Below are 57671 nucleotides of genomic sequence, written 5' to 3'. Positions count from 1 at the left end.
TCCTGCAGCACAATGGATTCCGCCTGCACCGCTGCCTCTTGGCGTTGCGCCAGGTTACTTTGGATAATCGCCTGTAAATCATCCACACTGTAAAGATAGGCGTTCGCCAGTTTACCCACTTCCGGCTCGATATCACGGGGAACCGCAATATCCACCAGCAACATCGGCTGGTTACGGCGTGCTTTTAATGCGCGTTCTACCATGCCTTTACCGATAATCGGCAACGGGCTGGCGGTAGAAGTGATAATAATGTCAGCCTCCGCCAAACGCGCGTCAATCTCGGCGAGGGAAATAACGGTCGCCCCCACTTCATCGGCCAGTAGTTGAGCACGTTCACGGGTTCGGTTAGCAATAAACATCTGATGTACTTTATGTTCACGCAAGTGGCGAGCCACCAGTTCTATGGTTTCACCCGCCCCCACCAACAGCACATTTAACTGCTCCAGCGATTCGAAGATCTGGCGCGCTAACGAACAGGCAGCAAAAGCAATGGAAACCGCACTGGCACCGATTTCCGTTTCGGTACGCACGCGTTTGGCAACCGCGAAAGATTTCTGGAATAGGCGTTCCAATTCGCTGGAAAGCGATTGACCACGCTGTGATTCGGCAAAAGCTTTTTTAACTTGCCCCAGGATCTGTGGCTCACCCAGCACCTGAGAATCCAGCCCACTGGCTACGCGCATCAAATGACTAACCGCATCATTGCCATAGTGCCAATAGAGGTTTTTGCTGATTTCTTCCGGGCGCAGATGGTGATAATCACATAACCAGTCAATCAACTGTTCACGTAGATGATCTTGCTGTTCTACACTGAGGTAGAGTTCTGTGCGGTTACAGGTGGACAAGACCACGCCGCCCTGCACCATGGGTTGCTGGAGCAAGCTATTGAGCGCTGCATCGATCGACTCTGGGGAGAAGGTCAGCCGTTCTCGTAGAGAAACTGGAGCAGTTTTGTGATTAATACCTAAAGCAAGCAGGGTCATTGCGTCGAGTCATCGGTCTCTAGTGCAGACTTTCGTTGGTTGGCATTCTACTTGATGCACCGCATCAATAAAAGTAACAAGCGCATGTTCAGGCCAATCGTTGCTAGTGGTATTACCTCGCTATCACCATGTTCAATCGTGCAGCGAGCACATAGGTGGTAAATAGGTGGTAATTGGGTATATTCCACGGTAGCCAAAAGACGCATTGTATTTAGCCCTGCAACTTGAATAAACTGGGTAGAGATATTTCCCCATCCATGCCCGCTAAGGCCGAAGGACACCCAAAGTGATGTTTACCCGTAAAGTTAATCTGCTTCGCCTGCTACCGTTAGCCAGCCTGCTTTTGACGGCCTGTACCCTCCCCGGTGGTGGCCCATCAACCAGTGCAAACTCCCCCCAGTGGCGTGCTCATGAGCAAGCCGTACAGCAACTCAATCAGTACCAGACTCGTGGCGCTTTCGCTTTTCTTTCTGAACAGAAAAAAGTGTATGCCCGCTTCTTCTGGCAACAATACTCGCCGGAGCGTTACCGCCTGTTGCTCACCAACCCGCTTGGCAGCACCGAGCTGGAGTTAAATGTACAAAGCGGCATGGTACAAGTGATGGATAATCAGGGCCGACGCTATGTCAGTGATAACCCACAAGAGATGATCCGCAAACTGAGCGGGATGGAGATCCCTCTGGATAATCTGCGCCAATGGATGCTCGGTTTACCCGGTGAAGCCACCGATTTCCAACTCGACTCACAATATCGCCTGAAAAAATTGACCTATCAGCAAGGTGAACTGACCTGGACCGTGACCTATCAAGAGTACAACACTGATTTGAAAATCCCGTTGCCTAGCCGTCTTGAGTTACAACAGGGTGATCAGCGCATTAAATTGAAAATGGATAACTGGACACTTAAATGATCCACCAGTGGCCCTCACCGGCAAAACTTAACCTGTTTCTTTATATCACTGGCCGCCGTGCGGATGGTTACCACCTATTACAGACCCTGTTTCAGTTTCTGGATTATGGCGATACGCTAACCATCACCCCACGCCAGGATGATCACATTCAATTATTGACCCCTATCGCCGGGGTGCCTGATGAGCAGAATCTGATTATCCGTGCCGCCAGTTTGTTACAGCAATATTGTGTTAACCACGCTATTGCCAATACCCCCCTGGGGGCAGATATCAGCATTGAGAAACGTTTACCGATGGGGGGCGGCCTGGGGGGTGGCTCGTCCAATGCCGCCACAGTACTGGTGGCACTTAACCAACTTTGGCAATGTGGCCTGAGCGATGAGCAACTGGCCACCCTTGGGTTGACACTGGGTGCTGATGTCCCGGTTTTCGTCCATGGTCATGCGGCTTTTGCTGAAGGCATTGGCGAACAGTTACAACCGGCAAGTCCGGCAGAAAAATGGTATTTAGTGGCACATCCGGGCATTCATATTCCTACGCCAGTGATTTTTGCCGATGCAGAACTAAAAAGAGACACCCCAGTTCGGCCGTTAAGTGCCCTATTGCAGGCACCTTACAGCAATGACTGCGAATTAATCGCAAGAAAACGTTTTCGCGAGGTTGAACAGCTTCTTTCATGGCTGTTACAATACGCGCCGTCACGCCTGACTGGCACAGGTGCTTGTGTGTTTGCTGAATTCGACACAGAAACCGCCGCTCTTCAGGTGTTAAATCAAGCCCCATCTTGGTTGCGTGGGTTTGTAGCGCGAGGCGTTAACGTCTCGCCACTCCATCGCATCCGTGCTGGGCAGTAGTTTGCGCCGTAGCTCAACGTTTCGTTGTACAGAGACAGATATTACTGTTACTGCCAGTGGTCACTGTGCCGAAAGACTTACTCAGGTAAGTTACTCGCTCAGTCTCTGCCGCCACGGTAACTGGGAAAGTAACCCGTGCTATCTGTTGCTGTCATCCCTGCGCTACCTGCGGTTTTATTGGGTTTTAGACTCTAAATAATTCGGATTGCTTGCAGGGGGCAAGTCAGAGAGTCGCCAGGAGCATAGCTCACTATGTGACTGGTGCGAACAGACGCAGCCAACACCCAAGCAGTTTGAAGTATGACGAATCTATGCCCGTATATATATTGTTGTGATGCCACCTGCCCCTGGGTGAAATCTGATAACAATATCTTCTTCTGGACGCAAGCCTGAGGTTCTTCTCGTGCCTGATATGAAGCTTTTTGCTGGTAACGCCACACCGGAACTAGCACAACGTATTGCCAACCGTTTGTACACCAGCCTTGGTGACGCCGCTGTAGGTCGTTTTAGCGACGGCGAAGTGAGCGTGCAAATCAATGAAAACGTACGCGGCGGTGATATTTTCATCATCCAGTCCACCTGTGCACCTACCAATGACAACCTGATGGAGCTGGTTGTGATGGTGGATGCCCTGCGTCGCGCCTCCGCAGGCCGCATTACTGCCGTTATCCCTTACTTCGGTTATGCCCGTCAGGACCGCCGTGTGCGTTCCGCCCGTGTGCCCATCACTGCCAAAGTTGTTGCCGACTTCCTCTCTAGCGTTGGGGTTGATCGGGTATTGACAGTTGATCTGCATGCTGAACAGATCCAAGGCTTTTTCGATGTACCGGTAGATAACGTGTTTGGTAGCCCGATCCTACTGGAAGACATGTTGCAACAGAATCTGGTCAACCCGATTGTGGTTTCCCCAGATATTGGTGGTGTAGTACGTGCCCGTGCCATTGCCAAGCTGCTCAACGACACCGACATGGCTATCATTGACAAACGTCGTCCTCGCGCCAACGTTTCTCAGGTGATGCATATTATCGGTGATGTCGCAGGCCGTGACTGTGTGCTGGTTGATGACATGATCGATACCGGTGGTACTTTGTGTAAAGCGGCAGAAGCGTTGAAAGAGCGCGGTGCCAAGCGGGTATTTGCCTATGCCACGCACCCTATCTTCTCCGGTAATGCCGTGCATAACATCAAGAACTCGGTGATTGATGAAGTGATTATCTGTGACACCATTCCGTTGTCACCAGAAATCAAGGCACTGAAAAACGTGCGTACTCTGACACTGTCTGGCATGTTGGCTGAAGCTATCCGCCGTATCAGCAATGAAGAGTCAATCTCTGCCATGTTTGAGCATTAATAGTCAATACCCGTGGTCATTCAAGTGCACCACGGGTTTTAGGCTAAGTCACTCAGCGTGTATGAGTGAAAACAGAAAACCCGTTGTTGCGAATGCGCCAACGGGTTTTTTTATGTAACTGAACGGCGAACTCGCGTTGCGTGTCCCTTCGCCGCCACTGAAAGTAAAGTCATAACCACTACTTTAAATGGCTCAAACTTTCAGGCTTAAGGAAGGTTCGATTTAATCGGTGGAGTTCAGCGGCATCCTGAGTTGAGCTATTAGTAAAAAGATTTCCAATCTTCAAACTGCCCCCTGATAGGCGCCGTAACCGCAAAAAGGCGTTATTAGGTTTTATTGGCCGCCAGCACGTGCTGGCGGCTTCACCAGCTTAAGCTTCAGCGTGATTTATGCGCCGTGCCTGATCATACTTTGTCTTCCAGTATTGATTGTTCAGTTCTGAAACCGTGATCCCCACTTTGCTAGAGGCATGGACAAACTTGCCATTTCCAATGTAAACGCCAACGTGGTGTTTCTGCGACGAAATTTTGAAAAATACCAGATCGCCAGTGTTAAGCTCGTTCTTGGCGATGCGCGAACCCAATTTGATCTGCTCGTGGGCGGTTCTTGGCAAACTATAGGAAAATTCGTCTTCAAAAATGCGCTGCATATAAGCAGAGCAATCAATCCCTTTGCGCGAGTTGCCGCCAAGTTTATAACGAACACCTTCCCATTCATCATAATGGTTCAGGATTTTTTTAAGTCTTTGCATGTCGTCGCGGTGCTCTGATTTACCAGGAGCATTTTCGCCGAGAAGCGGTAAATTAAAAAAATCCTGCTTAGTGCTGGTACTTGCAGTGACAGAAGTTGCAGACAACGAGGTTAAAACAAAAATTAATGGAGTGAAAATTTTTAGCATGATGAAATCGATAATGAAAATTGAATAACCATACTCGTCATACTTCAAGTTACATGCATATTGGCTTGTTACTCGGCCCATCCGGGGCCTCGGCCCTTAGGGGCACCAGCATCAATGCTGTTCAAAAACGCGTAGCGTTTTTGTCCTCAAACTAAAGTTATTAAGAGTACATCCTTGTTTAAAACACCTTCCAGAGCTTTGAAAGAGGCGGCACTATACACGGTTTCTGCTCAGAAACACACCTAGAATTGATTCTTTATTGACCTATTGTGGCGTCTAGGTACCCACTATTTTATTAGTGTATTGATTTGTATTTATTTTTTATGTTTATACACTCAATAATTCGAGTAATAGTATGGATTGGCTGGTTATAACCGCGTAAACCTTCCTTATCTCAGTGAGACGGACCGTGATGATTAGGGTTATTACGGCAACGTTTATCGAAGTGTTTAACCCACCAATAGCGGTCAGCAACCTTTTCACGACCACCAATACGCGCACCAGCAAGCCACAACACCGCGCCAATAAAAATACTGGCAAGGGCCCCATGCGTTAAAAATTGTGGCAGACCGAATTGTGATACTTCAGCCAAAATGGAGTATCCGACCCCACCTATCATCACCACCATACCCAATCCCATTAAAACGTTGCCGATAATCTCTGCGCTTTTACGTTTCATTCGTCACCTCTACATTACCTTGTGCCAACTGGGGATATCACTCACTCTGCTAATAACATTAAGTTTAGCCATTAACCTACAAAAAGTGTGCCTTAACGGTCACAAATAGAGACAATAGTTGACCATGATTTACACCACCATAAAAAATGCTAATCAATTGAGTTGTTTTACTTACACGTTCGCCTAACCAACACCTTTGCGCCAGAGTTTTGTCATTCCACGCGCCGGAGGGTAAACTGGTGCCCTTCCGATTATTTTTAGCATGGCGAATTTCCCTGTGAGCAGTATCAAATTGATTGTTGGCTTGGCAAACCCGGGCGCAGAGTATGCCCAGACAAGGCATAACGCCGGTGCCTGGTATGTTGACTTACTGGCTGATCGCCATAACCAACCACTCAAGGAAGAGAGTAAATTCTTCGGTTACACCGCACGCCTGAACCTGGCAGGTAACGACGTGCGTTTACTGGTTCCCACCACCTTTATGAACCTCAGTGGTAAATCTGTGGCAGCGATTGCCAGTTTCTACCGTATTCTGCCGGAAGAAATTCTGGTGGCTCACGATGAGCTAGACTTACCGCCGGGTGTCGCCAAACTTAAGTTGGGTGGCAGCCACGGTGGCCACAATGGCCTAAAAGATATTCAAAGCAAGCTCGGCAATAGCGCCAACTTTTACCGTTTGCGCATTGGTATCGGTCATCCGGGTGATAAAAATAAAGTTGTGGGTTTTGTGCTAGGTAAGCCGCCAGCAACCGAACAAACATTAATTAATGACGCGATTGATGAGTCATTACGCTGTACCGATATCCTGCTGACGGATGGCATCACCAAAGCCATGAACCGCTTACACGCCTTTAAGGCAGGTAGTTAGCGGAACGCTCACCAAAGCAACTATACCCAAGTTCATTCAAGTTGCAGGTAGGCGGCAACCGAGTGACAAATCGGTCAGGAACCGATTTGAACAGCGCTTGCGCTGGCCCGAAGGGTGAATCTCAGGGACGAGATTCATAATTCCCTGGGAACATAGCTAACTATGTGACTAGGGTGAGTGAGTGAAGCCAACAACCCTGCAGTTTGAATGGCGACGGGTAGATCGAGATAACCCGGTATTCAGTGTATAATGGCGCGATAATTTTGCCTTCATCGGGCAGGCTAACATTAACCTATTGATAGTAATAATATTTAAGGTGATATAAACATGGGATTTAAATGCGGTATCGTCGGTCTGCCTAATGTTGGCAAATCCACCCTGTTCAATGCGTTGACCAAAGCGGGAATTGAAGCAGCCAACTTCCCGTTCTGCACCATTGAACCTAATACCGGCGTAGTCCCGATGCCTGATGCACGCCTGGACCAGTTGGCTGAAATCGTCAAGCCTCAGCGCATTCTCCCCACCACCATGGAGTTTGTTGATATTGCTGGGCTGGTAAAAGGTGCTTCTAAAGGTGAAGGCCTGGGTAACCAGTTCCTGACCAACATCCGTGAAACCGAAGCCATTGGCCATGTGGTGCGCTGCTTTGAGAACGACAATATTATTCATGTTAATAATAAAGTCGATCCAGCCAACGATATTGACGTGATCAATACCGAACTGGCCCTGTCTGACCTGGATACCTGTGAGCGCGCCATGCATCGCGTGCAGAAGAAGGCCAAAGGGGGCGACAAAGACGCCAAAGCGGAACTGGCAGCCTTAGAAAAATGCCTACCGCAGTTGGAAAATGCCGGTATGTTGCGGGCGCTGGATCTGACAGAGGAAGATAAAGCAGCCATCCGCTATTTAAGCTTCCTGACGCTGAAACCGACCATGTATATCGCCAACGTCAACGAAGACGGTTTCGAGAATAACCCCTATCTAGACCAAGTGCGTGAGATTGCTGCTGCGGAAGGTTCAGTGGTGGTTGCAGTTTGTGCCGCTGTCGAGTCAGATATTGCCGAACTGGAAGATGACGAACGTGCAGAGTTTATGGCAGAACTGGGGCTGGAAGAGCCTGGTTTAAACCGTGTGATCCGCGCTGGTTATGAACTGCTCAACCTGCAGACCTATTTCACTGCCGGTGTTAAAGAAGTCCGCGCCTGGACCATCCCTGTTGGAGCCACCGCGCCACAAGCCGCCGGTAAAATCCACACCGACTTCGAAAAAGGCTTTATCCGCGCACAAACCATCTCTTTTGAGGACTTTATTACCTACAAAGGTGAACAAGGTGCCAAAGAAGCCGGCAAAATGCGTTCAGAAGGGAAAGACTATATCGTTAAAGATGGCGATGTGATGAATTTCCTGTTTAACGTCTAATTAATATTACCGATCTCAGGGCATCTTACGATGTCTGGCGGATAAGGTCACAGAATTAAAATCCACGCGATTGCGTGGATTTTTGTTTTTATAGCAACGTGAATTTTTTCACTACAGTGCTGTAAAAAACAAGTACAGGGGGAGTACTTTAGTCATGAGTCACCTCTGAGGTAAGAATTTACTCACTTAGTGCCGTGTCCACTATTGCTGGGCCAGTCAGCCGTTAAGAAACGATTAAACTGCAAGACTTAAATGAGCAAATTTCTTGCGCGCAGCTTCAAGCGAAGCTGCTATCTTTGCAGAAGACTGCCCTGTTTCAACCGCCGTTGAGGTTGCTACGGAGCGAACAATGTCTGCTCGAGATGGCTTAGCATAGGATTTATGCATTTTTTTGTTGCTACTCATTGTTGTTACTCATCATGGCTCCCAACATTGAAATTTATAGAGTCAGAAATCAAAGTATGGTTATTATACCGACCTTCCTACACGATTTCACATAACCTAAATCAGAATACAGCCATATAATGGTTATAACCCCCTCCCCCAAAACACTCAAACCATCATCACGATCCAGTAGATAATATATTCCAGGGTTCTGTAGATTTATTTTTCATGGCTTCAACATAATTAAAAATCAATTCTTTTGCTTCCGCGCTAAAGTCATGGAAATCGGCCAGCGGGCATATTATATTTTCTGCAAGGTTAAGTGATTCCAAGAAGCGTTCTGGGATCATAAATACAACACGGCCAGACAATGTGCGAATGAAGAATTTTTTATTTATTTCCATTTTCGCATCAAAAAATTTAACACCTATCTCGAACATATTATTTTCAGGTGAATAAGCAATAAACCAGCAGTTATCAAGCCAGGGTTTTTTGGCTTTCTTCAGGAATTTTTCATCCATATAGGCAAATCCACTACTGCGTACACCTTTTATCATCCGGTTTAAATTTATTCTTATGCACCAATCTATTACGACACAATAGATAACAAAAACCACTAAACGGATAAGATATGAACCAACCAACAATGATATTATCCAGAACCCCGATAGTGGTTCAAAATAAAAGGTTGATGCAAGTATAGCGATGATAAATGATATTAACTTTAGAACATCCAGCCATTTATTTGCACTACGGCGAAACTGGAAAATACAATATATTAGCATTAAGCCTACAAATGTGTAGAAAAAAATCACCGATCCGTTAATCATAAATATTCCATAGTGATAAAAGTACCACCCGCAACCATCTCAACGCCCAAGATATTATAAATTTTCGCGTTGTATCACAAGCCGAGTACGTTTTGCGCTCTATACTCGTCATACTTCAAGTTGCATGTGTGTTGGCTTTCCTCGCTCACCCCAGTCACTTACCAGTGTAAGCTCCTGGGGATTCTCTGCGTTGCCGCCTTCCTGCAACTCGAATTATTTAGTGTATATTCTGATAGCCTGCGAAGTATGTTTCAGATCAGTGTTTCCATCGACCCGAGTTAAAAAATCACTTTTTAAACCATGCAAGCACTATCACCCCTATCTTCGCAGCAAAACCAGCATAACCAAATTCAGGTCATAAACCTGCTTAATCTGTACCGATTACCGAGTTTTAGGGAAATTCCTATTTATTGGCTACTCACTGGTAACAGCTACCAACTACCAGTAAGATGCCATTTTATGCTGATGAAAAATTTCACTCGACATAGGGAAACCGTCAAGATGAACAAATCGCAATCTGGCTTAGATAAAAAATATATAATATCAAAAGGCTATATCGTTTTTTTCTCGCCGCATCAATGTGCCTACCCTTGATGACTCACTCGGCACTGGCTGCAAGCCCCAGAGAAATAAAACAGCTATTCATCAGTTATCTACTCAAATGATTTACCTAGAGAGTAACTAAATGTTGCATAAAATTAAAATCTATAGCAGCTTACTTATCACTGCATTTTGCCTGCCGCTGATACTTCACTCGGCACAGGCTGCAACGCCTGATGAAATAGCAACGTTTTATGTATCTAGCCCCATTGGCGCACGTACAATTTGCAGTTACTCCTACTCTCATACATTACCTAAGGGCCATTCGACTAAAGCAAATGTCGTTATCAATAGCATGGCTCTGAGCAATGACGGTCGTAAGGTTCGCTATCAAACTGAAGAAGTTCATACTGGTATTGCTGGAAAAGTATTTATGAACGTTAAATATACTTCAAACAGCCAGAATGATGCGGAAAATAGGCGTATTAAAGCTAACATTGAAAGTGATTCGGTACAAATAGACAAGCCCGATTCACCCTCCGCTGTAGCAGATATACTGGCTTATTATAAATCCCTTCCGGCGTATTATTATGACTATAAAGATATCCAATTTACCGCCTCTGGGAGCTATATCATCACGTCAAAATATGCAACTATGAGTGATATCACTTGTAGGCATGCGGCCTCAGAGGTAGCGCAACGGCGGAGGATAGGAAATCTACCGACTTTTTGGCTTGAACTCTCCACTAAACTGCAATTAGCTCGTTGGCTGGTATTATAACGGCTATGACTCAAACGCCGTCACGCCATCACAACGGCACCATTCACAACGGCATAGTACATTTGCGATACTCACTTGGGCTAACGCCGACGCGTTTTTTAATACCTAAGAGAATGACAGCGCTTCATATACACGCTGTGATGATAGGGCCCAGCAACCTCTCGGTATCGGCAAAATAGGGCTGTCGAAACCTGGTGACGATTGATACTGGGCACTCTTGCCACTGTCTACTTTTGTTCCTGACTACTCTTGTTACTGATCATTCTTGTTACTGACCATTTTTATTACTGACCATTCTTATTACTGACTACTATGAATAAAGGAAAGAGGCACCCTGATCTGCCGAAGAGACATTTTCCCGGCATATCTTGAACAATCCCCGCCCCCAGCTCTGCTGCAGGCACTCAGTATCACATTGTGCCCCTGTTCGCCCAGTGGTGGCCGTTAGATTCTCCAACTGTCCGGTATTCGCATCAACGCGGATCAGATCCCCCTCTTCAATCAAAGCAATCGCGCCCCCGCGCAAGGCTTCAGGTGAGACATGGATCGCCGCCGGGATTTTGCCCGATGCGCCCGACAGGCGGCCATCCGTCACTAACGCAACACGGTATCCCGCTTTCTGGATATTGCCCAAAATAGGCATCAACTTATGCAACTCAGGCATACCATTTGCCGCTGGGCCGTTAAAACGGACAACAACTACACAATCCTGATTCAATTCACCGCGCTGGTAAGCGGCTTCCACCTCATGCTGACAATGGAAAACTTTTGCCGGTGCCTCAACCTCACGGTGTGCTACAGCAACTGCGGACACTTTCATCACCGCTTGCCCTAAATTGCCGGTTAACACCTTAATACCGCCAGAAGGTTGAAACACGCTATCGGGTAATGAAATAACCGTGGGATCTTTACTTTCATCACAGGGTTGCCACACCAACTGATTGTCCACCCATTGTGGTGACTTCAGTTGGTCAATAAACTCGCCAAACACCGGCTTGACGTCACTGTGTAGCAACTGGGCTTGATGCAATCGGGTCATCAGCATTGGCACTCCACCAGCTTGCTCAAAAGCATTGATATCTGCAGAGCCATTCGGATAGACATTCACCAACAAAGGCACCACATCGGAAAGATCACTAAGATCCTGCCAAGTGAGTAAAATCCCAGCGGCACGGGCCACCGCAAGCATATGAATAGTGTGGTTAGAACTGCCCCCAGATGCCAAAAGAGCAATCAAACCATTGACCAGGCTCTTTTCTGTTACCACCTCATACAGCGGGCGATAATGTCGTGAACCTATCGTCATGGAGGCCAGGCGTACTGCAGCATATTCCGTCAAGGCATGGCGCAACGCGGATGCGGGTGGCACAAATGCCGAACCCGGTAGCATCAATCCCATCGCCTCAAACACCAACTGATTAGTGTTTGCCGTGCCGTAGAAGGTACATGTTCCAGGGGAGTGATAGGAGGCACACTCCATTTGCAATAATGCCGTCTCATCAACGACACCCGCTGCATATTTTTGGCGCACATCCACTTTTTGGTCATTAGTAATCCCGGACCCCATTGGGCCAGCAGGAATAAAGGCGGTTGGCAGGTGCGCGAATTCTAACGCCCCCATCAATTGGCCCGGCGCAATTTTGTCACAAATACCCAACAGAAGTGTGCCATCAAACATATTATGGCTGAGTGAAAATGCCGTAGACTGGGCAATAAGATCACGCGAAAACAGAGACATATCCATTCCCGGCTGCCCTTGTGTCACCCCATCACACATTGCAGGAACGCCCCCCGCTATCTGTGCGGTATGACCGAGTGGCGCCAGCGCTTGCTTAATTTGGTCTGGATACTCTTTATAGACCTGATGTGCACTCAGCATATCATTGTAGGCACTGACAATGGCTAAGTTCGCCCGGGTCAAATCGAGAATATTGGCCTTGTCCTGCGAACAGGATGCCGCTACCGCATGGGCCAAATTGCCACAAGATAGCGATGCTTTCCCCTTGCCCTTCGACTGCTGCTGCTTTGCCACTACCAAAAATTGCTGGCGCAAGGCACGACTACGCTCCACAATCCTTTCAGTCACGGCACTTACTATAGGATTGAGCTGTTTGTTCATCGCTTTTATCCTACCTATTTGCGGTGTCGAGCTGATTCAATGCAATTAATGCACGCTCAACCACGTTATCAATATCAGTGTCGATATCGACCACTGCGACTTGCAGCTCATTATCAGGTCGCTCTAAGGTATTGAATTGGCTTTCTACCATATTCTGTTTCATAAAGTGCCCTTTACGCGCCATCATACGAGCCATGATCAAATCAAAACTACCATCAAGAAAGACAAAACTGACATTTTGGTTACCGTTGCGGATCTGGTCACGGTAACTCTTTTTCAGTGCCGAGCAGACAATAACCCCTTGTTCATTTTTACTTTCTAAACTGAAAGCGGCATCACGAATGCGCTCTAGCCAAGGTTTGCGATCTTCATCATTCAAAGGCTGTCCACTGGCCATTTTTATAATGTTCGCTTTAGGATGAAGGTCATCCCCATCAATAAACTTTGCCCCCAACCGTTGTGCAAGCATGGCTCCAACCGTGCTTTTTCCGCTGGCGCAAACGCCCATCACAATAATACTACTACCGGCCATATGAACTCCTCGCATTGTATTCTGGGTATCTCCCTCATCCTTCAAGTTGCCTGGCTGTCGGTGGCCGTGACCTACGGCATCAACACTTAAGGGTCATCCTGAAGTACTTGGATCATCCTTAACTACGACAGTGCAGTTAACTCACTAGGCTGTTCGGCACATGCGTTCAGCTCGTTTTCTGGAACTGGAGTCGCTGCCTAGCGGTATCCCGACCTGCATCTTGATAGAAATTTGGTATAGATCTCATTTTTGAATAACAGTTGAAAATATGACTTTATATTACTCACTTTACCAGTAACATGTTACCCGTAACTTTTAGATTTGTGAGCTGAAACACGAAGCAAACTATTCATAAAAGCAAACAATCCATAAAATAATGAGGTACAGCCATGGAGCAAATAACTAACCCCACGCACTTGCTGATCATTGCAGGTTGCGCTATCGCTGCTCTACTCTTTTTAATAATGAAACTGAAAGTTCATGCTTTCGTCTCTCTTACTTTGGTCAGTTTAGGTACCGCACTGGCAACAGGCGTTAGCCCTGACAAAGTCGTTCCAACCATGATGACTGGCTTTGGTGGCACCCTGGCTTCTGTGGCTTTGTTGGTCGGCTTAGGTGCCATGATCGGCAAAATCCTGGAAATAACCGGAGGGGCAAAAGTCCTAGCAGACACCCTGATTGGTCGTTTCGGTGAAAAGAAAGCCCCTTTCGCACTGGGGGTGGCCTCCTTACTGTTCGGCTTCCCGATCTTCTTTGATGCGGGTCTGATCGTCATGATCCCGATTATTTTCAGCGTGGCTAATCGCTTTGGTGGCTCATTGCTGAAATATGCCCTACCTGCTGCCGGTGCATTTGCTGTTATGCACGCCTTCGTTCCACCACATCCTGGTCCTGTCGCCGCTGCCGATCTGTTAGGTGCCGACATGGGTTTACTGCTGGTTATTGGTCTGTTGGTTGCTATCCCAACCTGGTATCTAGGCGGGTATTTATTCGGTCTGTATGCGGGCAAAAAATTCAATATTCCGTTATCAAAACTGCTGTTTAATGATGAACAAATCATTGATAACGACAAGCTGCCCGCTTTCGGCACTGTCTTGTTTATTCTGTTGTTACCTGTTTTATTGATCTTTTTGGATACTGGCCTGAATACGTTGAGTGTCACTGGCGTCATTGATGGCAAAAGTACCGTTGTTCAATTCCTCCGTATGTTCGGTAAAACCCCTGTAGCACTGTTAATCACGCTGCTGGTTTGCTTGGTGGTCTTTGCCAAAGATTTTGGTATGAGCAAACTGGAAAAACTGTGCGGTGACTCATTAGCGCCAATCTGTGCTGTGATTCTGGTTACCGGTGCAGGCGGGATGTTCGGCGGTGTGTTGCGTTCGAGTGGTATCGGTGATGCATTAGCCGGTGTGCTGCAAGACACCGGTATGCCGCTGATTGTCGCTGCATTTGTCATCTCTACCTGTTTGCGCGTTGCACAAGGGTCGGCGACGGTAGCATTGACTACCACCGCTGGGCTTATCTCACCTATCGTGGCGCAGACTACCGGTTTATCCAGCCTGGATTTATGCTTTATCGTTATCTCTATCGCAGGGGGCGCAACCGTACTTTCTCACTTCAACGATTCTGGTTTCTGGCTGGTTTCTCGTCTTATGGGTATTGACGAAAAAACCACTTTAAAAACCTGGACGGTGATGGAAACGCTGTTGGGCAGCATTGCATTTATTATTGTTGCCACGCTCAGTATCTTTTTGTAAGACAGTAAATGAAAACACGGGGCAGAGAATTGTTATCTGTCCCCGTCAATCCCCACCTCGCTCCTCATACCTCATAGCATCACAACGGCGTAGCACATTTGCGATATTCACTTGGGCTCACGCCGACGCGTTTTTTAAATACCCGCGAGAAGTAGAGTTGGTCGTCATAACCGACTTGTTGCCCAATGGCCGCGACGGACATCGGGGTGGTTTGCAACAAGAGTTTAGCCCGGATAATCCGCTGATCTTCACGCCAACGTACAATACCCACCCCGACCTGCTCACGGAACAGGTGGGCCAGCCGTGAGGGCGAGAGAAATACCTGCTGTGCCAGTGCCTCTACCGATATCTCGGCAGCAAGGGATTCACTTAGGATCTGGCAAGCCTGAAGGACCCGGTGGTCAATCGTCGGATACTCCGCCAGAGAGGAAGCTTCATAACAGCGGATCAATAGCCGCTCCAGCAGGTTCATCGCTAATTGTTCTGACATCGGCCGTAGTTGCTGGTTAGTCTCTTCAATAGCACGGAACAGGCCATCAAACTCCTCAAACAACTGGCTATCCGCTAAGTTTAACCGCCCAACGTTATCCACTACCCGTGGCCATTTAAGCCAATCCGCCCAATACGCTCTTGGCCGGAAGTAGACCCAGCGGTGAAACCAGACAGGGGCATCCGCTGCCCGGCCATAATGGTGTACCGCCGCCGGGGGAAACAGCAGCAAATCACCTGGCTCCACGGTAAAGGCCTTATCCCCCTGAAAAACCTGCCCTTTACCCTTGATGGTTAAATTGACAATAAACCCCTTCATACCGCGGGGCCGGTCAATAATAAAATCAAGGGTACTGTCTTGTGCAATGGGCGTCATACCGGAAACCAGGAACACGTCAAAGGCATATCCTGGCAATAGGGGGTTAAGCTGTTTTGGCTTCTCTTTTTGCATTGATGACATGGCAGTAAAAAGCGTTTCGGTAAAACAATCACTATGGCCCATTATAGAGACTCATTTTGGGAAATACGCGGTCAGGCAAACCGCATAATGTAAAAGTACTCCACTGGCCCACAATGGAAGTATCAGGCCAGCCACACTGGCCTGATAGACCCAGCATCAATAAATCTGCAGGCGTATTCTACCTGGTTATTGATTGAACTGGGGCATATAGGGTGCAAACACAGCACATTACACCCGTGCTTTACGCAACTGCTTGTAACGATCGAACAGTACCGCGGCCAGCAGGATCAAGCCTCGCACCACATATTGAGCGAACGGGGAAATATTGAGCAAGTTCATCGCATTTTCCATCAGCCCCAGAATCAGCACCCCGGCGATGATGTACGAAATCTTGCCTATTCCCCCTTTCATTGAGACGCCCCCCAACACACAGGCGGAAATCACCACCAGCTCGAAACCAATAGAGGTCATCGGCTGCCCAGAAGTCATACGAGAGGCGAGTATAATACCAGCAATGGAGGCGATCAGCCCGGTCATGGCGAAGATGATAATCTTGGTACGCACCACGTTAACCCCGGCCAGGCGCGCGGCTTCTTCATTCCCCCCCATCGCCAGCGTGTTGCGACCAAAGGTGGTTTTGTTCAGCAGCAAACCAAACAGCACAAAGCAGATTATAGTCAGCCAGACCGGTGTCGGGACGCCAAATAACGCGGAATTACCCAACTGGAAGAAATCCTCTTCCACAATGCCGACCGCTTTACCATCCGAGATAATATAGCCCACACCCCTTGCCATCTGCATGGTCGCCAGCGTGGTGATCAAGGCATTGATCTTGAATTTGGCCACCACAATGCCGTTAATCAGGCCAAAAAACAGCCCAACCGACATGCCAGCCAAAATACCGAAGGTAATACTCTCGGTGGCATTAATGGCTACTGCACAGGCAACTCCAGAGCAGGCAACCACCGACCCCACCGACATATCGAACTCACCGGAGGCCAGGCAAAACAGCATCCCGCAGGCCACCATACCGGACATGGAGACCGCCAGGCCTAGCCCGCGCATATTGATCAGGCTAGCAAAATTGGGCACCAGTACGCATGCCAGTAGAAACAGGATGGCAAAAATCACCAGCATCCCATATTGATCCCAGATGCGGGCCAGTTGTACTCTGGACCCGGTAGCGACTGAATCCATCGTGCTCTGGCCAGTAGAGGACGTTGTTGTCATGATATTTCTCCTAGTTATTCTGAGCTTGGTCACAGCGAATTAACGGGCTGGCATCGCCAGGTTCAACACTTTGACTTCATTGGCATCACTGTGGGAAAGCTCACCCGCAATTTCCCCTTCGCGCATAATCATGACTCGATCAGCAATCCCCAACACTTCCGGCAACTCGCTGGATACCACCACAACGGCATTACCCACCTTAGCCAGATCGTAAATCACGTTATAGATTTCGTTTTTTGCGCCCACATCAATGCCCCGGGTCGGCTCATCAAGCAAAATGACTTTCATATCTTCAGAGAGCCAACGCCCCAGAATCGCTTTCTGCTGGTTACCGCCAGAGAGGTTCATAATGGCTTGCTGAGGGGACGGGGTTTTAACCCGCATATCGCGGATGCGCAGTTGGGCGTTGCTATCTTCCCACTGCTGGTTGATCCAAAAACCTCCCCAGGCTTTGTGGCGGCGAGCACTGATATTGATATTTTCCTGCACTGAATGAATGGGGATAATCCCCGAGGCCTTACGGTCCTCAGTACACAGCATGATCCCACTGCGGATAGCATCTATGGGGCTGCGAATCGACACTGGTTGGCCAAATACCGCAATCTCACCCGACACCATCGGGTCAGCACCAAAAATCAGCTTCATCAGCTCACTACGCCCTGCCCCAACCAGGCCAAAAATACCGAGGATCTCCCCACGCTTGACCTCAAACGATACCGGCTGTTGCAAGCCGGGCCCCATCAGGTTGCGTACCTGCAGCCCCACTTCCCCATGGGGGCGCGGCTGGTAGCCGTAGATATCGGTCAGCTCGCGCCCAACCATGGTTTTCACCAGCAGGTCACGGCTAACCTCCGCTATGGTGTCAAAAGTGCGCACAAACTGACCATCTTTAAATACCGTAATGGCGTCACAGAGCTCAAAAATCTCATCCATACGGTGGGAGACATACAGAATCACCTTGCCCTCATCACGCAACTGGCGAATAACGCGAAACAGTTGCTCAATTTCCCGTGATGACAGGCTGCTGGTGGGTTCGTCGAAGGCGATAATTTGCGCATCCCGCGTTAGGGCCTTGGCAATCTCTACCATTTGCCACTGGCCGAGGGAGAGATATTTAAGCGGTGTTTCCGGCGCAATATCCATCCCCAGGCGCGCCAATTGTTTGGCGGCATTCTGGTACAGCTCATCTCGCGCAATCATGCCATGGCGGGTGGGCAGTTGGCCCAGGTAGATGTTCTCGGCAATACTCATTTCTGGTACCAGGTGTAACTCCTGGTAGATGATGGCAATGCCATTCTCCAGCGCCTCCAGGGTATTGCGGAACACCCTCTCCTCCCCGGCTAGCTTGACAACCCCCTGGGTGGGAGCCTGAAAGCCACTGAGGATTTTGAGCAGGGTTGACTTACCGGCACCATTTTCCCCCATCAACGCATGTATCGTCCCCTGTTGGCAGGAAAACGAGACATTCTGCAGCGCTTTAACACCGGGGAACTCTTTGCTGATACCGCAAAACTCCAGATAAGGAACTGACTGATTCATGTGCTCACTCCAGATTGCCGGCATAACATGGCCTGTTATGCCGGTATATATCCGTGGTCATTCAAGTTGCCGTACCCGATTGCAAGCGGGTATCGTAACCCGGTCTATCACAACCCTTTCTTCTTCAGTTCCTCCTTAAAGTTATCCCGAGTGATCAGCACCACATCGGTCACTTCGGTGAATTTGGTGGGTTCTTCCCCCTTGCTGACCCAGTCATGCAACATCTGGATGCTCTTATAACCATGTACATCCGGGCTCGGCAGCAGCGACCCGAGGAAGCCAGTCTGGGTGGATTTGGAGAGTTCATTCACCGCATCAACACCATTGATACCAATGCCGATGACGTTCTCCGCCTTGAAGCTCTGTCCTTCAGTAGCGCGAACCCCACCCAGCACGGTGTTGTCGTTCATGCCGACAATCAGCCAACTCTTGACCTCTGGGTGCTGCACCAGCATCGAGTTGGCGGCATCCAGCGCGCCGGGGATATCATTTGTTTTGGTAGGAACGCGATAAATCTGGGCAGCAGGGAAACCGGCACTCTCCAGTGCGCTTACGGAACCTGCCACGCGACGGCGAGCGGTATCTAATTCATCGGCAGTGATGGCCAATACCCCGGTGGTTTTCACATCCCATTTGCGTTTGAGCATCTCCTTATACAGCTCTTGCCCCTGGCGCTCACCGATCTTGGTAGCCGCCATCATCACCAACGGCACCTGTTCCATTGGCTTGCCTTTGGCATTGACAAACTGGTCATCCACCGCGATCACTTTCAAATCCAGGCTTTTGGCTTTCGCCATAATGGCTGAGCCTAATTTCGGGTCTGGGGTACAGATTACAAAGCCTTTGGCCCCACTGGCGGCCAAGCTATCAATGGCATTAAGCGTCTTTTCGCCATCGGGTACCGCTATTTTAATCACCTCGAAACCGAGGTCTTTACCGGCTTTATCGGCAAAGTTCCATTCCGTCTGGAACCAGGGCTCTTCTGGTTGTTTAACCAGATAACCCAGTTTCAACGCCTCTGCTGAAAAAGCAGAATTTACCATACCAAGAACAAACCCTACCGCAATCATGCTCTTAACTATTTTATTCATGCCAGCGTCTCCAATTGTTCTATTAATTCCTATATCAACCAAGCACTTCCTACTCTCTTATTCAACCAATGATTAGAAAATGCCATTTTTAAACATGATGTTACTGTTATCACCAGATGAAGGATAAAGTTGTAGCTGTTTTAAATATAAAAAATGGAGAGCAGGATCACGCCATGAAATTGTAGCTATTTCGTCTATATTTTTAGCAAAAAAGTGATGTTTAAAAATTTTAGAACTTCATCACTCTCCATAATTAATAGCGTTTAAATCCATATTTTTAGCAAGCCATTGCTAACCGTTAATTGGCCTCATCTCCTATGGTTCCTTCCTAGTAACCCTTTCATTGATGGTCAGGAGCCTTTATGTCTGAACACAGCAGACCGGACAATATTGTCATCGGACTCGACTTCGGTAGCGATTCGGTCAGAGCACTTGCCGTGCGTTGCCACGATGGTGCCGAACTGGAAACCCAGGTTGTCTATTACCCGCGCTGGCAAGCGGGAAAATATTGCCAGCCGCAGCACAACCAATTCCGTCATCACCCACTCGATTATCTGGAATCGATGGAGCAGGCAGTGGTGCAGGTGGTGAATAAGCTCACCCCAGCACAACGGGCGGCAATCTGCGGTATCGGCGTGGACAGCACGGGCTCAACGCCAGCGCCGATTGATAAACAAGGGCGTGTCTTGGCCCTGCGCCCGGAATTTGCCGACAACCCCAACGCGATGTTCGTGTTGTGGAAAGACCACACTGCCATTGAAGAAGCCGAAGCGTTCACCGCGCTCTGCCATAGCGGCCGTTTTACTGATTACAGCCGCTACATTGGGGGGATTTATTCCTCGGAGTGGTTTTGGGCCAAGATCCTGCATGTTTCCCGTGTGGATGCCGCCGTGCGGGCTGCGGCCTGCAACTGGATTGAGTTATGCGACTGGGTGCCCGCCATTTTGAGCGGCACCCAGGCCCCGGCAGATATCAAGCGCGGGCGCTGTGCTGCCGGTCATAAGTCTTTGTGGAACCCCGACTGGGGTGGTTTACCCGCCGCCGACTTCCTTAATGCGCTGGATCCGCTACTCACCGAGCAACTGGATAGCCCGCTATTTACCGACAGTTGGACGGCGGATATTCCTGTTGGCACCCTGACAGCGGAGTGGGCGGAACGCTTACAGCTGAGTGATAAAGTGGTGGTGGCGGGTGGTGCCTTTGACTGCCATATGGGGGCCGTTGGGGCAGGTGCCGGCAAACATGCGCTGGTGAAAGTAATAGGGACCTCTACCTGCGACATCCTGATGGCTGACCACGCCACCATTGGCGAACGCGCTATCGCTGGCATCTGCGGCCAAGTAGATGGCAGTGCTGTGCCAGGGATGGTGGGGCTGGAAGCAGGCCAATCAGCCTTTGGTGATATCTACGCCTGGTATCAACGCCAGTTGAGCTGGCCGTTAGACCAACTCGCCGAGCAATACCCCGAATTGCGCAGTGCCATCGAAGCGCACAAGCAGCAAATCTTGCCAGACCTTGCCGCCGCCTGGGAGCAACAATTGTCGCTGCCCCATTTGCCGGTGGTGCTTGACTGGTTTAATGGTCGCCGAACCCCTTATGCCAACCAACGTCTGCAAGGCACCATTACCGGGCTCAACCTCAGTACCGATGCCCCCACGCTGTTTGGTGCGCTGGTCGCCTCCACCGCATTTGGCGCACGTAGCATTATGGAGTGCATGACCAGCCAGCAAGTCGCGGTAGAACAGGTGATCGCGCTGGGGGGGATCGCGCGTAAATCCCCCACCATCATGCAAACCTGTGCTGATGTGATGAACCGCCCGATTCAGGTTGTGGCCTCTGACCAATGTTGTGCGCTGGGTGCCGCCATCTTCGCCGCCGTTGCCGCAGGGGTTTATGCCGATGTGGCCAGCGCCCAGCAGCATATGGCCAGCGCCGTGGAACGCATTCACCAGCCGCAACCGCAACGCGTCGCTGACTATGAGCAACTCTATCAACGTTACCTTGCCTGGGGTGCGGCGGCAGAACCGCTCTACAACCAAGGAGTGGCACGATGAACCTTCGCACACTTAAAGAGCAGGTACTCACCGCCAATCTGGATCTGCCCCGCCATCATCTAGTGACTTTTACCTGGGGCAATGTGAGCGGGATTGATCGTGAGCGCAATCTGGTGGTGATCAAACCCAGTGGTGTCAGTTACGACAAAATGCAACTGAATGACCTGGTGGTGCTTGATCTGGCCGGTCAGCAAATCGAAGGGGAATTACGCCCCTCTTCCGACACCGCGACTCATTTGGTGCTTTATCGGCACTATCCTGATCTCGGGGGGGTGGTACATACCCACTCCACACACGCCACCGCCTGGGCTCAAGCAGGCTGCGCCATCCCGATTTTTGGTACCACTCAGGCTGACTATTTCAACGGTGAAATCCCCTGTTCTCGTCTACTGACCCCCGGCGAGGTGGATGAAGATTACGAAGGGTTGACCGGTCATCTTATTGTCGAAACCCTGCAACAAACGCCAGTTCTCACCATGCCGGGTGTGCTAGTGGCCAACCACGGCCCGTTCAGTTGGGGTAAAGACGCCGATGATGCCGTACACAATGCGGTGGTGCTGGAAGAAGTCGCACGCATGGCCTGGCTCACCCGCCAGATCAATCCGCAGGCGACCCCATTGCCCAACTATCTGCTGTACAAGCACTACCAACGCAAACATGGCAAACACGCCTACTACGGCCAGACAAAAGCTTAACCCAAGGAGATAACGATGGAATTGATGAAACAGCTCGAAGTATGGCTGCTGGTGGGTAGCCAGCATCTTTATGGTGCCACCACACTGAAACAGGTTGCCGACCATGCTCATACCATCACCAACCTGCTGAATGAGCGCGCGGGGCTACCCGTTAAAATCCTGCTCAAGCCCACCGGCACCACCCTTGATGAAATCAGTCGCGTCGCCCGTGATGCCAACCACAGCGAGCAGTGCGTGGGGCTGATGGTATGGATGCACACCTTCTCACCGGCCAAGATGTGGATCCCGGCGCTCAGCCAGTTGCAGAAACCCTTGCTGCAGTTTCACACCCAGTTCAACCGCGATCTGCCCTGGAGCGAGATCGACATGGACTTTATGAACCTCAACCAGACTGCCCACGGTGGCCGCGAGTTTGGCTTTATGGGGGCTCGCTTGCGGTTGCCACGCACCATTGTTGTGGGTTACTGGAAAGATGAAGAGGTGCATCGCAAAATTGGCAACTGGATGCGCATTGCCGCCGCCATTTATGATAGCCGCCAGATGAAGATCGCCCGTTTTGGTGACAATATGCGTAACGTCGCCGTCACCGAAGGCGATAAAATTGAAGCGCAGATCAAGTTTGGCTATCAAGTGAACTACCACCCGGTGGGTGACTTGGTCAGTGTGATCAACGCAGTGCCCGAAGCCGATATCGAGGCGCTGCTGGCAGAATATGAGCAGAGTTATACCCTGACCCAAGTGGTACAGCCAGGGGGCGCGCTGCGTAGTCATTTATATCAAGCAGCGCGGCAAGAACTGGGAATAAAACAATTCCTTACCGCCGGTGGCTTCTCGGCTTTTACCACCACCTTTGAAGACCTCTATGGCATGCACCAACTGCCGGGCCTTGCTTGCCAACGCCTGATGCAACAAGGCTTCGGTTTTGCCGCAGAGGGCGATTGGAAAACCGCAGCGCTGCTGCGCACTATCAAGGTAATGGGACATGGTCTGCCTGGTGGCAGCTCATTTATGGAGGATTACACCTACCATCTTGCAGCGGGCAACAAGCTGGTGCTGGGCTCGCACATGCTGGAAGTGTGCCCTTCCATTGCTGCCGCCAAACCAGTGCTGGACGCTCAGCATCTGGGGATCGGCAACAAAGCCGCACCAGCACGTCTGCTGTTTGCCGCCCCGGCGGGCAACGCGGTCAATGCTAGCCTGATTGATATGGGTAATCGCTTCCGTTTGGTGGTGAATCAGTTAGAGGTGGTGGATTTGCCTGAAGCAATGCCAAAACTCCCGGTGGCCAGTGCCTTGTGGCGTGCCATGCCGGATCTGGAAACCAGTGCTGAAGCCTGGATCCTGGCGGGTGCCGCCCACCATTCAGTATTTACCCAGTCGGTGGATATCGCCCAATTGCGCAACTTTGCCGAGATAATGGGCATTGAATGTGTGGTGATCGATAAAGAAACTCGCATTCCTGACTTCAAACAAGCGCTACAGTGGAATGAGGTTTATTACAAAATCTGCCAATAAATAATCGTGCCAAATGCCGCTTGATATTAGCCTCTGGCTGGTTGGCATGATGCGGAACGCTGACACGCTGCACCCCCGTATATGGACGCTCGTATCGCGCGTCCATGCGCTCCACGGTGCATCGTACCGATCCGCAGTAGTATTAGGCGCAGCTATTTATAGCGGGTTATTAAGCAGGGATGGTATTGATGAAACTCCTAGTGCAAAACGCCTTGAACATTTGGAACAAAATGGGGCAGCCGTTGGCCTACAACTGACCGATAACGAACGCACCCGACTGGAAACCACCTTCGCACCTGAAAACATTTCAGGTGGCCGATACCCAGCGGCGATGGAAACCATGTCGCAAAAATAAAGAGACTGAGTCTGGAGGCAGCGCGAGGCGGCCTCCAGTTATTTATCCGTCACCCTTCAAACTGTAGATGTTGATGACAGTCAGGCCGGACCAATAATTAAAGCATTGTTATCACGCTGCAACCGAGGATAAACTCCCCAATCAGCCATACCAAGATGTATTGAAGATTCAGCAATATCTCTTGCCATCTCAAACAGTAATACCCGGAGTGAGCCCTATAACCATGAATGTGTTGTTTGTATGTAGCCGCAACCAATGGCGCAGCCCTACCGCTGAAAGAATATGGCAGCGGACGCCGGGTCTGGTGGTCAAGTCAGCAGGTACCAGTCGCCATGCCAAAAAAACCGTCACACATGAATTATTGCGCTGGGCGGAGAAGATTGTTGTCATGGAACAAAAGCACAAAAATCGCTTAGTTGCTGACTACCGCCAACTGTTAGAACACAAAGCAATTTACGTTATTGATATACCGGATGAGTATCAGTATATGGACCCGGAACTTGTCACACTGCTGGAACAATCTACCGAATCTATTCTGGCGCCTTTTATCATAAAAAATTGATCAGATAATAAAGGAAATAAGATGAAACTGGTTAACCCTGCGGATCTTCATACCCCATTAGGGGCCTACTCTCACTCCGCAATTCTCGACCATGATAAATCACTATTGGTGATTTCAGGGCAGATAGGTATGCGCCAGGATGGTTTTGTCCCTAAAGAACAATCTCAGCAATTTAGCCTAGCGCTCGACAACATCCGTAAAAATGTCGAAGCACAGGGCTTAAGCGTCAGTGATATCATCAAAATGACCTTTTACTGGGGGGGCGAAACACTGCCCGCAGAGGAGCGTAACCTTATTTTGACCCCTTGGTTGCAAGGGCATCAGCCCTGTATGACGATGGTCACCGTTAAAGGACTGGCCAGGCCCGACTTATTAATTGAAATTGAAGCCTTTGCCGAGGGGAAGATCGCGAATTCTGATAATAAGTACAGCGCTCGGTCATGATGATAAGATGTGGGTTAGCTGCTGATAAGCTCACCTTTTGTTCTCTGGCTAGCTGGAGGTGCAGCAGGTATGGGCTTGTGTAGTGTTATTTTAGGAGCAGCAACTATGGCAGCAGGAGGTACAGGCGCTTTGATTTGTGGCGTAGCGCTTGGGGCTACAGGCGGCTATTTAGGGGGGGAAATAATATCATCTGGAGGTGAGTCTGCTGGTGAATTAATTTATCAAACCATTGGAAAATAGAATGAACATTCTATCCGCAGTACTAACTATATCATTCATAATTAGTGGGGTAATTGCTTTCGGTTACTCCTCAATAAATAACAAAAATCATAAGCTATTGTGTAATGCATTTCATGAAAAATTTGGGTTCTTACCAGGAGGGATAACATTGTCTCAATCTGGTGGTGTTTTCTTAACATTCCAAAAGGACTTTTATTTTTTGTTTCCCCTGATTGTTAGTAAGAATAACTTCATTGTTAGGGATATGGATTCAGAACACTACGATTTCATTAGCTCACTACCTAGAAAAATGACTTATTGGATAAAGGTGAAGTTTTTTTTATTATTAATAAGTATAATATTACTTTTAGCTGAAGCCATTGTTTACTACTCTTTTATAAAAGTATAGCTCATCAATAAATAGCATGATAATAGATAAGTAATCTCTGCATCCCCTACCGTTGTAGAGGCTAAGTAGAAGTGTCCGCCTAAACAATACCGCCTTCTAGGAAGGCGGATTTTTACTTTGCGCAACTGAGGTAATTTTTACTGGAATCAGTAAGTCAAGCCATGCCCGAAGGGGTAGATGACTTCACCTTCAGGAGATTTGATATCAACCGGCAATTTACCGCTAGGAACATTAAAGATGAGGGTGTCAGTCTCATTTTTAAACAATGTTCTGATGCCTGCCCGAATATTGGCTTCAAGAGAGTTACGATTGTTGTTGGTAACATCAAACCCGGTGATACCATAAATAGCCAGGTTGGCGGTCACATTATCCAGATAAGCAATGTCATAGGGATTGCGTGATGAGATAACAACCAGGGGTATCCCCAATTCGCTCGCTTTATCAATGGTCTGCTGTGCAGCACGCCCTTTGTTTTTTAGATTGTAAGTGACCAGAATAACCAGATCGTTGGCTTCAATACTCTCTTCCAGATTGGCTGGCACGGTTTGCTGATCCAGCTTATATGCCAGGCTGGAAACTGTGATTTCCTGGTTTTCAAGCTTGCTTGCAATGTTTTGCAATTCACTGCGGATAATATCATTGCGCGTATTTTCATCAGAAATGATCAGCACATTATTCTGTCCATTAAGGGAATAGGGCAACAGATTGTCATTCTTGATAAGCGTAACGGAGTGCTCTGCCACTTTCTGTTCATCGCTTTTATGCGCAGGTGAAGCAACGACAGATTGAGCGTACTCTAAAGTACGTGAATTGTTTGTGGCACCGATCTTTTTTGCCAACTTAGTTTGGACAACCCGGGTCGCGGCTTCTTGTAAGCGCGACGCAAACTCTGGATTTTTAGAGTATTGAGTTTCCAGATATTGGTAAAGATCTTCCAGTTGATCAATCCCTTCTTGATCCCAGATATGGACTGGCATCACCATAACATCACTGCCTGCCATCAGCGCCATTTCCACGGCTTCATTAGCACCAAAGTTCTCGGTGATAGCGCCCATATCCATTGCGTCAGTAAATACCAGGCCTTTGAATTTGAGCTCATCACGAAGAATACCGGTGATGATTTTTTTGGACAATGTGGCTGGTAAACCGATTTCAGTACCATCTTTTTTAGAAACTACTTTGGTATCGTCAAGGGCAGGAACGATGATATGTGCCGTTAGTACGGCATCAATGCCCTGTTCGATAACATTTTTGAATGGTAACAAATCGCTTTGCCGCCATTCACTTTCAGTATAAGGAACCAGCGGTAACCCAAAATGCGAGTCGGTTTCCACGTTACCGTGGCCAGGGAAGTGCTTTGCAGTGGACATAACAGAATTCTGCTGCAATCCCTTGATATAGGCACTAGACATCTCATTAACCAGCGCAATATCGCTGCTGAACGAACGCACACCGATAACCGGGTTATTCTGGTTGGTATTGACATCCACAACTGGTGCAAAGTTAATATTCACGCCCAATGCGTTGAGTTCCGAGCCGTGAACTTCACCCACAAGTTGTGCCATATTGGCATCGCGCGTTGCGGCCAGTGCCATATTACCCGGCATTTCTGTGCCTTCACGCAGACGCGTAACATATCCGCCTTCTTGATCGGTACTGATCAGGAGGGGCAACTGATAACTGGCCTTCTGTAAATCTTGAATCAGCTGATAACTTTGAGGTGTATTAATAAAGTTTTCCCGAAACAGGATCACAGAACCCAGACGGTAGTCATTGATGACTTTAGCCAGCTCCGTAGGGAGCACGGTGACGCCTTGAGGTTCACCCGCAGCATTTTTTCCCCAGTTGCGCACATCCAGCATGAGCACCTGGCCGATCTTTTCTCGTGGGCTCATCTGAGTGACTATCTGTTCGGCACTGGTTTGCGATTCTTGCTGGCTGGTGGAAAAATGATCGTCATCACACCCCATCAGTGTCAGACTGGAAATAAGCACAGCAACCTTTGTTACTCCTAGTATTTTCATTGCATTCCCTCATAATGAATAAAAGTCGTTAATGAGAATAATAAATTCTTGAAATAATAATAGGATGGAATTTAATATTCTTGGGTTGCATCACACTTATCACCTAGGAAATGAGGGTGTACGGCATTCCCAGCAACATCATACTGGGGATCGTTCGTGCACGGTGCTGGATTGCGATTATCATGGTGATCTGTGGCGTGGTATCTACCGCCACGATATTCGCTACCGGTTCTAACAGCCTGTATGTATTGAGAATGCTGGTGGGTATTGCAGAGGCTGGTTTTTTGCCCGGTTTAAGGCTGTCTGCTCAATATTAGCGGGTCAATAACGGAGATCATTCCTCAGAAACCGCTCCATGCCTCGCTCATATGAGGGATGGCTAAGGGCCCTTAGCCATTTTACGATGCCGCTGGGCCAATTGACTGTTCTATTCGAGCGTGCGGCATAGCTGCAGCTCGAATTAATTTTGGTATTCAATATAATTGAAAGCAGTTTCTTCTTTATTTAATCACTGCGTTCATTTACTTATTTTTTTAATTCATTAAAATGAAATGCCGATGTACTAGATGATTTTTATTATTATATTTTAAATATTTAATCATGGAATGATGTTTATAAAGCATCAGCCAATGTGCAAATCATGCCTTTCTCTGGAGAGATTATGTTATTGTATTTTAAGAAAAATATTATTTCCCTATCCCTACTATCTGTCTCAGTATTAGTTTTAAATGCCTGTGATTCAAGCGACCATCACGCAGATACCACCGTTGTTCCAACAATCGGTAGCGGTGAGCTGACACTGGCTGCGACAACCGATCTTCATGCAAATATTCTGAGCTATGACTATTTTAAGCTCAGTGAGGACAAGAGTTTCGGATTTGAGCGAACGGCAACGCTCTTGCGTGAAATTAAAAGTAAATATAGCAATGTTGTGCTATTGGATAACGGCGATACCATTCAGGGCACTACGCTGGCTGACTATCAGGCGCAGGTTAATCCAATCAGCTGTGATGAAAAGCTGGCTATTTACCAAGCGATGGATGAGATAGGTTACGATGCGGCTACTCTGGGTAATCATGAATTCAATTACGGTCTACCTTACCTGGCACAGGTTACCGGTGCAACCTTCAATATCGCGGCAATGCCCGCAGTAAGTGAGCAAAAAAAATGTGTTGGCCCCAACTTTCCGCTAGTCTCATCCAATGTCTGGAGTCAGAAGGACGGTAAGCCACTGTATAAGCCCTATATCATCCTGAATAAAAGCGTGAAAATCTATGACGCGCAGGGTCAGGAAAGTCAGTTACCTATCAAAATAGCCGTGATTGGTTTTACCCCTCCGCCAATAATGAACTGGGACAAGCGCTGGTTGGATGGGCAGATAGGCGTTAGCGGCGTTGTTGAAGCTGCCGAAAAATATGTGCCAATGGCCAAAGCGGAAGGTGCCGATCTGGTTATCGCACTCTCCCACGGCGGATATAGTACAAGTGCTTACTCAGCAGAGATGGAAAACGCCAACTATTATCTGGCGAAAGTCCCTGGGATAGACGCGATCATTATGGGGCATACCCACAATGAATTCCCGCTGGCATCCTGTAGTAGCAGAGACTGTAATGCTCCAGGCGTCGACAGTAAAAATGGTTTTCTGAATGGTGTCCCGGCAGTGATGGCCAGCTATTGGGGCAAGGCGGTAGGCTTGATTCATTTAACCTTACAGCATGATCTATCCGGCTGGAAGGTCGTCAAAGAAAACACCCGCGTTGAATTGGATAAAACGCTATTAGATCCCGCTACAAAAACCTATGTGGATAGCGACCCGTCAATTTCACAAGCGATTCAGACCGTTAATGAAGAGGTAATTGATTACGTCAAAACACCAATTGGACGGAGTGATTTTGATATGACAACCTATTTTGCTGATGTTGGTGAGGTCTCTGCCATTCAGATTGTCAATGCTGCACAAGCTGATTATGTTAAGGCTTATGTCGATCTTAACCTACCTGAATATAACGATATTCCTGTCCTTTCCGTCAGTGCACCATTTAAGGGGGGCTTTTCTGGTGTGGGCGATTTTACGTTAGTTAAAGCAGGGGAGCTGTCTATCTATAACGCCGCCGATCTCTATCTTTATCCGAATACGGTCTACGCGGTGCTGGTCACGGGTGATATTGTCAAAGGTTGGTTGGAAAAATCGGCGGAGCGCTTTAACCAGATTGATCCTGCTGTTGAAGCGGCACAAAACCTGACCACATCATTTCCCAGTTTTAACTTTGATATGTTTACGTCCGATGATTTGAAATATCAAATTGATATCACACAACCGGTCGGCAAGCGGATTGTTGAGCTCACCTATAAAGGGAAAACTATAGATGCCAGCCAGCAATTTATTATTGCCACCAACAATTATCGAGCTACCGGTGGCGGCGGTTTCCCCGGGCTGACCGCGGATCGGATTATTTATGCATCACCGGATAACAACCGCGATGTGCTGATAAATTACATCAAGAACCGGGCCGTCTTGGCACGGGTGCAGGATGGCAATGCGCGTAGCTGGCGTTTTGTTCCTGTATCCACTGCTGGCCCCGTTATTTTCCGCTCTGCTGCAGATAAGCTGGCCTACGCGCAGAGCATTGGTTTGATAAATATCAGTATATACAAAGCGGATGATGGCAACGGTATGAGCCTGTATCAGATTGATTTATTGCATTAATTAAGCGGTTAGTGTGACCTGTTACTGTTGCTTATTAGCGCAAACTTTCCCCGCTACAGCTGGATTTATCCCAGGCTGTAGCGGCGGGAAAGCTCGAGCTAGAATAACAATATCCCCCACTCCTACATGAACCTCTTTCACTATTAAAAATAGACCCAAAAAACATAAAGCAAGGGCAAAAATAGATAAGATATTTAGCTTGTTAGATCAGCCCATCAGAATGGTAGCGTTAATACCAACGCCCCCGAAGAGGCGTTGGTAAAATGGCGTGTTGATTAAACCATGCCAAGATCAATCGAGCAGGTCGGAGTAATCTCCCCGTTGATAATCCGTCAGTTTTTGCCAAGGCAATACCTGCGGGTCATTAAACGGGGTGGCCGTCATACGTTGGATTGAGGTGCCATGGCTATCACGTTGCTCAATACTCCGGGCATACTGCCCCGCGACATCCCAAGCAACCTGGATAGTACGTTCCCCTTTTTGCAGCAAGTAGTGCTGCACCCCATCCTTCACTCCACCTTGTTTTTCCATGCGGCTTAACGCCTTGGGGTCGATTAGCCAATAGGCCGCAGGCCAGGAACCTCCGTATCCCACATTGCCATAATGGGCCAATTCCACATCAATCACCCGGTGCAGCTCATCTAATATCACCTGTACGCTGACCTTCCCGGTTGCCGCATCGCGCTTTATCAACAAGGGTGCACCTTGAGCTTCACTGTGCGCATGACCCGCATGGGGGGACGCATGATCTTCATGCCCATGTGCTTGGCTGGCACGCAGGTTTTCAGGCAGTTCACGTTCGATCCAAACCTGGTCAGTACGGCGATACATTAAGTCGCTATAGCGGCTATCGCGGATAATACCGTCATGCCCAATGGAGCGGTTTTCATAACTCAACCGCAAATTAACCGGTGGTACAGCCGCTAGCGGCTCCTACTGCGGTTCCGCCGTCGCCACTAAAGGTAATGTAGACACCATCAGTAACGCCAGACTGAATACTCTTCGCCAATGACTCATAAACCCGCGGCCTCTTTTACTTTGAAGAAGACTTTAGTGTTGTCCATGGTGCCTTTAAAAATCTGGGAACCGGCACCACCGGCAAAGAGCATCACGTCACCACCAGCATGGGTTTCTGCACCCGGCGTGCCGAGGTTGATGCCCACTTCCTGCAGGAAATTGTCCTGAGTGGTATCCACGTCAGTCAAATCTTCCCGCTCTGCACCACGTGCTGGAGCAACCCAAGGGGCCTTGTTATCTTCCACATTGACCTGGCTGCTGGGGCTAGTGTTAGGCCGACCACCGTTACCGAATACCAATGTAGTATAGGGTTTGCCATCTGCCGCTTTGGCTAACTCCCCGTTCTGATAATCGTAAACCTTACCCAAAATCGGGTTACCAATCTTGCCATAGCCATTGAAGGCAATAGAGTGATCATGGTCAGCCGTTACGACGATCAGCGTGTTCTTCAGGCCTGGATCTTTAGCTTCCATAAACGCCAATGCGGTCTTGACCGCTTCATCCATCGCCAAAGTATCTTCCAGCGCACGTTTGGCATTGCTGCCATGTAGAGCATGGTCGATCCGCCCCCCTTCCACCATCAAGAACAGCCCTTTGTCATTACGGCTGAGCACCTCAAGCGCCTTTTCGGTCATTTCCGCCAGACTTGGCTGATCCAGACTCTGATTCACTCGATCTAGCTCGTAAGCCATTTCACTTTGTGCAAACAAGCCCAACAGTTTATCGACAGAGCCGGTATTGAGGTTGCGCAGTTGAGTACCGCTGTCAACATAGGTGTAACCAGCACTCTGCATGTCATTTACCAGATTCTGGTTATCGCTACGCTTGCTACTTGGGTTAACGGACTTGGGCAAATAGTTACGTTGCCCGCCGCCCATCAGCACATCAACACCATCCTCTAACCAACTGTTATAATTGGGGTTACCCGGCACAGATTGTTCTGCGATAGAGTTATAACCACTACGGTTACAGATATGGGCATAGGTCGCTGCAGGTGTTGCGTGCCCCACTCGGGTGGTTGATACCGCCCCCACTGAACGCCCTGCTGCTTTCGAAAGCTCCAGTAACGTTTTGACCGGCTGACCATTATCCGCTTGGCAGGTGCTGTCTTCACCCGAGATATACTGATCACCGGTTGCGGTATAGGCTTGTGTGTCAGCAGACATTGAGATCACCTCATTGTTTGCCTTCACACCGGTCATATAAGCAGCCATCGACGGGGCGCTGTCTGTGGTCTGGGCATCATTAGAATAAGTCTTGATGCGCGCCGCATGACGCAACGATTGCATAGTCAGTTCGGCACGTTCACTGCTGGTCAGTGAGCCCGGTTGAGCCGCCAACTGTTTCTCGCCTTTATAAATACGCGCCGCCGTTACCGTTACTGGCCCCATGCCATCACCCAGGAAAAAGATCACATTTTTGGCTTCATTGGCCGCCTGGGCAGTGCCAGCAGTCAGCGATAACAAACCCAACAGAAATAGCGTACAGCTATTGAATTTACCCACAGATTGCTTTTTTTTCATGATATTGCTCATTCTGAAAAGAGAGGGATTTACGCTTCGCGTGCGAATATTCACTGTAAGTCAATCGCCTGTTTAATCAGGTTAAATACCTGGTCGTTATTCAGCGTTCCGGTGAACTGCTCAGCACCCAGCCCTTGCGCGGCAAGGAAAACATCACCACCACCGTGAGTTTCTGTTTTCAACGGGATCACCGACTCTTGAAGAAAATCGGCACTTTCCAAATCATGCTCATCGATCGGCCCACGGGTTGCCTGATGAGCAGGACCATTACCGAAACCGATGATGGTATAGGGGTTACCGTCCACATCCTTTGAGTTGGCACCACTAACATAATTCTTCACCACACCCAGCACACCGGGTTTACCCGCCTCAGTTTTGCCGGTACGTTGTGCATAACCGTTCATTTGCAACGTGTGGTCGTGGTCGGCAGTGACTACAATCAAGGTATTCTTCAAACCGGGATCGATCTGTTGCATCTTTTCCAGCGCAGTTTTTATCGCATCGTCAAAGGCCACGGTATCCTGCAAGGCTCGGCGGGCATTGGTGGCATGCAGAGCGTGGTCGATACGGCCACCTTCCACCATCAGGAAAAAGCCCTTATCTTTCGCCACCAACGCGTCGATAGCCTTTCCGGTCATTTCAGCCAGACTCGGCTCTTGCGCTGGGTCGCGGTCCAGGTCATAAGACATATGATCGGGGGTGAAAAGCCCTACCAGCTTGCTGCCATCAATCGGCAGTTGTTCAAACTGCTGTTTATCCGCTGCAAAGTGATAATTAGCGGCCTGCAATTCAGCAACCAGATTACGCTGATCTTGGCGAGAGCCCCCCGCCGTCGCTGGCGTAAAATTGCGCGTTCCACCGCCGAAAATTACATCGACGCCATCACCCAGCTTGGTATTGAACCCTGTGCCACCGGGGACCAACGCAGCGGCAATGGTGTTTTCCGCATCCCGATGGCAGACATGAGAATAGGTCGCTGCAGGGGTAGCATGAGTAATACGTGTGGTGGTAACGACGCCCGTGCCATAGTTGGCCGCTTTCATTTTTTCCAACAGCGTCTCAAGCGTATGGCCATTGTCTGGTGGGCAAGTACTGTCAAAATTGACCTGATAAGGTTGACCCTGTGCGTTGGTGGCCTTGGTATCAGGTGACATTGAGATCACTTCGTTATTAGTCTTAACGCCGGTCATATAGGCCGACATGGATGGCGCACTATCGGTAACCTGGGCATCATTTGAGTAGGTATGGACAAACGCCGTCTCCGGCAGAGTATCAATGGTCAAATCACCCTCTTCGCCGACGCTGTAAATACGCGCGGCAGTGAGGGTCGCAATACCCATGCCATCACCCAGAAAAAACAGCACATTTTTAGTGGGTGTTGCTACCGGGGTTTCATTGCTGGTAACGGAATCACTGTCGTTACAACCCGATACCGCCAAAACCACACCAAGAATCGCCAGGCTGAGCCTATTTCGTTTCATTTAACCTCCCTATTAAAACTTCAGGTGAATATCGTTTTGCGTTAAATCGGCAACGTCTGAAAACGCTGATACTCTGAATAATTCGCGTTGAATATCGTTGGTACCTGCTAACCCACAGGAAAAGCTGAATGACTAGTCGCAGTTCGCACCGCTGCCATTTGAAGCATGCTAATTACAGACAGATAAATTAGAGGGGATATGTGACAAAAATATGTCACTGGAAGAATAATGGCGCGAATCAACCATTTGGTTAATTATCGCTAATTACCAGAATGCTAATATCAGCTTCACCATCAAACAGGTGTTCCTAATACCACGACACTTTACGCTTTTGGTAGACGAGAATGGTCAGGAACGGCGACTCCCCTGCCCACCTGTAGCGCGATTGGGTGCAGATAATTAGCCGATTGCCCAAAAAATCAAAATCGCCTTCACTTCACCGTCTGCACACATAAGCCATCTAATATGCTTGGCAAGTGAATTTTGTGGAGATGAATGATGTTTTTGAACAAAAGGCTGGCGGTATTCTTTTTTTGTCTATTATGCCTGATGGCCGGCGTCGTCAGCCAAGCCAAGGAGCTGCCTAAACTACAAGAAGGGGATATCATTTTCCAGCAATCTCGTTCATCACAAAGTCTGGCCATTCAGCACATCCACACCATCCCCTAACCAACTGTTGTAGTTAAGGTTACCCAGTACCGATTGTTCTGCGATAGAGTTATACCCAAGTCGCATCCCCACTAGCTGCTATTAAAAACAGCGAGTGGTTAATCAGATTAGTAAAAACGGAAGGTCGCCAGCGTGCTGATAAAGTTATCATATTCAGGGAAATCTTTGCCTGCGCCGAAGCGGGCCACACCATCAAAATCGATCATCATGACATTCGACTCCACCAACGGCGCACGGAAACGTTGTAACCTGCGCCGCTGATAATCTTGTTGTCGATAAGGGTCCAGTAACTTACCTGGTGGCAACGGACGGTTTTTATCCATGTACCACATCAAAAATGAGTATTGGCGGAAGATATTAATTAATATTTCAAGATTATCCCTGGATTTTATAGCAGAACAAAGCCCGAGAACATGATACATCTTTGGTTTGACCGGATAACTAAAATCAATATGTTTTACTGTGTCGCGCAATGTGCCTCGACCACTATGCACCTCATTAACCACGTGCAAAATGAAATCACAATCAAAGAATGGCACCTCTTTGACCTCACCTTTAATATCCATACTGGCAAATTTTACCGTGCCATTTAACCGGTCAAACTCACAATAATAAGGGTATTTATCCTTTAATCGAACCACTAGATAGTAAACAACGCCGCCCACAATTGCCACCGCAACAGGCCAACAAAGAATTTGAATGGATAGCTTTAAATAAGGAGGATCATAGGTATTATTTAACCCCGACGGCATATAAGCCACAAACGCAGCAAAGGATAAAGCCATTAGCCCAATAATAATCTCGACACAATAGACCCACAGTGTAACTGGGTTTTTTATAATCAATTTTTTGTCATCAATATATTCTACTTGCACATCCTTGTTACCTAATGAAGCGCTATCTAACGGATAGGGTTGGTTAACAATCAACGGCCATAGTGGGTATGCGTAGATATATTTCTCTATCCGACAAGCCATTTTCATATGCAAGTTACGCTGAATACGGCTGTATCTGGGGTTTAGTTGGGATGTTTTCATTTAATATCCATATAGCAATGTATTAACAAATCACGCTCTGTCAGCCTTTTACCCTAGGATAGCATCCTGCCTCACCAATTAGCCAAAAAACTCAACATCGTCCCCACTTCACAGTCTGCACACATAAGCCATCTAATATGCTTGGCAAGTGAATTTTGTGGAGATGAATGATGTTTTTGAACAAAAGGCTGGCGGTATTCTTTTTTTGTCTATTATGCCTGATGGCCGGCGTCGTCAGCCAAGCCAAGGAGCTGCCTAAACTACAAGAAGGGGATATCATTTTCCAGCAATCTCGTTCATCACAAAGTCTGGCCATTCAGCAAGCCACAGGATCCCCCTATAGCCATATGGGGATCATTTTACTGCGTAATGGCAAACCCTATGTTTTCGAGGCTGCTGCTCAGGTTAAATATACCCCGCTAAATGCCTGGATAGCGCGCGGTGAAGGAAAACACTTTGTTATCAAACGGCTGAAAAATGGCGGGCAACCGCTTAGTGAACTACAGCAACTGCGCATCCGCCAACAGGCTCAGCAATTTGTTAATCTGCCTTACGATATGCAATTCACTTGGTCAGATAATAAAATGTATTGCTCAGAACTGGTTTGGAAAATTTATGATCGCGCTTTGGGCGTCCAAATCGGCAAGCTGCAAAAGATCAGTGAGTTTCATTTCACGCCTATCGTGCTATTCAAATTATATGATCGCTATGGCAAGCAGATCCCTTGGAACCAACAAGTCATCTCACCGCAAGCGATGTTTGATTCCCCCTTATTAGTCACAGTGATAGATCAATAATCACCGTGATGGCAATCCGCCCCCATCACGGGGGCGGTAGGACGTGTGCAGATAACCCTGAATCACCGCCGTTGATAATGACGAAACTCACTTCATCAAGGTATCAATCGCGGAGACCGTTTCTTTCCAAAATGGTAGCGCAGGGTCCAGCAAGCTAAAGTGATCAGCTAATGGCACAATGACCATGCTCACGTCATCCCCGGCTGCGATAGCCTTATCTTGATACAGTGAACTGACGCCGATCGGCACATTGATATCCATATCTCCGTGCACCAAAATCTGTTTTATACCTAAAGGCAGTAACTCAATCGGGGACACTTTCTTAAGGATGTCAGAAGAGACTGCGGGGTCGGCACCGATAAATTGGGTAATTGGCGTCTCCCTGTGTGCGCTGCGATGGCCTTTATCCAACAACCGCAAATCACTCACTCCGGCTAAACTGACAACACCAGCAATTTTAGGTTTTAACATACCAAAGGTATTTGATGGCTGCGTAGCACGAGAAGCCGCCCACAGAGCAAATTGCCCACCGACAGAGTGCCCAACCAGAACAATATTTTTCGGTAAATCATATTGTGCAGAAATGACATCAAGGTGATTAATCGCCGCTAAAATATCTTGTGAGGTGGTTTGCCATCCCCCGCCTTGCGTCATGCGGCGATATTCAATCGACCACACGGCGTAACCACGGGCAACCAAATCCTGATTGGCTGGGTCTAAGTAGCTCAGCGTAAATTGTGGCTGATAGTATCCGCCGTGGATCATCACCACCAAGCCTTTGGCCTTATCTTTTGGCAAATACAGCTCACCATATTGATTAGGGTCTTCACCATAGGTGATTTTGGTTTTATCAGCCGCAGTGACATAACCGACGACCATCATGATCAGAATAAAAAATATACCCAGTTTCTTTTTCATCATATTCCCTATGTTTATTGATATAGACAATAATTCAACGAGTTGTTACTCGTTTCCGTCTACCTGCTACAGCAGGTAGTTAAGTATATCCGAGCAAACACCTTTTCTCATGCTACTTGAAAAGTAAAATGCAGGTCGGTCAAGGCAAGTAACGGCCCACAGTACAATAAGGGAGGGTCTGATAGAGCATTAATCACCGTGATGGCAATCCGCCCCCGTCACAGCGGCATTGCCATAGGGCATCAACACGCTCGTTGAGCACACATATCACACGTCTTGCACCCGCCACTCCACTTCATGCGCTTCATCCAGTTGTGGGACCTCCAGTTTACTCAGCATATGTTCCATCGCCTTAATCGGTACGCTGTGTTGTCGCCCGGTATTTTGTTGTAACCACTGCGCATAGGGCACCTCCAGATAGACAATTTTTACTCTTGCCCGGTAAGCCACAAACAATTCAACCAGTTGACTACGCAATTGGCGGGTAATATTGGTGGCATTCCAAATAAACGGCTCACCACGGCGTAGCAGCGTTTTTGCCTGCGCCTTGGCTTGCTGAACCACCCAACCGGTGGCTTGTTTATCGCTAGGTGATAGCCGGTGCTGGCGGCGAATATCATCCAGGCTAACGGTAGCAAGCCCCGCCCCATGTTGCGCAATATAGCTATCCTTACCCATCCCCGGTAACGCACATAGCAGCGTCACCTGATTGTCAAATTGCTCATAAGGCACAAAATCAGCACTGGCCTGAGGATGTGTCAGATAATGGTAGCGCTGATAATCACTGGTAAAAGTGCGCGCGGTTCCCCAACACTGCTGCTCTTGGCAAAACAACTCAAACAGTTCGATATTGCTCAATAACGTGGCTTGGTCCACACAAACACGCCCCAGCACATCTGCCCGCGCCAACAGTGCCAATAAACGGGTATCCACGCGTAATGCCGCAGCAAGTAACGCACGTTCGGGTGATGGACGCTCCATTATCCATAACGGCAGGCCATGAAACCGCACCAGCGCGGCAATCTGCTCCCGCAACTCAAATGGCGTGACAACGTCGCGATAAAGAATTGATCGGGTGGTCAATTCCCCCCGCTTGGCATGATTAGGTGATATCACTGAACCATCCGCCTCAATACGGGTGGTACTGCGCTTTTCCACATCATGGAGCAGTGCCGCCGCCCACAGCAGTTCCTGTTGCTGTGGTGGCAAAGCATTAAACGCCACAGATTCACTCAGCGCCCCCAGGACCTGCCGGGTATGGATCGCCACATCCCCTTCACTATGATGGTGTGGGTCCTGTGGCACCTGGTGCATATCAGCTACCCAGCGGAACCTTGTCGTTAAGCGGTCCCACTGTTTATCATTAGTCAGGCTCCACATGGTGATCCTCCTGTTGATATTCATACGCCATGCGGGCTCGTTGCCAGTTAACCCGCCAGTGGCGATCGGTTTTCACATGGTTTTTCCGCACGTATTTAAAAACGTGCTGAGAAAACGCCTCAACGGGAAATTCAGCCGCGTTGCGGGTGACAATCCCTTCCATCGAGCACGGTAACCTCGTATGGACATCGTGAGGTGCAAAACAGCCCGGCCCCATCGCCTGTTCCATTACCGCGAGCCGATATTCAGGCTCCGTTTGCCATGGCTTCGCCAAGGTGATCTCGGGCACACAGGGAAAATCAAACAGTGCTGCGTAGAATTTCACTTCCTCCCAACTCAGCCAGCGATCCTGGCAACGCGCAGCAAAGAGGTAAAAACTTTGTTCCAGCCCATGATATTCAATGGAGTGCGTGGCATACAGGTTTTCACCAAATAGTTCGATATCACCCAGATCATGTTTAATCTGCTGCCAACGCTGACGGATGTGCTTAGTCCAGGCAGACACCGTCGGCGTTGCATGCGAACGAGCAAAAACTCCGTATTGATTCAGGCAGTTGTTTTCACCATCCAGCTTTTCAGTATGTATTAACGAATCAATTAGCTGTAAGTCTTGCCAGTACGCTTTATTAATCCGATCGTCACTGGTGGTCCCCGGTGAGAACGGATAATGATACGTCCGGCCATATTTTCTTTGTATTTCCATCATGTTTCTTCTTATTACTGCTCGCCAACCCGTCACTTAGCGGGTTGGCGTAAAATCACGTCCCACGAACACACGAACCGGCGCACCACGGACAATGTGATGATGAACCATCCGCCGTTGAGCCCGTTGTTGCGCCCACTGCTGCTGTTCACTCTGCTCCAGCCGCTGAGCAATCAATAAACAGGCCAGTCGTTTATTGGCATGTTGGCTACGTTCCGACTGCACTTTTACCGTGATCCCACTGGCAAGGTGAGTGGCACGAATCGCCGATTCGGTTTTATTCACATGTTGTCCCCCTGGCCCAGAGGACTTCAACGTTTCAAATTTGATCTCACGCTCCGTTGACAGCGTCAGTGGGGAAAATCGCGCCACACCAATAAACCAGTTTTTTCTGGTTCGTCCGCTGCGCCACGGGCTCTCACAAGTCCATTGCAAGGTACCGCACCATTGCCCTGCCAGCTGTTCAGCCGCCGAACCATTAAGGGTAAGCAGCACGGAACGTAACGTCCCGGCTTGGCGGCCACATTCACGCTCAATTTCATGCAACTCTACCTGCAAAGCCTGCGCTTCATGGCAGAGTTGTCGCAGCGCCAAGCTCACCGCCAAACAACACTCATCAGGCCCGTGAGCCGCAGAAATCTGTAATAAAATCATTCTGCACCCCCACGGGTTTTGTAGGTGAGCACCGGTTTCAATCGTGCCAGTGGTGTCACCAAACCTGCTTGTTGTAATGCCTCAATCACGCTATCAATAGGTTTATAAGCCTCCGGCGCTTCTTGATAGATTAATTGCCGATCGCGGCAAATTACCCGGCTACCGAAACGGGTTCGCGCCAACTGTTCAGTGGTAAAACGCGCCGATAGACGATCTTTGCACTCAGAGCGCATCCATTTACGCCCTGCGCCATGAGCCAGTGAATACAGGCTGCTCGCAGAGGGTAATGGCTTAACCAAATAGCTGTAATCACCGCGTGAGCCGGGGATCACCACCAGCCCTTCATCCGCCGGTGTCGCCCCTTTACGGTGCAACCAGCCATCCACCCCTTCAACCGTGGCCGGAGCCAGCAGGTTATGATGAACATCCAGCAGACAATCACCGGTGGTGCGTAAACGCTGCAGTATTCGCTGGGCGATGATTTGCCGGTTAGTCACCGCGAAATCCAATGCCTGTTGATGCTGCTGCAAATAAAGCCGCGCTTCTTCACTTCCCTCCAGCAACCCATGGTGGCCATAAGCGGTAATATGTTGTGCCAGTACCGCTTGCCCTAACCCCCGTGAACCACTGTGCACCAGTAGTAATAAGCGTTTTTTATCCACGCCGATAGCGGGTTGATAAATTTCATCAACCTGCAACAGTTCAGCGAAATGATTACCTCCACCAATCGTCCCTAACGCATGGCGATAATCTGCCAATTCCGGCGCGATATTCTGCGATAACGCCTGTTGCCAAGGGCCATCAATATTCCCCAGCTTTTTTTCCAGTTTATCCGGGGAGTGTTTAATCACCGCTAAATCGGTTTGCCATAACGACATACCGCATCCGATATCATTACCGATTAAAGCCGGATAAAAACGGTGTTGTGAAAAGAAAGCGGCACCTACCGGATAACCGCGCCCAGGGTGAAGATCTGGCATACCGACCACACGTAACATATTCGGGAGTTTAGCGGTGGTTTCAAGTTGTTGGATTGCATTACCTTCAATCCAGGTGTGTGGCGCAGCAATCACTGAAACCTGTGCCACAACAGAGCGTATAATATTGCCCATAACTAATCCTGATGATTAATTTCGTTCTCCCACGCTGATTTTAGTTGCAGGTAATCACTCATGTTATTGAGTGCTGCAACATGCAGAGCATGGGTTAATTAGAATATGGCAGGCCAAGGCCTTGGCAATATCTGAACGACTCTGTTAAAGACGGGAATTTATGCCTGAGGATTGAGCCTGCAAAGGGTAAACAGTTGTTGATGATTCATGCTATACCTCCTTGCGAAATGAGTGAGTGGAAAAAACGTGGCGAGGCTACACCGATTGGAACGGGGTTTCAAGTGTTTTTGAGCTATGCTGTTTTTTTTCTTCACAATATTGATACAGGAAAATAAGATGAAGAAACATTTGAAGTTTTGCTTATTCCGCAGTTTGTTACTACTGGGGGTAGTCTTTCTCGTTGGTTGTTCACGTTCTGACGCCCTCTGGACGGTGGTTGACAAGGTCTGTATGGCCAACTATCAACACAAACGTGGCGCGTTTCCCTGCCAGCAGGTCTATATTCCTAGTGGTAAAGGTCAAGGTTTCAGCATTATCCAAAATCCACGTTTTCCTTATCATTTCATTCTGGTGCCGACCGCGGCAATGTCGGGTATCGAAAGCCCTCAACTTTTAGTGGATAGTCGCATTGATTACTTCGGTTATGCATGGTTGATGCGTTACCGACTGGCAGCTGAACATGGAAAACCGATCCCAGAAACTATGTTAGCAATGGCGATCAACTCAGCTTATGGTCGCAGCCAGAACCAGTTACATATTCATCTGACCTGCCTGCGTGAAGATGTTTACCGCCAATTACAGGCTGAACGTCCATATATCGATGACAACTGGCGACCATTGCCAGATACCTTATTGAAGCATACCTATTATGCCCGCCGAGTCCTGCAGCCTACTGCGATGGGCATTGACCCCATCAAGTCAGTGGCTGAAGGATTCAATTTGTCATCACCACAATTGGCCGAATATGGCATTGCTTTGATACCCAGCACATTTTCAGGGCAAAAAGGCTTTATTTTGTTAACTACCAAACGAGGTTTGGATCGGGGCAATCGTGCTTCAGTGGAATCGTTACTGGATAAGACATGCATGATTCTGCCAAGCTAATATCCCAGTCACCAAATTTATCGGCGGCAGCTGCCGCCACGCCCCCTCAGTACCCTTTGCCTAATAACAGACTTCGTCGAGTCGCGACGCGTTTTATCAAGCAATTCGAATTAGATAGATTGGTCGAACAGTCTAGTAAAGGGTAAATACATCAAAACGGCCAAGGGTACCGGTAGCAGTGTCGCCAGGAGGACTCTTTTTATTCTTCCTGTCATCATATTGCTACGTCCTTTGATTATTGTCTGCCAAATAGAGCACCCAGAAAAACGGGGTTATGGCTATCACCATAACCCCGGCTGATTACAAATTGGCGACCTGCTTATCTTTCGGATATTTAACCGTATAATCCAGGGCGAATTTTTGTGTCTGATTCGCCGGCAGTTCCACCAGCCACTGCACATCACCGGTGTCTTTATCGTAGGTAGCGCCCGGGTACTTCAGCCCTTCTACGGTAATGGCCGCATCACGGCTAAGCGGCACCTGGTCCATCACCACCAATTTAACCGGTTCTTTGCGGGTGTTTTTAACTGTGGTGATATAGGCATACTGTTTATTCACAGAATTACCAAAAAACTCTGGCTTAGCGGTAAATTGCTTATCATTTTCGCGGTTAACAATTATCTTCTTGTCTCGCCCTAATGAAAGATCCAGCGTCTCTTTGGCATCAGCTACATTGATATATCCCTGGCCGACAAAGGAGTCTTCAAAGAAGATACTCGATTTGCCTGGCAGCAGATTCAATTTTTCCCACTCTTTTAATTGAACCTGTAAAAAGGCTTCCGGTTCAATTTTCGGCACCACCACATAGCGATAATCCCCCTGCACCTGTGCTTCCTTGATCAATACCGCATGACCTTTACCATCAGAAGTAATGTTATAAGGCAGGGAAATCGTAAAACGGCTATTAATACCGCCAGTATCTGTCACCACATAATCAGACAATGCACGTTTGGCCAATGCTGGGGCTGGCGCAGACTTTGCCACCGCCATATCAACAACCGGGGCTTCCATTTGAACCGACTCACTCACCTTGCTGGCAGAGTAGTCCCGATACAAATCGAGATACCAAGGGGCTAATGTGGGCGCTTGTGCCCCCTCGCTGGGGTTACCGCTGGAGAGTGTCAGTTTGACGTTGTGCCAATTGATGCCACTATTCTGAAACACATTGGCTTTATAGCTCAACTTGACTGGCTGATTAATGCTATCAACCCGCACATCATAGGTGGGCATCCAACCGGCATCAGGGATGGCATAGGATAACTTGAGATTGCTGGTGACGGCTTTAGGGGTATAAAGTTTCACCACCACCTGATTAACCGCCTCACCACTTTTTTCTTGTGCATCATCCCGTTGGCTTTGCAGTTTAGCGATATTTTTTTCAATCACAGCGATTTTTTCCTGCAGTTCGACATCCGCCAGCAGCAACTCATTCCCCCGGCGGCTGACCAACTCCAGCATCTGATTGATTTGCTCAATGGAAGCGCCCTCTTTTTCCCCGCCCAGTTTACGATTGCTTTCCAGCACCGCAAGCTGCGACTTGATCACTTCCCGTTGTACATTCAGTTTGCTCTGTTCACTCTGGGCTGATTCAATCTGTTTAGTCAGTTGTTGCACTTCTGCCGAGTCGCTCTCCGCCAAGAAATCGCGTTTTAGACTAAAGGATTGCACCACCACACCATTATCGGCATCAAGCAGCAGGCTTTGCTCATTGAGCTCACTGGCGATATTGGTAAAAATAATTTCACTTTCACCCGCAGGTAAGGTCACTTGGCTATGGTTAAATAACTCAGCCCCTCGAATAAAAACCGTGGCATCAGTCAGGGTAACATTCTGTATCTGGGCCTCTGCCCACACCTGGCTAGAACAAGCCAATAACAGCGATAACGTCAGGCGCTTTATTCTATTGCCACGCTTTATTCTATTTCCACAAAGGTGTGCCATTTTGAAATTTTCCTTAACGATTAGCAGGGGAAGAAAGCAATTCTCAAGTGCCATGGGGATACGTTAAGAGGATATATCACTGGAAGTTATTGGTACAGAGCATATAACTGGGGAAGGTTCTCTCATCAGCTACCTGAGCTAAGTGATATTAAGCGCAGCGCTAAACAACTTAGCGCCGCGTTTGGTCGGTTATCCTAACGCCGCTTACTGCGGTTTTCTTAATGACCCGCCCGCGACCTATTTAAAGATCGCCGTGACAACATCCTCATCACCGGCATAGGCATAGCCCCGATACATCCCTTCGCTGTTAAAACTCAGGCTGATATTGCCCTGTGCATCAACCGCAATCAGGCCACCTTCGCCGCCAATAGTCGGTAGCTTTTCCATCACCACTTTGCTGGTGGCCTGTTCCAGCGACAAATCGGCATAACGCATTAAGGCACAAACATCATAGGCGGTGACCTGGCGCATAAAAGATTCCCCGGTACCGGTACAGGAGACCGCCGCAGTCTGATTATCCGCATAGGTGCCAGCACCAAAAATCGGCGTATCACCAACGCGGCCCACCTGCTTATTGGTCATACCACCGGTGGAGGTTGCCGCCGCCAGATTCCCTTGATGATCAAGGGCCACAGCACCTACGGTACCGAATTTTTTATCTTCATTAATCGGGCTGGCCCCTTGGGCTGGCGCTGCGGCTAACGCTTCGCCACTATGATCAAGAACACTTCCCCCCTGACTCCCTCTCACCCGATAGAGCTGTTCACGCCGGGCTTCGGTAGAAAAATAGCTGCTTTCTACCCATTCCAACGCGTGTTGCTGGGCAAAGGCTTCTGCGCCCTCCCCAACAAACAGCACATGATCGCTATGCTCCATCACCGCGCGAGCCGCCTTGATGGGGTTTTTGAGATGGCTGACACAAGAAACCGCACCGGCTTGCTGATCTTCGCCACGCATGATTGCGGCATCCAGCTCATGGGTTTCCGCATGGGTAAACACCGCGCCTTTCCCCGCATTGAATAATGGGCAATCTTCCAACATCGTCACTGCCAGGGTGACTGCCTCAACAGCGCTTCCCCCGGCGGTGAGAATTTGCTGGCTCGCCTGCAAAATATGGCGCAGCGCCGCATGGTATTCCTGCTCTTTCTCGGCACTGACTGCGTGGCGGCTAATGGTACCTGCGCCACCATGAATCACGATAACCGGCTTGATAACATCCATTTTAACACCTTAATAACAATAAGAATTCTTGGCCGTAGCTGACGATGATCAGTTAATTAATGCGCTCCACATGGTGACAAGCCACCTGCGTATTGCCAAAGTGGCGTAACTGCGGTTCTTCATGCTGGCAGCGTTCATCGGCAAATGGGCAACGTTTATGGAAAGCACAGCCAGAAGGCAGATTCAGCGGGCTGGGTAACTCACCGGTGATCTTGATTTTTATCTTGCGATCTTCTGGATGAATCGTCGGCGTCGCTGATAGTAATGCTTTGGTGTAAGGATGTAACGGCTGTTCATACAGCGAGATTTTACTGCCAATTTCAACCGCTTTCCCCAGATACATCACCATCACATCGTGGGCCACGTGCTCCACCACCGACAGGTTATGGGAGATAAATACATAGGTGGTATTAAACTCAGCTTGAAGATCCATAAACAGGTTCAGCACCTGAGCCTGAATGGAGACATCCAGCGCCGAGGTGGGTTCATCAGCAATAACAATTTTAGGGTTGAGCATCATGGCACGCGCGATGGCAATCCGCTGCCGCTGACCGCCGGAAAACATGTGTGGATAGCGCTGATAATGCTCCGGGCGTAACCCTACTTTCATCATCATCATTCGCACCCGCTCTTCACGCTCTTTAGCACTGAGTGAGGTATTGATCACCAGCGGATCACTCAGTTGGGTGCCAATTTTGCTGCGCGGATTTAACGAGGCATAGGGGTTTTGAAACACCATCTGCACTTTGCTGCGCATCGCTTTGCGCTGGGCGTCATTGGCCCCCACCACGTCCTGACCATCCAACACCAGTGAACCTGAGGTGGGCGGTTCAATCAGTGTCAACTGGCGCGCCAGAGTCGATTTGCCGCAACCGGACTCCCCCACCACTGCCAGAGTTTTCCCCGTTTCCAGTGAAAAGCTGACCCCGTTAAGGGCTTTGACACACTGGGGTTTACTCAAAAAACCTTGCCCCACCTGATAATGACGAGTCAGATCGGTGGCCTGTAATATTGTTTTCATGGTTGACCTTCGGCGCTGAGAGGAAAGTGACACCTGACGGCATAGTGATCCGTAACCGTGAGTTCAGGCCGCTGCGTGCGGCATTGTTCCTTGACGTAAGGGCAACGGGGAGCCAACAGGCAACCCGCTGGGCGGTCATATTGCCCAGGTACAATCCCTGGCAAGGTAAATAGCCGCTCGGTCCCTTTACTGTGCTCAGGGATCGATTTCAGCAACGCTTGGGTATAAGGATGGTGCGGATGACGGAAAATATCAGGCACCGCCGACACTTCGGCCACCTGCCCGGCATACATCACCACCGCTTTATGGGCAATCTCCGCCACCACCGCCAAGTCGTGGGTGATCAGGATCAGCGCCATGCCTTGGGTTTTCTGCAGGTTTAATAACAACTCCATCACCTGCGCCTGAATGGTCACATCCAGCGCGGTAGTTGGTTCATCGGCAATCAGCAGTTTAGGCTTACAGGCAATAGCCATGGCGATCATCACTCGCTGGCTCATGCCACCAGATAACTGATGCGGATAAGCCGCCAAACGGCGCTCAGGATCAGGGATCTCCACCAGGGTCATCAATTCAATGGCACGCTCCAGCAGCGCATTCCCCTTCAAGCCATGGTGCAACGTCAGCACTTCCATAATTTGCCGACCCACGGTATAGCAGGGATTAAGCGATGACATCGGATCCTGAAAAATCATGGCAATATCTTTGCCAATGATTTTGCGGCGTTCACGGGGTGACATGCGCAACATGTCATTACCGTTAAAGCTCAGGGTATCGGCAGACACCCGCCCCTGCTTTTCCAGCAATCCCATCATCGCCATCATAGTGACCGATTTACCGGAACCTGACTCCCCAACAATCCCGACGATTTCTCCCTCTTCGACGGTTAAATTCACATTTTCAACGGCGCGAAAAGGTTTGGCCCGCGCCCCAAATTCTACAGAAAGATTGCGAATAGCTAACAGACTCATGTGTTCACCTTATCCTGCCTGCTTGAGTCGAGGATCTAATGCGTCACGCAGACCATCACCGATCAGGTTGATGGAGACCACCGATAACAAAATTGTCAGACCCGGCATGGTGACAATCCACCAGGCGCGCTCCATATATTCACGCGCTGAAGCCAGTATGGTTCCCCATTCAGGCTGTGGCGGTTGAATGCCTAACCCCAAAAAGCCCAGTGCGGCAATTTCTAAAATGGCAGAAGAGAAACTCATGGTCATATGCACAATCAGCGGGGCCATACAGTTTGGCAACACGGTGAAAAACATCAGGCGTAACGTCCCTGCACCACCGACGCGGGCCGCCATGACATAGTCCCGATGCAATTCCATCATCGCTGAGGAACGCGTCAAGCGTACATAGCCGGGCAGTGAGGCAATGGCGATGGCAATCATCGCATTGAGTAAGCCTGGGCCCAACACCGCCATAATGGCGACTGCCAGCAACAGCGTAGGCATCGACATCATGATGTCCATTAAGCGCATCACGGCAACGCCGATAAACCGGGGGTAAAACGCCGCCAATAAACCAAGCAGTACACCTGGAATCAAGGCAAACAGCACCGCACAAAAACCAATAAACAGCGATAAACGACCGCCATACATAAGGCGGGAAAGAATATCGCGGCCCACTTCATCGGTCCCTAATGGGAACGCGGCGCTGCCATTGGCCTCCCACATCGGGGGTTGCATTAGATGATCGCGATATTGGGTAATCGGATCATAAGGCGCTAACCACGGGGCAAAAACTGCGGCAATCAATACCACTAACATAAAGCAGAGCGCTACCGTGGCACCACGATTAGACAAAAAGCTCTGGCAAAACTCTTTCAGCGGCGAGGGGTAGCTACCAGAAATATCGTCCTGTTCTACCGTAGCATCGAGATTATTCAACATAGTCTGAGCCATCATCAGGTCCTGTTAAGCATGACGAATGCGGGGGTTAACCACACCGTATAAAATATCCACAATCAGGTTGGTCATAATGACCAGTGTCGCTACCAGTAAAATGCCGTTCTGAACCACCTGATAATCACGCCGGCCAATCGCTTCGATCAGCCATTTACCAATGCCGGGCCAGGAGAAGATGGTTTCCGTCATCACCGCCCCACCCAATAATGAGCTGACACTTAAACCGATAATGGTTAATACCGGGATCAACGCATTGCGCAAGGTATGGCCGAAAATTACCCGCATGGGGGATAAGCCCTTGGCATAAGCAGTGCGCACATAATCTTCACGCAGTACTTCCAGCATGGACGAGCGTGTCATCCGTGAAACAATCGCCAGCGGCACGGTAGCCAGCACAATCGATGGCAGGATCAGGTGTTTAAGGGCATTAAGGAACGCCCCCTGATTGGCTTCGGGATCCTGGAATTGGGCAATCAAGGAGTCGATGAGCATAAACCCGGTGTGGGGTTCAATATCAAAATCCAGATCAATCCGCCCCGATACTGGCGTCCAGCCCAGTTGTACCGAAAAGAACATGATCAGAATCAGGCTCCACCAGAATATCGGCATGGAAAAGCCGGTTAACGACAGCCCCATCACCCCATGATCGAAAATTGACCCACGTTTAACCGCCGCTAATACGCCGATAGGGATACCGACGATAATCGCCAGGATCATCGCGACAGTGGCCAATTCCAAGGTTGCCGGAAACAGGGTTAAAAATTCATGCAGCACAGTCTCATTGGAGGTTAACGAGATGCCTAAGTCACCATGGGCCAGGTTAACCAGATAATTGAAATACTGCTGGGGTAACGGCAGATCCAAGCCGAGCTTTTTCAGCATTTCCGCATGATAGGCCGGGTCCATGCCCCGTTCCCCCATCATAATCTCCACCGGGTCACCGGGAATCAGGTGGACCAGCATAAAGGTAATCAAGGTGATCCCAATAAACGTTGGGATCAACATCAGTAACCGCTTGATAATAAATTTAATCATCGCTATCCCTGTTGCTAGCTAGGTACGGCAGGCGTGACGCGCTACCGTACCGGGTGAAGCTCAATGTGTTACTTACCACCATCTACCGACAGCGTTTGTCCGGATATCCAGCCAGACTCTGGCGCGGCAAAAAACAGCACGGCATTAGCGATATCTTCTCCGGTGCCCAAACGGCGTGTGGCGATTTGATTAAGAATCACCTGCTGTTTGGCCTCACCAAATTTTTGCCACTGACGCTCACTGCTGGGGTTAGAACGCACAAACCCCGGTGCGACGCTGTTAACCGTGATACCAAATGGCCCCAATTCATGACCGAGTTGGCGAGTCAAACCGATTTGTGCCGCTTTTGCTGACGCATAGGCTTGTATACCGGTCAGGCTGACGCCCAGCCCCGCACCACTGGAAATATTGATAATCCGACCATAGTTGGCGACTTTCATCGCGGGTGCTACCGCTTGGGCAAACCAGAAGGCGCTGTCCACATTAACCTGAAACAGGGCATGCCACTGCTGGGCCGTCACGCTCTCCAGGGGTTGCCCCTCTTGGCCGCGTACCCCACCGGCACAATTGACTAACACATCAACCTTGCCCACTTCCGCCACAAACGCGTTAACGTCGGCCTGAACCGTCACATCCACCGTGCGAGCCTGTGCTTGGCTTCCGCACGCTTGCTGGGTGACCGCCAGGGTCTCGGCATCAACATCACAAACCCACACTTTTCCGCCAGCGGCAGCAAAAGACTGGGCTATCGCCCGGCCAATGCCCTGCGCTGCACCGGTTACGATGATGGTCTGCCCGGTAAAATCTGCCTTCATTGGTCACTCCTTGTGCTGCTGAAAAACGATGGATTGAGCAGTGCCGCTACCTGATCGAGGTTACTCCACGACAACGCTGTACCTTGTTCAATCTGATGAATACCGGTGATGACCGCCTGCAACAATGGAGTCGCAATGCCTAGCTGAGCCGCCTTAGCGACGATCACCCCCAGTTGTTGATCCACTTCGGTTTTACGTTTGTGGATGGCTAAATCACGCCAGATACCACTGTGGGTTTTGGCCGAACGACGGTTAAATTCCACCATGGCATCCATTGAGGCGTTACTATCTGCCATGGCAGCATCAGCACGGAAAGCCGGGGGATGAAAACCGTTGAAGCCTTCCAACGGAATATTGGCGGCCTCAGCAACAGCGCAAACCTCTTTACCAATGGCAATCAAAACCGCGCGATAATCTGGATGTGACAACACATCGACAATGGATTCATTGGTCAAGGCAGTGCCAAACAAGATGGCTCCGTAGCCCAACTTTCCCCATAAATAGCTGAAGATCTGCGTCGTTTGCTGCGCGTTGGGCTCAAATAGCTGCATTAGATGGTGAATATCAGCCAACCGAGGCGTCAAGGTGCCGTTCAGTTCGCCGACCACCACCGCGCCGCGCCCGGCATAATGAATATGCCCCGGTTCGAGAATATCGGCGCCAAAGTTGATAAAGCAGCCAATACAACGTGATTCACCGACAATGTCGGCAATAATCAGCTCATTCAAGCCGTTTTGTACCGAGACCACTTCACCTTCTGGTGCCAGATGCGCGGCCAATGTGCGGCAGGCCGCTTCTGTATGCTGGGCTTTGGTACACAGGAAGATACGCGGATATTGTTCAGCAACCCTTTCACCCTGCGCACCGGATGTAAAAAGCTGCTCTGGTAATACCGCCTTGGCACTGACGACAAACTCTTCTATCGGACCACTAATGCGTAAGCCCTGTTGGTTAATCGCCGCGACATGCGCGGGATTATTGTCCACCAGCAATACGGACTTACCGGCGCGGATCCAATAGGCAGCCAACGTGCCCCCCATGGCACCGGCGCCCCAAATCACAATCGGTGAATCACTCATTGCCAGGGTCCTTGCAAAATCTCGCGGGTTTCAGCAACGGCAATCTGCCACATGGCTTGCTCCACTTCCTCAGGGCGCTGATAGTAGCCACCAAAATTGCCATCCCCCAGATAGGCTTTAACCTGTTCAGCGTTCATCACATGAAAACGCTGATAATCAATGGGGGCTTTGCGGGCATCGGGGCAAGGTGCATGGGCCAAACGCGTCCAAGGCAGGTTCTCCATCCAGCAGGCATGGGAAGAGGTCGGATCCACCGCACGGACCTTGGCTAAGGTATTGGGCGCATTCCACCAGTTATAGAAGCGCACTTTAACGTCGGGATTGCTGAGCATCCATTCAGTGGCCGCGCTATGTGCCGGCTGATTGCCGCCATGGCCATTCACCAGCACGATACGTTTGAAACCCGAACGGGCCAGGCTATCGAGCAAGTCGTGGATCAGGCGTACATAGGTTTCGACCCGTAAAGAAACCGTACCAGGGAAAGCCGCAAAATAAGGGGTGACACCAAAAGGTATCGCCGGATAAACCGGGATCCCCAACGGTTCTGCTGCATCTAGCGCCACTTTTTCCGCCAGGATCATATCCACGGCGACGCTTAAATAAGCATGCTGTTCAATACTGCCCAGCGGCACCACAACGCGGTCGTCCTGTTGTAGATAACTTTCGATCTGCATCCAGTTCATATCTGCAATTTTCATTACTTCTCCCTCTGGTTAAACGTGGCTAACCTTCTGCTGATGGCGAAGGAGCGGAGTGAAGCGGTTAAACTTCCCTGCTCCGCCCTCTCCACCAGGCAGGACTTGCCTTAACAGGCTGGCGTTAAATGGGGTACAGCGTGGTAAATTTCTGTTCCAGGTAATCCAGATAGGGGGTGGCATCCAGCCCATTTCCGGTAACGCGTTGCAATAGTTCATGAGGTAAATAGGTGCGGCCATGTTGCAGAATATTTTCCGTCAACCAATCCTTGAGCGGCGCGTAATTCCCCTGAGCCAATTCACGCTCTAATGAGGGTTGCTGTTGCTGTGCCGCAGCCATAAATTGTGACCCCATGACGTTGCCTAAGGTATAGGTAGGGAACGCACCAATCATGCCCTTTGACCAGTGAATATCCTGCAGTACCCCGTCCGTGTCGGTGGTCGGTTTTATCCCCAGATAGGCCTGTATTTTCTCTGCCCAGAACGCGGGGAGATCTGCAACGCGCAAGCTGCCATCCATCAACCCCATCTCGATTTCAACCCGCAACATGACGTGGAAGTCATAAGTCAGCTCGTCCGCTTCCACACGGATCAGGCTAGGCTCCGAGCGGTTAATGGCTCGGTGGAACTGCTCCAGTGAAATATCGTCCAGTACCCCCGGGAAGGTGTGCTGCAAAGTGGCATAATGGTTTTGCCAGAACGGCAGTGAGCGGCCCACGCGGTTTTCCCACAGGCGTGATTGCGACTCATGCACCCCATAGCTGGCACCCGCCACCGCATACAGGCCAAACAGATCCAGGGTTAATGCCGTGCCCGTCAACGCCGGGGAAACATTCTGCTCATAAATGGCATGACCCGCTTCATGCAAGGTGCCAAATAACCCGGCGTTGATAAATTGCGGATTAAAGCGGGTGGTAATCCGCACATCTTCACGGGTGATGGAGATTTCGAATGGATGGGTGGTGGTATCCAGGCGACCCCGTTGGAAGTCATAGCCAATCATTGCCGCCAATTGGGTGGACAGTTCACGCTGCTGTGCCACCGGGAAGTGGCGGTGTAAAAAGGCATTATCTGGTTTTGGGGCGGTATGAACCCGTTTTACCAGCGGTAATAGACGTTGCTGCAACTGGGCAAACAGCGTTTTCAGTGCCGGTACGGTCAAGCCTGGCTCGTACTCGTGGGTCAACGCCTCATAAGGGTGGTTTTCATAGCCTACCGCATCAGCAAAGCGACGTTTTAAATCAACAATCTTTTCCAGATAGGGCTGAAACAGGTGGAATTTATTCTGCGCCCGGGCTTCACGCCAGGCCACTTCAGCCACCGCCACCAGTTGTGCTTGTTCGATCACCAGGCTGGCGGGTACTTTTTTATAATGGGCTATTGCCTGAGTTAATGCCTGATGTGAACGCTGCTGGTGCAGGGTTAAATCAGCACGTTGTTGCTCTTCAGCCAGTGCAGCGGCGAACTCGCTGGAGAGGATGATATTTTGAGCCAAGCTACTGAGAGTGGCAATTTGTTGCCCACGATGCAGGCTTGCACCATTTGGCATTCCGGTGCTGGCATCCCAATTTAATAAATTAATTACATTCAGCAAATCACTCAGGCGCGAGACCTGTTCGGTTAATGCAGTATGGCTCATGTTGTTTCCTAACAATGATGATCCGATCCCCCTTGATTAAGGGGGACGGATTAATAAGGCGTTAACGTTTAGAAACTACGGTAGGATATAAATATTATTTAGTAATATCCGCATCCGCATAGCTATTCAACGTTAATGGGCTCGCCACCACACCCGTGACTTTCTTGCTGGTTGCTAACGCATTCAGCGGGTGGAAAAGTGGGATCCACGGTAAATTCTCCTGGAAGATCACCTGCGCTTGTTTATACATTGCAGTCCGCTTTTCAATATTGGACTCAGCACGTGCATCTTTCAGTAATTGATCAAAGGGTTTATCACACCAACGTGAGAAGTTGCTGCCATCTTCCAATCCTGCACAGGAGAGGTTATTTGACAGGAAGTTATCTGGGTCACCATTATCTGACGCCCAACCCAATACCACTGACATATGCTCACCATCACGCGCTCGGCGTAATAATTCGCCCCACTCAATGGTTTTAATATCGACGTTGACACCAATTTTCTTGAAGTCTGCCTGCAACATTTCAGCGGTTAATTTAGGATTCGGGTTAGAACCACTGGTACCAGGACGCACCCAGATCTCCATATCAAAACCGTTCGGATGACCCGCTTGCGCCAGGAGTTGCTTGGCTTTCTCTATATTCAGCTCAAGGGGCTTAATATCGGAGTCATAGCTCCATTGTGAAGGCGGATAGGGGTTGGTCATTGGCGATGCCGCATTGGCGGTCACCACTTTAATCAGATTAGGGCGATCCACCGCCAGGGCTAATGCCTGACGCACCAATTTATTATCCAACGGTGGCTTTTGGGTATTAACCTGCAAATAAGAACTGGTCAGTGCCTGGCCTCTAAGCAAATTAAACTTGCTATCCGCTTCAATGGCTGACCAATCTTGTGGGCTCGGGTAGAGCATCACATCACATTCACCGGCTTTCAGGCGCTGTAAGCGCACAGAAGCATCAGGGGCAATACTGAAAATCAATTGGTCGATTTTTGGCTTACCGCGGAAATAGGTCGGGTTGGCTTCATAACGGACCATCTGATCTTTGTTATAACGCTTAAAGACAAACGGCCCGGTACCCACCGGTTTCACATCCATATCGCGCACTTTGTTTGCTTTTTCTAATTGCGTGGCATATTCCTGTGAAAGTATCGAGGTAAAGCCCATGGCCAAATCGGCCAAGAATGGGGCTTCAGGGCGGTTTAATTCGATGCGCACTGTGTAGTCATCAACACGATCAATCGATTTGATCATCTCCTTAAAACCCATGGCCTGTGCGTAAAACCAACCTTGTACGGCGGTTTTATACCATAGGTTGTTCGGATCAATCTGGCGTTGCAGGCTATAAACCACATCGTCCGCATTCATATTGCGTGTGGGTTTAAACCAAGGGGTGGTATGGAATTGCACATCTTTGCGCAAGTGAAAGGTATAGGTTTTACCGTCTGGGCTAATTTCCCAGCTTTCTGCCAGGGCAGGTCTCAGTTCCGTGGTGCCTGGTTTAAAGTCAATCAGGCGATTATACAGCGCCTCAGATGAGGCATCAGCCGTAGAGTTGGCATGATACAAGGAGTAGTCAAAGCCATCGGGACTCGCTTCGGTACAGACTTTCAGTGTTTTCGTGGGTTCGGCAGCATTCGCCATACTTGCCATCAACAACAAACTAGCCCCGACACTCAACGTGAATTTCTTGATCATGATCGCTCCTGAAATGTTAATTAAAAAGACCCACTATCCCTTGGCGACTTAAAACTGTCGCTTTGATTGACCGCAGACGAACACTCGCTTTATCCCTGAGCCTCGCCGTTGACCGCCTGCAAAACGGTGCCTACCAATTTGACTCGCCAATCACTGGCTGGCGTCTTGCTCACCAAGACTCATCGCCCGATAGCAACACCAGCCGGGTTGAGTACGAGTTGAACATTGGCGCGTTTGGCGGCATTTTGCAGATGCTGTTCCATAGCCTCTCGGGCCAAATGGGGCTCACCCATTTTTATGGCTAAAAAGATCTGCTTATGCTCCGCTAACGCCGGTTCCATATCCGCAAAACTGCCGTGCGGTGGTGTTTTACTCTGCTCATACGGTTGACGAATGAGCTTGATAATCTCTTGCAACAAACGATTACCGGCAATACGAATGATCTGGGCGTGAAAATCCAGGTCACACAGCTTAACCACTAACAGATCACCCTGTTTTGCCGCCTGATAGGCATCTGCAATCGACGTCTCCAGACCGACAATATCGCTTTCTATGGCGTTGACCGCAGCATGAGCGGCAGCAAAACCTTCAAGCTGATGGCGCATTGCCAACACTTCAGCCAGTGAGTAGTTTTCAAACCCCCACTGCGGCTGTTCCGTTGAAGCCCGCGCGGCAACATACACCCCCTTCCCCGGCTTGATACTGACCAGCCCGCGTGACTCAAGATAACTGAGTGTTTCACGCAATGAAGCGCGGCTAAGTTGAAGTATTTTCGCCAGTTCGTGCTGTGAGGGGAGACGCTGCCCAACGGCCCATTCTCCTGCGCCAATCCGTGCTTCTATCTGCTGAATAGCTTGTTGCACTACAGACATTTTGGTCGTCACTACTGAGTCCTTACTCTATGGCATGACAGGTCAGACAGGTTAGACGTGTCGTGCAGTTAGAAAATGATGGATATGCTTTTTTTTGTCAATTCCGATGAAAAATTCAGTTACCGTTAGGTTAAAATTGGTTTTTTACCAATAAATTCATATAGTAACAATCAATCAACTCATCACTGACTGGTTGAAAATACATTAATCTTAGCGCGTGATACTTTTAGACGAGGATAAAACATGATGAATGACTATAGAGAGGGAATATTTCAGGATGAGCACTAAAGAGCCGCACTGAATCATATTACTGGTCGATAGCGTGCAGATTAACCAGGTATCTGCATATCAGTAAGGTGTTAGTAGGGAAGAAGAAATCGAAGAGCGTGGTTGCTGCCCGTTGTTTACCGACAGTGCGTAAGGAGATGGGGCAGAACCGGTTGCGATTCACTGATTGAAACGGCGCAGCTCATAACCAGGGTGAGCCTGTCCGGCGTTTTGAGGCGAAAACTAAACTGGCAAGGATGAATACGCTATTCTATAAACTAGTGGTTTTTATTAAAGCTATTTTTACAGAAATAAATAATTTTGTTTTTTAAATAAATAATGATTGGGGTGATAATAATTGTTAACAGGCTTAATAAAAAC

General features: G+C 49.2%; 50 protein-coding genes and 1 pseudogene (1 of these 51 cut by a window edge). 18 read left to right on the top strand and 33 right to left on the bottom strand.

Annotated elements, in window-relative coordinates; translation table 11 throughout:
- Positions 1-983: the 5' portion of a glutamyl-tRNA reductase gene (hemA, locus tag AC2A06_RS03850; protein ID WP_484379421.1), read on the bottom strand. 274 nt of this gene lie to the left of the window's left edge; only the first 983 of its 1257 coding nucleotides appear in the window; it begins with the start codon at positions 981-983; its stop codon lies off the left edge, out of view.
- A gap of 289 nt (positions 984-1272) precedes the next feature.
- Here hemA and lolB point away from each other — a divergent pair, with 289 nt between their 5' ends.
- From lolB to prs, 3 genes are all read left to right on the top strand, one after another.
- On the top strand, positions 1273-1893 hold the full coding sequence (gene lolB, locus AC2A06_RS03845; RefSeq protein ID WP_023492093.1) for a lipoprotein insertase outer membrane protein LolB: 621 nt from the start codon (positions 1273-1275) through the stop codon (positions 1891-1893).
- Positions 1890-2747 (top strand): 4-(cytidine 5'-diphospho)-2-C-methyl-D-erythritol kinase, encoded by an 858-nt coding sequence (ispE, locus tag AC2A06_RS03840; protein WP_484379420.1) that lies wholly within the window; start codon positions 1890-1892, stop codon positions 2745-2747. The genes lolB and ispE overlap by 4 nt, the downstream gene beginning before the upstream one ends.
- Before the next feature lie 403 nt (positions 2748-3150).
- Positions 3151-4098 (top strand): ribose-phosphate diphosphokinase, encoded by a 948-nt coding sequence (gene prs / locus AC2A06_RS03835; RefSeq protein WP_023492091.1) that lies wholly within the window; start codon positions 3151-3153, stop codon positions 4096-4098.
- A gap of 370 nt (positions 4099-4468) precedes the next feature.
- On the opposite strand, the gene AC2A06_RS03830 is transcribed toward prs, so the two are convergent.
- Both AC2A06_RS03830 and ychH read right to left on the bottom strand, forming a co-directional pair.
- Entirely contained in the window at positions 4469-5077 is a 609-nt protein-coding gene (locus AC2A06_RS03830; RefSeq protein ID WP_484379419.1) for an NlpC/P60 family protein, read from the bottom strand.
- A 313-nt stretch (positions 5078-5390) separates the two neighbouring features.
- The gene (gene ychH, locus AC2A06_RS03825) at positions 5391-5675 is read right to left on the bottom strand and encodes a stress-induced protein YchH (protein ID WP_023492087.1); all 285 of its coding nucleotides are present in this window, start codon (positions 5673-5675) and stop codon (positions 5391-5393) included.
- A gap of 277 nt (positions 5676-5952) precedes the next feature.
- On the opposite strand from ychH, the gene pth reads away from it, so the two are divergent.
- Positions 5953-6543, top strand: a complete 591-nt coding sequence (gene pth, locus AC2A06_RS03820; protein WP_037383409.1) for an aminoacyl-tRNA hydrolase — start codon at positions 5953-5955, stop codon at positions 6541-6543.
- 327 nt (positions 6544-6870) lie between these two features.
- Entirely contained in the window at positions 6871-7962 is a 1092-nt protein-coding gene (ychF, locus tag AC2A06_RS03815; protein ID WP_023492084.1) for a redox-regulated ATPase YchF, read from the top strand.
- A 234-nt stretch (positions 7963-8196) separates the two neighbouring features.
- Here the strand turns inward: ychF and AC2A06_RS03810 are convergent, their stop codons facing one another.
- Positions 8197-8367 (bottom strand): hypothetical protein, encoded by a 171-nt coding sequence (locus tag AC2A06_RS03810; RefSeq protein WP_484379418.1) that lies wholly within the window; start codon positions 8365-8367, stop codon positions 8197-8199.
- Between the two features lie 158 nt (positions 8368-8525).
- On the bottom strand, positions 8526-9176 hold the full coding sequence (locus AC2A06_RS03805; RefSeq protein ID WP_484379417.1) for a hypothetical protein: 651 nt from the start codon (positions 9174-9176) through the stop codon (positions 8526-8528).
- A 685-nt stretch (positions 9177-9861) separates the two neighbouring features.
- On the opposite strand from AC2A06_RS03805, the gene AC2A06_RS03800 reads away from it, so the two are divergent.
- The gene (locus AC2A06_RS03800; RefSeq protein ID WP_484379416.1) at positions 9862-10497 is read left to right on the top strand and encodes a hypothetical protein; all 636 of its coding nucleotides are present in this window, start codon (positions 9862-9864) and stop codon (positions 10495-10497) included.
- Between the two features lie 310 nt (positions 10498-10807).
- Here the strand turns inward: AC2A06_RS03800 and edd are convergent, their stop codons facing one another.
- Together edd and AC2A06_RS03790 are read right to left on the bottom strand one after the other, a co-directional pair.
- The gene (edd, locus tag AC2A06_RS03795; RefSeq protein WP_484379415.1) at positions 10808-12616 is read right to left on the bottom strand and encodes a phosphogluconate dehydratase; all 1809 of its coding nucleotides are present in this window, start codon (positions 12614-12616) and stop codon (positions 10808-10810) included.
- Between the two features lie 10 nt (positions 12617-12626).
- Positions 12627-13148: a gluconokinase gene (locus AC2A06_RS03790; protein WP_023492638.1), complete on the bottom strand. Its 522-nt coding sequence runs from the start codon at positions 13146-13148 to the stop codon at positions 12627-12629.
- A gap of 389 nt (positions 13149-13537) precedes the next feature.
- On the opposite strand from AC2A06_RS03790, the gene AC2A06_RS03785 reads away from it, so the two are divergent.
- Positions 13538-14905, top strand: coding sequence for a GntP family permease (locus AC2A06_RS03785; RefSeq protein ID WP_023492637.1), 1368 nt, complete (start codon positions 13538-13540; stop codon positions 14903-14905).
- 79 nt (positions 14906-14984) lie between these two features.
- Here the strand turns inward: AC2A06_RS03785 and araC are convergent, their stop codons facing one another.
- The 4 genes from araC to AC2A06_RS03765 form a co-directional block, all read right to left on the bottom strand.
- On the bottom strand, positions 14985-15845 hold the full coding sequence (gene araC / locus AC2A06_RS03780) for an arabinose operon transcriptional regulator AraC (RefSeq protein ID WP_484379488.1): 861 nt from the start codon (positions 15843-15845) through the stop codon (positions 14985-14987).
- Positions 15846-16082: 237 nt separating this feature from the next.
- The gene (araH, locus tag AC2A06_RS03775; protein WP_484379414.1) at positions 16083-17084 is read right to left on the bottom strand and encodes an L-arabinose ABC transporter permease AraH; all 1002 of its coding nucleotides are present in this window, start codon (positions 17082-17084) and stop codon (positions 16083-16085) included.
- A 39-nt stretch (positions 17085-17123) separates the two neighbouring features.
- Positions 17124-18623 (bottom strand): L-arabinose ABC transporter ATP-binding protein AraG, encoded by a 1500-nt coding sequence (araG, locus tag AC2A06_RS03770; protein WP_484379413.1) that lies wholly within the window; start codon positions 18621-18623, stop codon positions 17124-17126.
- A gap of 107 nt (positions 18624-18730) precedes the next feature.
- On the bottom strand, positions 18731-19714 hold the full coding sequence (locus AC2A06_RS03765) for an arabinose ABC transporter substrate-binding protein (protein ID WP_484379412.1): 984 nt from the start codon (positions 19712-19714) through the stop codon (positions 18731-18733).
- A gap of 362 nt (positions 19715-20076) precedes the next feature.
- Here AC2A06_RS03765 and AC2A06_RS03760 point away from each other — a divergent pair, with 362 nt between their 5' ends.
- From AC2A06_RS03760 to AC2A06_RS03735, 6 genes are all read left to right on the top strand, one after another.
- Positions 20077-21768 carry a ribulokinase gene (locus AC2A06_RS03760; RefSeq protein WP_484379411.1) on the top strand — a complete coding sequence of 564 codons (1692 nt, stop codon included), beginning with the start codon at positions 20077-20079 and terminating at the stop codon, positions 21766-21768.
- Positions 21765-22463 (top strand): L-ribulose-5-phosphate 4-epimerase, encoded by a 699-nt coding sequence (locus AC2A06_RS03755; protein ID WP_484379410.1) that lies wholly within the window; start codon positions 21765-21767, stop codon positions 22461-22463. Before AC2A06_RS03760 ends, AC2A06_RS03755 begins: the two co-directional genes overlap by 4 nt.
- A gap of 15 nt (positions 22464-22478) precedes the next feature.
- Positions 22479-23978, top strand: coding sequence for an L-arabinose isomerase (gene araA, locus AC2A06_RS03750; protein WP_484379409.1), 1500 nt, complete (start codon positions 22479-22481; stop codon positions 23976-23978).
- Between the two features lie 13 nt (positions 23979-23991).
- Positions 23992-24333 carry a hypothetical protein gene (locus AC2A06_RS03745; protein WP_484379408.1) on the top strand — a complete coding sequence of 114 codons (342 nt, stop codon included), beginning with the start codon at positions 23992-23994 and terminating at the stop codon, positions 24331-24333.
- Positions 24334-24556: 223 nt separating this feature from the next.
- Positions 24557-24895, top strand: coding sequence for a low molecular weight protein tyrosine phosphatase family protein (locus AC2A06_RS03740; RefSeq protein ID WP_484379407.1), 339 nt, complete (start codon positions 24557-24559; stop codon positions 24893-24895).
- A 21-nt stretch (positions 24896-24916) separates the two neighbouring features.
- Entirely contained in the window at positions 24917-25339 is a 423-nt protein-coding gene (locus AC2A06_RS03735) for a RidA family protein (protein WP_484379406.1), read from the top strand.
- A gap of 774 nt (positions 25340-26113) precedes the next feature.
- Here the strand turns inward: AC2A06_RS03735 and nagZ are convergent.
- Complete coding sequence (nagZ, locus tag AC2A06_RS03730) at positions 26114-27991, bottom strand: beta-N-acetylhexosaminidase (protein ID WP_484379405.1); 1878 nt, start codon at positions 27989-27991, stop codon at positions 26114-26116.
- Between the two features lie 116 nt (positions 27992-28107).
- Here nagZ and AC2A06_RS03725 point away from each other — a divergent pair.
- Both AC2A06_RS03725 and AC2A06_RS03720 read left to right on the top strand, forming a co-directional pair.
- Positions 28108-28305 (top strand): annotated as a pseudogene (locus AC2A06_RS03725) (4-hydroxyphenylacetate permease); the annotation flags it as partial.
- Positions 28306-28652: 347 nt separating this feature from the next.
- Positions 28653-30698 carry a bifunctional 2',3'-cyclic-nucleotide 2'-phosphodiesterase/3'-nucleotidase gene (locus AC2A06_RS03720; protein WP_484379404.1) on the top strand — a complete coding sequence of 682 codons (2046 nt, stop codon included), beginning with the start codon at positions 28653-28655 and terminating at the stop codon, positions 30696-30698.
- Positions 30699-30989: 291 nt separating this feature from the next.
- Here AC2A06_RS03720 and AC2A06_RS03715 read toward each other — a convergent pair whose 3' ends face one another.
- The 3 genes from AC2A06_RS03715 to AC2A06_RS03705 form a co-directional block, all read right to left on the bottom strand.
- A complete protein-coding gene (locus AC2A06_RS03715; protein ID WP_484379403.1) occupies positions 30990-31595 on the bottom strand; it encodes a hypothetical protein in 606 nt (201 codons plus the stop codon).
- Positions 31596-31711: 116 nt separating this feature from the next.
- Positions 31712-33238, bottom strand: coding sequence for an alkaline phosphatase (locus AC2A06_RS03710; protein ID WP_484379402.1), 1527 nt, complete (start codon positions 33236-33238; stop codon positions 31712-31714).
- A gap of 50 nt (positions 33239-33288) precedes the next feature.
- The gene (locus AC2A06_RS03705; RefSeq protein ID WP_484379401.1) at positions 33289-34719 is read right to left on the bottom strand and encodes an alkaline phosphatase; all 1431 of its coding nucleotides are present in this window, start codon (positions 34717-34719) and stop codon (positions 33289-33291) included.
- Positions 34720-35214: 495 nt separating this feature from the next.
- Here AC2A06_RS03705 and AC2A06_RS03700 point away from each other — a divergent pair, with 495 nt between their 5' ends.
- Positions 35215-35388: a hypothetical protein gene (locus AC2A06_RS03700; RefSeq protein WP_484379400.1), complete on the top strand. Its 174-nt coding sequence runs from the start codon at positions 35215-35217 to the stop codon at positions 35386-35388.
- A gap of 107 nt (positions 35389-35495) precedes the next feature.
- Here the strand turns inward: AC2A06_RS03700 and AC2A06_RS03695 are convergent, their stop codons facing one another.
- Positions 35496-36425: a hypothetical protein gene (locus AC2A06_RS03695; protein ID WP_484379399.1), complete on the bottom strand. Its 930-nt coding sequence runs from the start codon at positions 36423-36425 to the stop codon at positions 35496-35498.
- A gap of 167 nt (positions 36426-36592) precedes the next feature.
- On the opposite strand from AC2A06_RS03695, the gene AC2A06_RS03690 reads away from it, so the two are divergent.
- A complete protein-coding gene (locus AC2A06_RS03690; RefSeq protein WP_484379398.1) occupies positions 36593-37222 on the top strand; it encodes a YiiX family permuted papain-like enzyme in 630 nt (209 codons plus the stop codon).
- Between the two features lie 87 nt (positions 37223-37309).
- Here the strand turns inward: AC2A06_RS03690 and AC2A06_RS03685 are convergent, their stop codons facing one another.
- The 5 genes from AC2A06_RS03685 to AC2A06_RS03665 form a co-directional block, all read right to left on the bottom strand.
- Complete coding sequence (locus AC2A06_RS03685) at positions 37310-38140, bottom strand: alpha/beta hydrolase family protein (protein ID WP_484379397.1); 831 nt, start codon at positions 38138-38140, stop codon at positions 37310-37312.
- A gap of 267 nt (positions 38141-38407) precedes the next feature.
- Positions 38408-39520, bottom strand: a complete 1113-nt coding sequence (locus AC2A06_RS03680; RefSeq protein ID WP_484379396.1) for an AAA family ATPase — start codon at positions 39518-39520, stop codon at positions 38408-38410.
- Positions 39504-40223 carry an RNA ligase family protein gene (locus tag AC2A06_RS03675; RefSeq protein WP_473198013.1) on the bottom strand — a complete coding sequence of 240 codons (720 nt, stop codon included), beginning with the start codon at positions 40221-40223 and terminating at the stop codon, positions 39504-39506. The genes AC2A06_RS03680 and AC2A06_RS03675 overlap by 17 nt, the downstream gene beginning before the upstream one ends.
- 36 nt (positions 40224-40259) lie before the next feature.
- Complete coding sequence (prfH, locus tag AC2A06_RS03670; RefSeq protein WP_484379395.1) at positions 40260-40877, bottom strand: peptide chain release factor H; 618 nt, start codon at positions 40875-40877, stop codon at positions 40260-40262.
- Complete coding sequence (locus tag AC2A06_RS03665; RefSeq protein ID WP_484379394.1) at positions 40874-41989, bottom strand: RNA ligase RtcB family protein; 1116 nt, start codon at positions 41987-41989, stop codon at positions 40874-40876. Before AC2A06_RS03665 ends, prfH begins: the two co-directional genes overlap by 4 nt.
- 336 nt (positions 41990-42325) lie before the next feature.
- Between AC2A06_RS03665 and AC2A06_RS03660 the strand changes: the two genes are divergently transcribed.
- Entirely contained in the window at positions 42326-43093 is a 768-nt protein-coding gene (locus tag AC2A06_RS03660; RefSeq protein WP_484379393.1) for a CDP-diacylglycerol diphosphatase, read from the top strand.
- A 300-nt stretch (positions 43094-43393) separates the two neighbouring features.
- Here the strand turns inward: AC2A06_RS03660 and AC2A06_RS03655 are convergent, their stop codons facing one another.
- The 12 genes from AC2A06_RS03655 to AC2A06_RS03600 form a co-directional block, all read right to left on the bottom strand.
- Positions 43394-45034, bottom strand: coding sequence for a DUF4139 domain-containing protein (locus AC2A06_RS03655; RefSeq protein ID WP_484379392.1), 1641 nt, complete (start codon positions 45032-45034; stop codon positions 43394-43396).
- Positions 45035-45271: 237 nt separating this feature from the next.
- Positions 45272-46255 (bottom strand): isoaspartyl peptidase/L-asparaginase family protein, encoded by a 984-nt coding sequence (locus AC2A06_RS03650; protein WP_484379391.1) that lies wholly within the window; start codon positions 46253-46255, stop codon positions 45272-45274.
- A 52-nt stretch (positions 46256-46307) separates the two neighbouring features.
- Positions 46308-47276, bottom strand: coding sequence for a peptide ABC transporter ATP-binding protein (locus AC2A06_RS03645; protein ID WP_484379390.1), 969 nt, complete (start codon positions 47274-47276; stop codon positions 46308-46310).
- Positions 47273-48247: an ABC transporter ATP-binding protein gene (locus tag AC2A06_RS03640; RefSeq protein WP_473197873.1), complete on the bottom strand. Its 975-nt coding sequence runs from the start codon at positions 48245-48247 to the stop codon at positions 47273-47275. The genes AC2A06_RS03645 and AC2A06_RS03640 overlap by 4 nt, the downstream gene beginning before the upstream one ends.
- Positions 48248-48256: 9 nt before the next feature.
- The gene (locus AC2A06_RS03635; protein ID WP_484379487.1) at positions 48257-49174 is read right to left on the bottom strand and encodes an ABC transporter permease; all 918 of its coding nucleotides are present in this window, start codon (positions 49172-49174) and stop codon (positions 48257-48259) included.
- A gap of 24 nt (positions 49175-49198) precedes the next feature.
- The gene (locus AC2A06_RS03630; RefSeq protein ID WP_023490260.1) at positions 49199-50224 is read right to left on the bottom strand and encodes an ABC transporter permease subunit; all 1026 of its coding nucleotides are present in this window, start codon (positions 50222-50224) and stop codon (positions 49199-49201) included.
- Between the two features lie 68 nt (positions 50225-50292).
- Positions 50293-51039, bottom strand: a complete 747-nt coding sequence (locus AC2A06_RS03625) for an SDR family NAD(P)-dependent oxidoreductase (protein ID WP_484379389.1) — start codon at positions 51037-51039, stop codon at positions 50293-50295.
- Positions 51036-52118, bottom strand: a complete 1083-nt coding sequence (locus AC2A06_RS03620; protein WP_484379388.1) for a ketopantoate reductase family protein — start codon at positions 52116-52118, stop codon at positions 51036-51038. The genes AC2A06_RS03625 and AC2A06_RS03620 overlap by 4 nt, the downstream gene beginning before the upstream one ends.
- Positions 52115-52816, bottom strand: a complete 702-nt coding sequence (locus AC2A06_RS03615) for a creatininase family protein (protein ID WP_023490257.1) — start codon at positions 52814-52816, stop codon at positions 52115-52117. The genes AC2A06_RS03620 and AC2A06_RS03615 overlap by 4 nt, the downstream gene beginning before the upstream one ends.
- A 121-nt stretch (positions 52817-52937) precedes the next feature.
- Entirely contained in the window at positions 52938-54452 is a 1515-nt protein-coding gene (locus AC2A06_RS03610) for a carboxypeptidase M32 (protein ID WP_484379387.1), read from the bottom strand.
- 94 nt (positions 54453-54546) lie between these two features.
- Positions 54547-56151, bottom strand: coding sequence for an ABC transporter substrate-binding protein (locus tag AC2A06_RS03605; protein ID WP_484379386.1), 1605 nt, complete (start codon positions 56149-56151; stop codon positions 54547-54549).
- Between the two features lie 179 nt (positions 56152-56330).
- Positions 56331-57035, bottom strand: coding sequence for a FadR/GntR family transcriptional regulator (locus tag AC2A06_RS03600; RefSeq protein WP_484379385.1), 705 nt, complete (start codon positions 57033-57035; stop codon positions 56331-56333).
- Positions 57036-57671: the final 636 nt, after the last annotated feature.

The sequence above is a fragment of the Serratia sp. HNCC26DJ244 genome (assembly GCF_057180565.1).
Note: the sequence above shows the minus strand (reverse complement) of the source record. Positions and strands in the feature narration are given on the sequence as shown.

Coding starts and splice junctions, on each gene's coding strand:
- AC2A06_RS03810 (WP_484379418.1), bottom strand. CDS start 8,367: ATGAGTAGCAACAAAAAAATGCATAAATCCTATGCTAAGCCATCTCGA.
- edd (WP_484379415.1), bottom strand. CDS start 12,616: ATGAACAAACAGCTCAATCCTATAGTAAGTGCCGTGACTGAAAGGATT.
- AC2A06_RS03805 (WP_484379417.1), bottom strand. CDS start 9,176: ATGATTAACGGATCGGTGATTTTTTTCTACACATTTGTAGGCTTAATG.
- AC2A06_RS03800 (WP_484379416.1), top strand. CDS start 9,862: ATGTTGCATAAAATTAAAATCTATAGCAGCTTACTTATCACTGCATTT.
- araC (WP_484379488.1), bottom strand. CDS start 15,845: ATGCAAAAAGAGAAGCCAAAACAGCTTAACCCCCTATTGCCAGGATAT.
- AC2A06_RS03640 (WP_473197873.1), bottom strand. CDS start 48,247: ATGAGTCTGTTAGCTATTCGCAATCTTTCTGTAGAATTTGGGGCGCGG.
- ychH (WP_023492087.1), bottom strand. CDS start 5,675: ATGAAACGTAAAAGCGCAGAGATTATCGGCAACGTTTTAATGGGATTG.
- AC2A06_RS03700 (WP_484379400.1), top strand. CDS start 35,215: ATGATGTTTTTGAACAAAAGGCTGGCGGTATTCTTTTTTTGTCTATTA.
- AC2A06_RS03625 (WP_484379389.1), bottom strand. CDS start 51,039: ATGAAGGCAGATTTTACCGGGCAGACCATCATCGTAACCGGTGCAGCG.
- AC2A06_RS03695 (WP_484379399.1), bottom strand. CDS start 36,425: ATGAAAACATCCCAACTAAACCCCAGATACAGCCGTATTCAGCGTAAC.
- araA (WP_484379409.1), top strand. CDS start 22,479: ATGGAATTGATGAAACAGCTCGAAGTATGGCTGCTGGTGGGTAGCCAG.
- prfH (WP_484379395.1), bottom strand. CDS start 40,877: ATGATTTTATTACAGATTTCTGCGGCTCACGGGCCTGATGAGTGTTGT.
- AC2A06_RS03745 (WP_484379408.1), top strand. CDS start 23,992: ATGCCGCTTGATATTAGCCTCTGGCTGGTTGGCATGATGCGGAACGCT.
- AC2A06_RS03635 (WP_484379487.1), bottom strand. CDS start 49,174: ATGTTGAATAATCTCGATGCTACGGTAGAACAGGACGATATTTCTGGT.
- AC2A06_RS03650 (WP_484379391.1), bottom strand. CDS start 46,255: ATGGATGTTATCAAGCCGGTTATCGTGATTCATGGTGGCGCAGGTACC.
- AC2A06_RS03620 (WP_484379388.1), bottom strand. CDS start 52,118: ATGAGTGATTCACCGATTGTGATTTGGGGCGCCGGTGCCATGGGGGGC.
- ychF (WP_023492084.1), top strand. CDS start 6,871: ATGGGATTTAAATGCGGTATCGTCGGTCTGCCTAATGTTGGCAAATCC.
- AC2A06_RS03630 (WP_023490260.1), bottom strand. CDS start 50,224: ATGATTAAATTTATTATCAAGCGGTTACTGATGTTGATCCCAACGTTT.
- AC2A06_RS03660 (WP_484379393.1), top strand. CDS start 42,326: ATGAAGAAACATTTGAAGTTTTGCTTATTCCGCAGTTTGTTACTACTG.
- nagZ (WP_484379405.1), bottom strand. CDS start 27,991: ATGAAAATACTAGGAGTAACAAAGGTTGCTGTGCTTATTTCCAGTCTG.
- AC2A06_RS03705 (WP_484379401.1), bottom strand. CDS start 34,719: ATGAAACGAAATAGGCTCAGCCTGGCGATTCTTGGTGTGGTTTTGGCG.
- AC2A06_RS03680 (WP_484379396.1), bottom strand. CDS start 39,520: ATGTGGAGCCTGACTAATGATAAACAGTGGGACCGCTTAACGACAAGG.
- AC2A06_RS03665 (WP_484379394.1), bottom strand. CDS start 41,989: ATGGGCAATATTATACGCTCTGTTGTGGCACAGGTTTCAGTGATTGCT.
- AC2A06_RS03675 (WP_473198013.1), bottom strand. CDS start 40,223: ATGGAAATACAAAGAAAATATGGCCGGACGTATCATTATCCGTTCTCA.
- AC2A06_RS03740 (WP_484379407.1), top strand. CDS start 24,557: ATGAATGTGTTGTTTGTATGTAGCCGCAACCAATGGCGCAGCCCTACC.
- AC2A06_RS03690 (WP_484379398.1), top strand. CDS start 36,593: ATGATGTTTTTGAACAAAAGGCTGGCGGTATTCTTTTTTTGTCTATTA.
- AC2A06_RS03755 (WP_484379410.1), top strand. CDS start 21,765: ATGAACCTTCGCACACTTAAAGAGCAGGTACTCACCGCCAATCTGGAT.
- AC2A06_RS03785 (WP_023492637.1), top strand. CDS start 13,538: ATGGAGCAAATAACTAACCCCACGCACTTGCTGATCATTGCAGGTTGC.
- araH (WP_484379414.1), bottom strand. CDS start 17,084: ATGACAACAACGTCCTCTACTGGCCAGAGCACGATGGATTCAGTCGCT.
- AC2A06_RS03710 (WP_484379402.1), bottom strand. CDS start 33,238: ATGAAAAAAAAGCAATCTGTGGGTAAATTCAATAGCTGTACGCTATTT.
- lolB (WP_023492093.1), top strand. CDS start 1,273: ATGTTTACCCGTAAAGTTAATCTGCTTCGCCTGCTACCGTTAGCCAGC.
- araG (WP_484379413.1), bottom strand. CDS start 18,623: ATGAATCAGTCAGTTCCTTATCTGGAGTTTTGCGGTATCAGCAAAGAG.
- AC2A06_RS03655 (WP_484379392.1), bottom strand. CDS start 45,034: ATGGCACACCTTTGTGGAAATAGAATAAAGCGTGGCAATAGAATAAAG.
- AC2A06_RS03830 (WP_484379419.1), bottom strand. CDS start 5,077: ATGGGCCGAGTAACAAGCCAATATGCATGTAACTTGAAGTATGACGAG.
- AC2A06_RS03720 (WP_484379404.1), top strand. CDS start 28,653: ATGTTATTGTATTTTAAGAAAAATATTATTTCCCTATCCCTACTATCT.
- AC2A06_RS03645 (WP_484379390.1), bottom strand. CDS start 47,276: ATGAAAACAATATTACAGGCCACCGATCTGACTCGTCATTATCAGGTG.
- ispE (WP_484379420.1), top strand. CDS start 1,890: ATGATCCACCAGTGGCCCTCACCGGCAAAACTTAACCTGTTTCTTTAT.
- AC2A06_RS03685 (WP_484379397.1), bottom strand. CDS start 38,140: ATGAAAAAGAAACTGGGTATATTTTTTATTCTGATCATGATGGTCGTC.
- AC2A06_RS03605 (WP_484379386.1), bottom strand. CDS start 56,151: ATGATCAAGAAATTCACGTTGAGTGTCGGGGCTAGTTTGTTGTTGATG.
- AC2A06_RS03610 (WP_484379387.1), bottom strand. CDS start 54,452: ATGAGCCATACTGCATTAACCGAACAGGTCTCGCGCCTGAGTGATTTG.
- AC2A06_RS03765 (WP_484379412.1), bottom strand. CDS start 19,714: ATGAATAAAATAGTTAAGAGCATGATTGCGGTAGGGTTTGTTCTTGGT.
- AC2A06_RS03790 (WP_023492638.1), bottom strand. CDS start 13,148: ATGGCCGGTAGTAGTATTATTGTGATGGGCGTTTGCGCCAGCGGAAAA.
- AC2A06_RS03735 (WP_484379406.1), top strand. CDS start 24,917: ATGAAACTGGTTAACCCTGCGGATCTTCATACCCCATTAGGGGCCTAC.
- AC2A06_RS03760 (WP_484379411.1), top strand. CDS start 20,077: ATGTCTGAACACAGCAGACCGGACAATATTGTCATCGGACTCGACTTC.
- AC2A06_RS03615 (WP_023490257.1), bottom strand. CDS start 52,816: ATGAAAATTGCAGATATGAACTGGATGCAGATCGAAAGTTATCTACAA.